The following is a 55,844-nucleotide window of genomic DNA, read 5'->3' on the forward strand; positions in this document are numbered from 1 at the left end:
AAGAGATTTACAGGCGCCGGCAGGAGACAGTTGAACGCAGCTTCGCTGATGCTAAACAACTACACGGTTATCGATATGCTCGCTACACCAGGCTTAATAGAGTGGCTGGTCAGTGTCTGATGGCTGCAACTGCCCAAAACATCAAGAAAATTGCTCAGATGGCGGCCTGAGCCTCTATTGAGCCCTCTCTACACTCCAAACCCCTTGCTTAGCCTCTGTAAATGCCCCAGTACGGTGTTTGCGAGGCTCAACCTAGATTCGAGAAACTCTCCGGCTTTTGGGTTAGCAATGCCCAGAAACAACAAACCCCAGCAAAAATGCCGGGGTTTGTCAGCGATCTGAAAGCCGACCTGCGAAGGTCGGCTTTTAAGCAAGTTAGAAGCCTTACAGCCCCAACTTCTTCTCCAGGTAGTGAATATTCACGCAGCCCTTGATGAATTCACCGTCATTAACCAGATCTTTCTGCAGGTCGATGTTGGTTTTAATGCCTTCAATAATCAGTTCATCGAGAGCATTATTCATGCGCTTGAGGGCGTTTTCACGATCTTTGCCGTAGGTGATGACTTTGGCGATCATGGAGTCGTAGTGGGGCGGTACGCTGTAGCCACTGTACAGGTGCGAATCCACGCGAATACCAAAGCCGCCCGGCGCATGGAAATTTGTGATCTTGCCGGGGCTGGGCATAAAGGTTTTGGCGTCTTCCGCGTTAATGCGGCACTCGAAAGCGTGGCCACGGAAAATCACTTCGTCTTGTGTAAAGCTGAGTTTTTCGCCACTGGCGATACGCAGCTGCTCCTTGATGATGTCCACGCCGGTGATCATTTCCGATACCGGGTGCTCCACCTGCACACGAGTGTTCATCTCGATAAAGTAGAAACGCTCGTTCTCGTAGAGGAACTCGAAGGTGCCAGCGCCTTTGTAGCCAATGTCGATACAGGCCTGGGTGCAGGCGTCGTACACTTCCTGGCGCACAGCGTCGGGAATGCCCGGTGCCGGAGCTTCTTCCAGAACCTTTTGGTGACGGCGTTGCAGCGAGCAATCGCGGTCGCCCAAATGGATGGCGCCGCCTTGGCCGTCTGCCAGCACCTGCACTTCCACGTGGCGTGGGGTGGTGAGGAATTTCTCCATATACACCGTATCGTCGCCAAAGGCGGTGCGGGCTTCTGACTTGGTGATCTGGATGGCGTTGATCAGATGGGCCTCGGTGTGCACGGTGCGCATGCCGCGGCCACCACCGCCAGCGGCGGCTTTGATGATTACCGGGTAGCCGATCCTTTGGGCGATTTCCAGGTTGCGCTCGTTGTCTTCACTCAGTGGCCCGTCGGAGCCGGGCACTGTTGGTACGCCGGCTGCCTTCATCGCCTCAATGGCAGCAACCTTGTCGCCCATGGTGCGAATTACATCGGCGCTGGGGCCAATAAAGGTAAAGCCGCTGTTCTCCACCTGCTCGGCAAAGTCGGCGTTTTCCGCCAGGAAGCCGTAGCCGGGATGCACCGCCACAGAATCGGTAACTTCCATGGCGCTGATGATACGCGGCACATTCAGGTAGCTTTCCGTGGAGGGGTTGGGGCCGATGCAGACCGATTCGTCTGCCAGGCGCACGTGTTTCAATTCGGCGTCTGCCTTGGAGTGCACGGCAACGGTTTTAATGCCCAGCTCTTTACAAGCGCGCAGGATGCGCAGGGCAATTTCGCCACGGTTGGCGATCAGCACTTTTTCCAGCATGGTGTGTTCCCGCTGTTGTTGAGTGGCGTTGGTCAGACGATGGTGATCATCGGCTGGTCGAATTCTACCGGCTCGCCGTCTTCCACCAGGATGGCACCAATGGTGCCGGACTTGTCGGCTTCGATCTGGTTCATCATCTTCATGGCTTCAACAATGCAGATAACATCGCCAGCTTTCACGCTCTTGCCTACTTCGCAGAATGATGGAGCGCCAGGTGCCGGTGAACGATAGAAAGTGCCCACCATGGGTGACAGCACCGCGTGGCCTTCCGGTTCGGCGGCAGCAGGAGCTTCCGCTGCTGCGGCAGGTGCCGGAGCAGGGGCAGCGGGCGCTACCGGAGCGGCAGGTGCTACCGCAGCTACTGGTGCGGCGGCGACAATCGGGCCGCCACGACTGATGCGGACAGACTCTTCGCCTTCGACAATTTCCAGCTCGCCGATATCGGATTCTTCGAGCAGTTCTATCAGTTTTTTAATTTTTCGAATGTCCATGATGGATCCCGTTGGTGTTGATAGGTGGTTTAGCTATCGCCGAGTTTGCTGAATGCAGCTTGTAGCGCCAGCTGGTAACTGTTGGCGCCAAAGCCGCAGACAACGCCATCGGCAATGTCCGAAAAATAGGAGTGCTGGCGGAAGGATTCCCGGCTGTGCACATTCGATAAGTGCACTTCAATAAAAGGAATGGCTACGGCCAGCAATGCATCCCGCAGTGCCACACTGGTGTGGGTAAACGCGGCGGGGTTAAAGAGAATATAGTTGACGCCTTCGTGGGCTGCGTCGTGAATGCGCTCAATCAGCTCATATTCGGCATTGCTTTGCAGGGCCAGCAGGTGGTGGCCATTGCTGCGGCATTGCTCGGTGAGTTGTTGATTGATGCTGTCCAGAGTGTCGGCACCATAAAGGTCGGGCTCGCGGCTACCCAGCAGATTCAGGTTGGGGCCATGCAGTACCAGGATGGTTGACATAGTAAATTGCTCTGACGGTGGACGCGGGTTACAGAGTTTTATTACAGAGATGTTGCGAGAGTCTGCACGAAAATCGTGCGCAAGTCCAACTTTTTGGGTTTTTCTTTGGGTTTCGAAGACAATCGCTGCACGATAGCCTCAATATCTCCGAATTAGCACCCCTTGGGGGTTGGTTGGAAACCAGTTTTCTGGTGTTCTGCGCATTTTGCTGTCAGTTCAAGGCTGTTGTAAATGTTTTGGCCGAAGTTTCAATATTTTGCTGTTAAGTGTCAGGAAAAGTAACTTAAATGAAGCAAAGTTGCGTGCTTTAGGCTTTTTTGTGCCCGCCAGTGGATGGAAAGGGTGAAGTTGTTGGGATTGTTGGTAGGGTTTGGCGCAAATTTCCTGTTATAGTCCATGAAAAAGTACTGTTCAGGAAAATTTGGCAATGAAAGTAATTGTGGCCGTAGGGGGGATGCTGTTGGCTGTGCTGGCAGCGGCGCAAACATCGACTGTAGAAGTGACCGACGCCTATGTGCGCGCCATGCCGCCAGGACGTACAGTGACGGCGGGCTTTTTTGAAATAGCCAACCGCGGCGATCAGGATTGCCGTCTGGAGGCGGCGAAAACTGATATCGCCGGTGCCACTGAGCTGCATACCCATATCCACGAAGATGGCAAAATGAAAATGCGCCAGGTGCCTGGTATCGATTTGCCAGCCGGCGAGCAGTTGTCGTTCAAGCCCGGCGGTTTGCATGTGATGCTGTTTCGTGTGCGCCCGTTAAAAGATGGTGAACCGGTGGAAATGGTGCTGGAATTCGCCGACTGCGACCCCGTGGTGGTACAGGCTGAAGTGCGCAGCATAAAGCGCAAATAAGGAGGCTCGGTTGTCTGGATTGAATGCAAAGGTGGCGGGTATCAAGGAACGCTTTGCAGAGTGGCGTGAAGACTACCTGGTGGAGCGCTCATTTATAAGGCACCTGTTGTGGTTCTTGCTGGGCCTGTTTGTGATTCTGTTGCTGGTGGGGTGGTTTTGGAGTCAGGAGCCGGAACCATTCGAGGTAAAACCATTCAATGATGTGCAAGGCTTCCAGCCAGTTGGGGCTGTAACCGCTTCCACTATGATTGCGGTTGCGGAAACACTGCTGGACAAGCCTGGCGGCTTCTTGAGTAATGACATCACCCCTCCGGGAATTTGGCTGGATAATATTCCGAGCTGGGAATATGGCGTAGTGATTCAGCTGCGCGATCTCAGCAAGGCGATGCAGCAGTCGTTCAGTCGCTCTCAGTCGCAGTCTGTGGATGATCCAGATTTGGTGCTGGCGGAGTCGCGCTTTAATTACGATCATACAAAGTGGATGTTCCCTGCCGCAGAGCGAAGTTATCGTGAGGGTATTGATTATGTCAGTGCCTATTTGCAGCGGCTTGCAGATGACGACGAGCACAATGCGCAGTTTTATGCCCGTGCTGATAATCTCAGTTATTGGTTGCGTGCAGTGGAAACTCGACTTGGCAATTTGTCCCAGCGTCTAAGTGCCAGTGTAGGGCAGGCCCGCCTAAATACCGACCTGGCTGGAGATCCGGAAGCCCGTCAATCTACCCCTGCTCCAGACGAGTTGGTGGTGAAAACCCCCTGGCTGGAAATTGATAATGTGTTCTATGAGGCGCGAGGTTCAAGTTGGGCGCTTATGCACTTCCTGCGAGCGGTAGAAGTTGACTTTGCCGAAGTGCTGGAAAAGAAAAATGCCCGTGTCAGCCTGCAGCAAATTATTCGCGAGCTGGAAGGCGCCCAGCAAACCCTGTGGAGCCCCATGGTGCTTAACGGAGATGGCTTCGGCGTAATGGCCAATCACTCACTGGTTATGGCTTCCTATATAAGCCGCGCCAATGCGGCGCTGATTGATTTGCGTGCACTCCTCGATCAAGGGTAAGTGGATCAAGGGTAAGTAAATCAAGGTTAACCAATACAACGACGGACTGAAATCAGGTGCAAGTGGACAGCGACAACAATCTCGGTGAATTGGCCCTGCAAGCGCTGGCCTGCCAGCCTTTGGGGGTGGTGGTGCTGGATCGCCGTCAGCGAGTGTTGCTGTGGAATCGCTGGATGGAGCAATGGAGCTGCATCGATGCGGAGCAGATTCTGCAGCGCGGCCTTAACGATCTGTTTCCAGAGCTGGTGGGCGGCGACCTGACAGCAGCGGTGGACTCTGTACTGAGCAGTGGCAGCCCAGTGTGCTGGACGCAAACGGTCGACCCGGAAAGGCTCGACGTCATCGAACACGCCATGACCCGTGGCGACCGGGAAATGCCCCTGCACCGGGTGCAGATCAGCGCCATTAGCCAAGGGCCAAATTCCCTGTGTCTGTTGCAGATTGATGAGGCGCCCTACGACCCCTTGTTTGTAAAAACCCGTAAACCCAGTGCTCTGGACGGTGAGGCGCCAGCCTATTTGGAAACCGACTGGCTGGGTGTGCTGACGGTGGATGCGGACGGTGTTATCCAGCAATCCAACGAAGCGGCCCGGGTGCTGTTTGGCTATCGGGAAGAACAGCTGCAAGATGCCCCGGTTCGTATCCTGTTTCCTGCCATCGACGAATTGCCGGAAGCGGACCTGAAAGGCTTTTTTGAAAAGCAAATGCGCCAGAGCAGTGACGGTCTATTGGAGGCTGCCACTGCAGACGGTCGCACCCTGCAGATGCAGGTACAGGTATTCCGTTCCGTGCAGCATCCCGGTCACTATGTGCTTTGCTGTGGCGACCTCTCCAACCTCAGCAGTGCCCAGGAAACCCTGTTCCGCCAGCGGGAATTGATCAGCATTATTTACGAGCAAGTGGCTGACGGTTTGATTCTGGTGGACGATCAGGGCTTGATCGAACACGTCAATCCGGTGGGGCTGGAATTACTGCACAGCAGCGAAACCAACTTGCTGCACGGCAAGGTCAGCCATTGGCTAACCTTTGTGGATGAAAGCGGCGAGCCGCTTTCATGTCCCGCCAGTGAAGCCCTGCGTCGTGGCACTTTGGTGAGCCTGCCAGAGGGGGCGCAATTGCAGGCTCCAGATCATCCGCCGGTAAACGCCATGGCGTCGGCGATGCCGTTGCGCAACCGCAAAAACGACCTGGTGGGTGTGGTGGTGATCTTCCGTGCGGTGAGCGAATCCCGGCGCATGTCTAGCCGTCTGGCCTGGCAATCCATGCACGACCCGTTGACGCAACTGGCCAACCGCCGCCAGCTGATGGCGGATCTGGCGCAGTTAATCGAGCGCACCCAAAACAGCCTGGACACTCACACCCTGCTGTACATTGACCTCTACAATTTCTCAGTCATCAACGACACTTGTGGCCACAACGCTGGCGATGAACTGCTGCGCCAGTTTGCCCGCCTGCTGAGCCGTCTCAGTGATAAAGAGGACACTGTTGCGCGCCTGGGTAATGACGAATTTGCCCTGTTGCTTGCCAACCGTACCGTGGACGAGTGCCGGGAGTTGGCTGATCAATTGTTGTGGCAGATCAAAACCTTCAGCTTCCCTTGGGGTGAACGTCGCCTCAAGGTGGGTGCCAGCATCGGCGCCAAGGTGATCGACAGTAATACCAATTCCGCCATCGACGTACTGGTGGAGGCGGGCAGTGCCTGCACCGCCGCCAGGGAGGCCGGCCGCAATCGAATACATTTCCACTATCTGGCCAAAGACGTCACCCGTCGCCAGAGTGTGGCCGAGTGGATTCCGCGCATCACCGAGGCACTGGAAGAAGACCGCTTTGTACTCTACGTGCAGCCCATTGTGCCTGCCGGCAAAGTGGAGCCCACTGCACGCCATTACGAAGTGTTGGTGCGTATGGTGGATCGCGAAGGCAAGCTGGTACCCCCTGGGGAATTTATCCCGGTGGCTGAGCACTACGGAATTATTGACGAGCTGGATCGCTGGACTTTTGAACGCACCATCAGCTACCTGCAGCGGCAGTTGGAAAACCACAAAGACTACACGCGGCGCTTTTCGGTAAACCTGTCTGGCAGCACCATCGGCGATGAAGATTTTCGCGAATACGTACTGCGCCGCTTCCGGGAAACCGGTGTCGACCCACGCCATATTCAATTCGAAATTACCGAGACGGCGGCGGTGCGCAACTTTGACCGCGCCATGGAATTTATTCGTGCCCTCAAAGCACAGGGCTGCTACTTCTCGCTGGACGATTTCGGCAGCGGGTTATCGTCTTTCGCTTACTTGAAGCAACTACCGGTGGACTTCCTGAAAATCGATGGCAGCTTTATTCACAACATGGAATTTAACGACGTAGATTATTCCATGATCAGCACCATCAACCACCTGGGTCATATCATGGGTATTCGCACCGTGGCAGAGTGTGTGGAAAACGACAACCAGCTGGCCATGTTGCGGGAGATTGGCATCGACTACGTGCAGGGGTATGCATTGTCGCAGCCCAAGCCGATGGATCAGTTGTAGGGAGTCCAGTTTTCCCTCGTCACTGCGAGCGTAGCGGCAAATCTTTGATTTGGGCAGCCTTTAGGCTGGGCGTGGCGTACAACCAATCTCGCAACTTTTATATCACAGGTGAAAAATGAAAAAACATTTTGCAGTATGTATTTTCTTATTCGTTGTTAGCCAACTCACCTTTGCTGATATTCCCCTTTCTGAGAACACTGAACTGGTCTTCGCCAGCAAAAAACAAGCAGGCAAACTGCTGGCGCAAAAAGACGACTACACTCAGCGCCTCAGCCAATTCGACCTCACCGCAAAACTGCAGCGCAAATCTCCAGCCACCGTAAAACAGTTTCTCAGCTTTGCTCGCAAGCAAGGCATGAATTGGGAGAAAGAAGAAAAACAGCGCCTTGGGGAAATCTTTCAAAGCCTGCAGGCACCTCTGGCCCCTTACGTTGATCTGTTGCCAGAAAAGGTCTATCTGGTAAAAACTACCGGCCGTGTTGAGTCCGGAGCGCTCTACACTCGCGGTAATAATATTTATATTCCCGCCCGCAATATGGCCATGGGCGACGACCAGCTCACCACCATCATGTTGCACGAGCTGTTCCATATTATTACCCGTAATAACCCGGAATTACGCGACCGTCTGTACGCAGCTATTGGTTTTGTCAAAACCAGCGAGCTGGTGCTGCCGGAACCTTTGCGGAGCCGAAAAATCAGCAACCCGGATGTGCCTGTCCTCAGTCATCTGATAAAAGTGACAATAGAAGGAAAAGAACGTTGGGTAACGCCCATTATTTATTCAGGAACCGATTACGATCGCGCTATAAAGAGGGTGTTCTTCCAGTATTTAAAGTTGGCTGTATTGGTGTATGACTGGGATGGCTCTGGCGAGCCAAGTGCTGCTATGGAGAATGGAAAACCGTTACTGGTGCCATTGGGGCAAGTCGCGGGATTGTTTGAACAAATTGGCAGAAATGCCCAAACTGTTTTCCATCCAGAAGAAGTGCTGGCAGATAACTTTGCTCTGCTGGTGCGTGGGCATAGAGTAGCGAGTCCGGAGGTTTTGGATAAGATGAGAAAGGCTTTTGCAAGATAGGGTGTTCTTCTTTAAAGAAGGTGAGTGCTATTTAATAGTGTATTTTTTCTAACGGAAAATGAGAAAAAAGCGATCTAAAGCTGCCCGATAAACGAACTGATGAGTAAAATTGAAGCATGAATGCTACTATTGATACTTCTATTGCTGTCGTGTGCGGCGGCCCTTCCTCTGAGGCAGAAGTTTCTCGTTCTTCTGGCCGTTGCGTTGCTGAAGCTCTAAAGCAAACATATCCCAATGTTGTTCTTCTGGAGTTGGATAAACACCTGAGTGCAGCCCTTGCAGCAAACTCAGTTGATGTAGTGTTTCCTGCACTTCACGGCCCGCCTGGTGAAGACGGCACATTTCAAGGATTCTTGGAAACTCAAGGTTATCGGTATGTTGGTAGCGGCGTTCGGGCTAGTTCCTTTGCAATGGACAAGTCTGTTGCAAAGTGTATTTTCCGGCAGGCTGGAATTCCTGTGGCCCGGGATATCAATCTTGAACACTCACTGGATTTAGATGCCGCCTGCCAGCATATTGAGAAAGTATTGGGAGATGACGTTGTTATCAAACCTTCAAGTGAAGGTTCTGCCGTTGGAGTTCGCTTTGCCAACAGTGCCGAGGAAATCGAAAAACGGCTACAAGAGGCTTGCCTGCATAACGGGAGAGTCTTGGTTGAGGAAAGAATCATAGGCCGCGAGATTACTGTCGGTATATTAGACACCGGTAAGATAGAGGTCTTTCCTGTAATCGAGGTGCGCACGCCGAAGGGTGCTTGGTATGACTACGAGCACAGATATACCGAAGGTGCGAGTGAGCACATTATTCCGGCTCCGCTTTCTCAAGCTCAGTACCAACGCACACAGGAAATTGCGGTACTTGCTCACAAGGCACTCGGATGTAGACATTTGTCACGAGCAGATTTCGTGGTGCCTGAGCATGGTGAGCCCGTACTGCTGGAGGTCAATACCTTGCCTGGTATGACACCAACAAGCCTGTACCCAGATGGTGCACGTGCAATTGGACTGAGCTTTGAAAGTTTGGTATCTAAACTGATAGAAGGAGCGCTAGAATATGATCATGGCTAACAAATCTCTGCAACGGACAAATTACTCGCTGACGACCTCAGTTTACCGCTGAGATTGACGTTGTATCCGAAAATAAGACTGCAAAAAAGTGGATTTCCGTTTTTGCTGATTTTAATCGTTAGAGCTCTTCCGTCTGAATGAGGGAGGTTTTTTCTAAATAGAACCTTGCCTCTATCGTGTCAGTAAAAGTTGTACATGCCAGTGGATGATTTGTGAGTATTAAAAATTTTATTTTTCTTTTCTTGTGTCTTTCTCTTAATAGTTCCGCTAAAGAAGAATTTTCTGAGACGAGTTCATGGAAGGTCTTCTTCAATAAACACCATGCAGTGGGGACAGTTGCCGTTGTCGATGATCGGAAATCATCCAGAAAATTAAGTGTTTATAACGGGAAAAGAGCTGCTCAGCGCTATTCTCCCGCCTCTACATTCAAAATCCCTCATACGCTTTTTGCTTTGGATGCAGGACTGATTGAAGATCAATTTCAGGTTTTTCCATGGGATGGGGTTGAAAGAAATTTTGATCTGCACAATAAAGATCAGAATGTGCGATCAGCTGTACGGAATTCTGTACTTTGGGTTTATGAAGAATTTGCCAAGGAAATAGGAGCAGAAAGAGCACAGAAGTATCTTGAAAAGATTGATTATGGAAATATGGATTCAAGCGTTGAGAGTGGTGTTTATTGGATTCATGGGGGGCTTGCCATATCTGCTTTTGAGCAAATCGCCTTTCTACAAAAACTCTATCGCAATGAACTTCCTTTTCGTATAGAGAATCAGCTTCTTGTAAAGGATATTTTGATTAGGGAGGCGGGGAAAGATTGGATATTGCGAGCAAAGACGGGCTGGGCAGGCCGTTATGGTTGGTGGGTCGGTTGGGTGGAGTGGCCATCCGGACCAGTGTTTTTTGCGCTGAATATAGATACTCCCAATGGTCTGAAGGATTTGTATAAAAGAGAAGCAATTGTCAGGGACATTTTGTTGTCATTAGATGCGCTCCCGTCTCAGGCGTCAATGTAGTTGGTAAAAGTGAGGCTCTGGTAGATTGAAACACTTTTGTGTCAAAGGAGGTTGATGGGATGTATCGAATCCTATGTATTGCTACAACACTTTTCGCTGTTTCGGCTTTTTCTCAAGAAATAGCTATTACAATTGATGATGCACCTGCCCCCGATTCAAATTTGTTTGCTGGAGAAGAAAGAACACAAAAGCTGATTGAAAGCCTTAAGAAATCTGATGTTTCCGATGTGCTTCTGTTTGTGAAAACAAACAATATCACTGAGCATTCGAAGAAACGACTTGAGGCTTATGTTGACGCTGGCTTTCATCTTGGCAACCATAGCCATAATCATTATTCTGCAAATAGAAAAGATGTTGATGTTTACCTTTCCGATATCGCCTTGGCCCACGATCGGCTGAAAAGTTTCGGGAATCTTTTGCCTTTTTACAGATATCCATTTTTGCATGAAGGGAATGACAGAAAGGTAAGGGATCGTATACGTCGATTCCTAAAAAGCATGGGTTATCAAAGCGGCTATGTCACGGTTGATAATTATGATTGGTATATGGATAAACTGCTTCAACAGGCATTGGCTGATGGTAGGGAAATCGATTATGAGGCGCTAAAAAAAGCGTACGTTACAATTCTTTGGGAATCGATCAAATTTTATGATGAAGTTGCCCAGCAATCTTTGGGGCGCTCTCCAAGACATGTTCTGTTGCTTCACGAAAATGATATGGCTGCGTTATATATAGGCGATCTGATTAGCCATATTCGCTCCAATGGGTGGGTGATTATATCGCCAGAGGAGGCGTATAAAGATCCAATAGCATCTAGCGTTCCTGACGTTCTATATAATAAACAAGGTAGAGTCGCTGCTATTGCCAAGAGTAAAGGCTGGGATACAAAATTTCTTCGGCATGAATCTGAAAGTGAAGATTTTTTGGATAACTACTTTAAAGACAATGGAGTATATAAGTAGGGTTGTAAGTGAATGGTGAAAGCTAGTTGGTAGGGTTTATTCCTCTGCGGTTTTTTCTTTCCTGGTTTTAATTGTAATTAACTAACCCAATTATCCAAAAGCAATCCCTCCACCCGCTCAAACTCTTTCAAATTATTGGTTATCAAAGTTAGTCCTTCACTCCTGGCGTGGCCTGCAATATGCAGATCGTTAACGCCAATAGGTGTTCCCTTGCGTTCTAAATCTGTCCGTATATTGCCGTAATGAGTCGCTGCTTTTTCTCCGTATTCAAGCACGGTCAGGCGGGAGGTGAAGTCTTCAACCTGTCGGAAGTTGTGTTTGGGTTGGGCGCTTTTTTCTACGCCATGGAGCAGTTCGGCTAGAGTGATGGTACTGATGCAAAGTTGGCCGGCGTGTTGGTTAAAAACTTCAAGTACGTCTATTGGTCGCCGCTTAATCACGTAGATGGCAATGTTGGTGTCGAGCATGTATTTGAGCATTAAAGCTCTTCCCGCTCAGCTTGCTCTTGTGAGGCTCGTTGTTCCATAAAGTCGTCGCTGACGCGCTCTTCGGAAAGAAAGAAGCTGTCCCAGGTGCTGTCTACTGGGGAGAGCACGCGATCTTTGCCAACAATACGAACATTCACCTGTTTAACGTCGTCAGGGAATCGAGTGTCAGCGGGTAAGCGAACGGCTTGGGTGCGGTTGTTGACGAATACAGAGCCTTTGGCCATGGGGTTGTTCCTGTCTAAAGCTACATAAGCGAGTATATGGCGCAACAGTGTATATTGCAATTGTATATAGCATGTTGATAGCTTAAGGCTGTTACCTCAAATCAAGCTCCTTAATCTTCCGCGTCAGCGTATTCCTCCCCCACCCCAATAATTTGGCTGCTGCTTCCTTGCGCCCACCGGTATAGCTAAGGGCAGCTTCTATAGCGATGCGTTCAATTTCTGGTTGGGTAGTGGAAAGCACGTTGGTTTTGCCGCGGTGCAGTTGTTGTTGAAACCAGTTCTGCAGTGCTCCCTGCCAGTCGCCCGTAGTGTGTGTTGCACTGCTGTTTGTGTTCTCTTGCTGCAGCAGTTCGGCGGGCAGGTCTTGAAGGTGAATTTCCCGTCCTGGTGCCATCACGGTGAGCCAGCGGCAGCAGTTTTCCAGTTGGCGCACGTTGCCGGGCCAGGGGTGTTGTTGCAGGAATTGCTCGCTGTCCGGCAGCAGCACTTTGGTTTCTACATCCAGCTCATTGGCGGTTTTTTGCAGGAAGTGGTGGGCCAGTTTGATGATGTCTTCGCGCCGCTCTGACAGTTTGGGCAGGTTTAGGCGAATGACGTTAAGGCGATGCAGCAGGTCTTCGCGAAAGCGTTTTTCTGCCACCCGCTGTTCCAGGTTTTGGTGGGTGGCGGTGATGATACGTACGTCTACGGTCACCGGGCTGTGGCCGCCCACTCGGTAGAATTTGCCATCGGCCAATACGCGCAACAGCCGGGTTTGTGCTTCGGCGGGCATGTCACCAATTTCATCCAGAAACAGGGTGCCGCCATCTGCCTGTTCGAAGCGGCCCACGCGACGCTGGCTGGCGCCGGTAAAGGCGCCTTTCTCGTGACCGAATAATTCCGATTCGATCAGGTCGCTGGGTATGGCCGCCATATTGATAGCCACAAATGGCTGCTCACGCCGCGGGCTGTGGCGGTGCAGGGCGCGGGCCACCAGCTCTTTGCCGGTGCCGGATTCACCGTTGATCAATACGGTAAGGTGAGAGTTGGAGAGACGGCCAATGGCGCGGAACAGCTCCTGCATGGCAGGAGCTTCGCCGATAATGTCGGAGCCGCTGGTGCTTTCTTCGGAGCTGCTTTGTTCGGCCTTTAGTTGGTTGGCGATCTGTTCCCGGCGGTGGTTGATGGCGCGTCGGGTAACGGCCACCAGTTCGTTGATATCGAAAGGCTTGGGCAGGTATTCGAAGGCGCCGCCCTCGTAGGCTGAGACAGCGCTATCTAAATCGGAGTGTGCGGTGGTGATGATCACCGGAATGTGCGGGTAGCTGTCGTGGATGGCCTGCAACAGTTCCATGCCGCTCATGCCAGGCATGTGTACATCGCTGACAATGGCCTCCGGGGCTTGTTTTGCCAATGCAGCGATCAATTCTTCGGCGCTGCTAAAGCTGCGGCAGTCGATGTCGTTGCGAGTCAGGGCTTTCTCCGCCACCCAGCGAATGGAGTGGTCGTCGTCCACTACCCATACGGTGTCAGTGCTCACGGTGTGGCTCCTGTTGCAGAGGCAGGAAAATGGAAAAGCGGGTTCTGCCCGGCTGGCTGAAACACTCAATCAGTCCCGAATGACGACCAATGATGGTTTGTGCAATGTGCAGACCCAGGCCGGAGCCGCCCTGGCGGCCACTGATCATGGGGTAAAAAATGCGGTCGACGATTTCTTCGGGAATGCCGGGGCCGTCGTCTTCAATATCCAGGCGCAGCACAGTGCGGTGGAACGCTTTGCCAATGGTGAATTGGCGCTGGATTCGGCTGCGCAGGTTTATGGTGCCGCCGTCGTTGGCGGCCAATGCCTGGGCTGCGTTGCGTGCGATGTTGAGCAGTGCCTGAATCAACTGTTGGCCATCTACTTCCAGCTCCGGGATGCTGGGGTCGTAGTCTCTGCGAATAGCGATGGCAGGGGTCGCGTCTTTGCTGCTGTGCAGTTCGGCGGTGATCAGTGCAGCTACGTGCTCGGTAAGTTCGTGAATGTTGGTGGCAGCCAGTTGCAGGGGGCGAGCCGGCCCCAGTAATTCGTCCACCAGCAGGCTCAGGCGGTTGGCTTCGGCGACGATCAGATCGGTGTATTCCTGTTGTTCCACGGGTAGTTCCAGAGCCAGTAGTTGTGCTGCCCCCTTGATACCGCCCAGGGGGTTCTTTACTTCGTGAGCGAGGCCCAATACCAGCTCGTGGCTGGCGCTTTGGATAGACAGCAGGGCGTCTTCCCGATTGATCTGCAAGATTCGATCCACTGACTGCAATTCCAGCAATAATCGTTTTCCCGGCAGGGGCGAGGTGGTCACGTCGACGGTGATACGGCGGTCGCCAGGGGTAGACAGCTTGGCCGCTCGGTAAGTGTAGGGTGTTTCGCCCTGCTGGATTTGTTGCAGCTCCAGCGCCTGGCTGGGGATGGACAGCATCGGTGGGAAAGCCATGCCCTGCAACTGATTGCGGCCGATGCTGAGCAGGTTCTCCGCTGCCGAGTTGGCGTGCAGGATGCACATATCCTCGCCCAACAGCAGTACGGCGGTGTGGAGTTGGTCGAGGGGGGGGATTTGTGGCGTATCTGTCATGGGGAGGCCTGGGGAAAAGGCCAGTTTAGCGGGTTATATTACTTTTTGCACCAAGTTGGTGCGATGCAAGTTTACAGCCCCGGCGCCCTTAACGGCCCATTGCGTACAATCGGGCGCTTGACGTGAATGGTGACACTGTTGGAGCTGGCGATGGTCTTGCCGCTGGCGTCGATGATATTCACCACAATACTGTGGCTGCCTCGCTCCAGATCGGTGAGCACAAAATTGAGATTTTTAGAGGGCTCGTCAAAGCTCTCACCATCGTATAGCAGTTGTGCTTTGTGGTCGGGTTGCAGGCCCGGAGTAAGCGCTAACTTCACCGCCAGCCTTTGCTGGTCATGGAGAATGCTTTGGTCATTGCTGGGGTGGGTGATAGAAACTGACTGGTAGCCACGAAAGCGCTTGGGCTTGTCGATTTTTTGTTGGGGCTGCCAGCGTTGTTTGTTGGCGCGGGCTTTTTGAACCGCTTGCGGGTCGGGATCGGCGGCGTTGACGGTGAGCTTTTCGTAGTTCACATCGCCGCTGGGTTTTTTGTCGGTAAAGGTGACTTTGCCGTTTTTGTCGACAATTTTGTAGAGCTGCTGGGCCAGGGCTGGTGTGCTGACCAGTAGTGTAGCGGCCAGCAGGTAAGTCAGGTGACGTGCCATCGTCTTTGCCTCCGATTGCGTTAGGGTTTGTTGATGTCTCATATCCACCTCTGCTGAGAGCGATTTTTGCGCTCAACAAGACGGAAAAAGTGACGTGTAGTCACTCTACACCAGCTTTTTCCAACGCAGTGGAGCGCAAAAATAGCCTCAGCCCTTCGGGTTGGGGCTGAAAAGGCGCCCCTCGTTGTTGCTCGTCGCTCATTTGGAATGACCAAATCACACTCCTTGCGCCTAGATGGACGCCTTTTCAGCCGCCAACAGTGGCGGATATGAGACGTCAACAGACCCTGCAATCCTACCCTAAATTGGACTGCCCGCGCCGGTGGCAATTCCCCAAAACCCAAAAAAGCAGCCCAGGTGGGCTGCTTTTTTGGGTTTTGTCATCGCGAGCGTAGCGCGGCGATCTCACACAGCGCGGCAGAGGGCTGATGGAGATTGCCGCGGCCTGCGGCCTCGCAATGACTGAGTTAACAACTGTAGTACAGGTCAAACTCAACGGGGTGAGTAGTCATATTGACGCGCTCCACCTCTTCACGCTTGAGGTCGATGTAAGCGTCGATCATGTCGTCAGTAAATACGCCGCCCTGAGTCAAGAAAGCGCGATCTTCATTCAGCGCGTCCAGAGCTTGTTCCAGGCTGCTGGCAACTGTGGGGATTTCCGCCGCTTCTTCCGGTGGCAGGTCGTACAAGTCCTTGTCGGCGGCGTCGCCTGGGTGAATCTTGTTGATGATGCCGTCGAGGCCCGCCATCAGGTAGGCGGAGAACATCAGGTACGGGTTGGCGGTGGGGTCGCCGAAGCGTACTTCAATGCGCTTGCCTTTGGGGCTGGTCACGTAAGGAATGCGGATAGAGGCGGAGCGGTTGCGGGCAGAGTAGGCCAGCATGACCGGGGCTTCGAAGCCCGGTACCAGGCGCTTGTAGGAGTTGGTGGAGGCGTTGGCAAAGGCGTTCAGGGCGCGGGCGTGCTTGATGATGCCGCCTACGTAGTACAGTGCCATTTCGCTCATGCCTGCGTAGGTGTCGCCAGCGAACTGGTTAACGCCATCTTTGGAGATGGACATGTGCACGTGCATGCCGGAACCGTTGTCGCCCACCAGAGGCTTGGGCATAAAGGTGGCGGTTTTGCCATAGGCGTGAGCCACGTTGTGTACGCAGTACTTCAGTACCTGTACTTCGTCCGCTTTGTTGGTCAGGGTGTTGGCGCCAACGCCGATTTCACACTGGCCTGCGGTGCCCACTTCGTGGTGGTGCACTTCAATTTCCAGGCCCATTTGCTCCATGGCGGCACACATGGCGGCGCGCAGGTCGTGCAGGGAATCGACCGGAGGAACGGGGAAGTAACCGCCTTTCACGCCAGGACGGTGGCCGGTGTTGCCGTCGTCGTAGTTGTGAGAGGACGCCCAGGCGGCTTCTTCAGAGTTGATTTTGTAGAAGGCGCCGCTCATGTCTGCGCCCCACTTGATGTCGTCGAACACGAAGAACTCTGGCTCCGGGCCAAAGATGGCGGTGTCGCCGATGCCGGTAGACTTCAGGTAAGCCTCGGCGCGGGCAGCCACAGAGCGGGGGTCGCGCTCGTAACCCTGGCCAGTGGTGGGCTCAACGATGTTGCAGCGTACGATAACCGTGGGCTCGTCAGTGAATGGGTCCAACAGGGCGGTGTCATCTTGCGGCAGCAGGATCATGTCGGACTCATTGATGCCTTTCCAGCCGGCGATAGAAGAGCCATCGAACATTTTGCCGTCTTCAAAAAAGTCTTCGTCCACCTCAGAGGTGGGAATGGAGACGTGCTGCTCCTTGCCTTTGGTGTCGGTAAAGCGCAGGTCTACCCAACGGGCGCCGCTTTCGCTGATGAGTTCGAGGGTCTTGGACATGATGGTCTCCGTGAAAATGGTTGGGCTCAACAAATAGGATGACTTGCCATTAGCAATTGGTGTGCCAACTCAAAAATGCGGCGCTGGCGGCGAGAAAGGCGGCATTTTAGCAAAGTATGGGGGTGGATATGTGACAAATAATGCACCAAGTCAGTGCGATCGGTCTTTTTTGGTGCAATTCGGCTGCGAGCTACTAGCTTCGGGCTGCGAGCAGATCGAGTTCACTCGTCATCCTGAGGAGCTTTTGCCACTTCGTCATCCTGAGGCCACGGAGTGGCCGTGAGGATCTCACAACTTTCAAACTCTGAGATCCTCACGTCGCTACGCTCCTCAGGATGACGAAACCACTAACCTGCTCGCAGCTCGTAGCCCGCCGCTGTATCAACCGCTATAATCCCCGCCCCTGATTTTCACCACACATCCAAGCCAGAGCTATGCACTTTATCGTCAAACTGTTCCCGGAGATCATCGTCAAGTCAACGCCGGTGCGTAAGCGAATGATCAAACAGCTGGCCAACAATCTCACCAAGTTGGTGAAAGGCCTGTCTGAAGAGCTGCGTGTGGTGCGCGAGTGGGACAAGATTGAGGTGGTCGGCCCTGAGGGTAATGAGACCCTTGAGCTAAGCGTTCGCAAGGTGCTGCAAAACACCCCGGGCATTGCCAATTTTTCCTCGGTGCGTCGCTACGCGCTGGGGGATCTGGACCAGATGTACCAGCAAACCCTGACTCACTGGGGTGATGCGCTGGCGGGCAAAACCTTTTGTGTGAGGGCAAAGCGCACTGGCAGTCACGATTTTAACTCCAATGAGGTGGAGCAGTACGTGGGCGGTGGCCTTAACCAGAATACAGATGCCGCCGGAGTGAAGCTGAAAAACCCGGATGTGACTGTGCGCCTGGAAATCAAGGACGACAACTTTTATGTGATTGAAAATACCCAGCCGGGCCTGGGGGGCTTCCCCATTGGCACTCAGGATTCGGTGATCTCGCTGATTTCCGGTGGCTTCGATTCCAACGTGGCCAGCTACCTGTGCATGAAGCGTGGCTTGCGCACTCACTTTCTGTTTTTTAACCTCGGCGGTCGTGCCCACGAGCTGGGTGTTAAAGAGGTGGCTCACTTTTTGTGGCAAAAGTACGGCGCTTCCCATTCGGTGAAATTCATCACCGTGCCCTTTGAAGAAGTGGTAGCGGAGATTCTGGAAAACGTCGATAACTCCCAGATGGGGGTAATTCTCAAGCGCATGATGTTGCGCGCGGCCAGCCAAGTGGCGGACACTCTCAATGTGGAAGCGGTGGTGACCGGTGAGGCGGTGGCTCAGGTGTCCAGCCAGACGCTGGCCAACCTGTCGGTTATCGACAAAGTGACCGATACACTGGTGTTGCGGCCGCTGATTACCGCCGACAAAAACGACATTATCAAAACCGCCCGCGACATTGGCACTGAGGAATTTTCCGCCAGTATGCCGGAGTACTGCGGCGTTATTTCGGTGAAGCCCACCACCCGTGCACGGATGGAGCGCATCGAGCGGGAGGAGTCACGTTTCGACTTTGCGGTTCTCGATGCAGCGGTGAATAGCCGCCGAGAAGAAATGATTCACGATGTGATGGAGCAAGTGGATGCCGATATCGATGTGGAAGTGCTGTCGGTGCCCCTGGCGGAAGCGGTGATATTGGATATCCGCCACCCGGATGAGGAAGAGCTGAACCCGCTGCACGTCAATGGCGCCCGTGTGGAAAAATTGCCTTTTTACCAGCTGGGCAAAAAATTCAAGCAGTTGGATGGCGACACCCGCTACATGCTCTACTGCGCCAAGGGAATCATGAGTCGTCTGCACGCAGAGATTTTATTTGAGCAAGGTCATGGCAATGTGGCCGTATATAGACCTAAATAGCCCGACCAAAGTGACGCCCTAAACGGGCGTCATCCTGAGCCACGCAGTGGCGTGAGGATCTCACAACTATCAGGGCCTGAGATCCTCGCGGTCGCTTCGCTCCCTCAGGAAGACAGGTCTCCTGAAATTAATTTTTACCGGAACCCCCAATGCTAGCGCAAATCTTCGCCCCCAAATTACTGATCCTTTACACCTTTATCGGTTGTGGCATTTACGTGCACTACCGCGGCAAGGTGCGTCACAAGTTTTTCCGTCAACTGAGTGACCACTCCACCATTATGGCGCCGGTGAATTGCCTGATGTACCTGTTCTCTAAAGTCCCCAACACGCCGTATCTGGATGTGAAGCAATTCCCGGAATTGCAGCTGTTGCAGGATAACTGGGAGACCATTCGCGATGAGGCACAGCAACTGTCTGGTGGTGGCCATATCAAGAAAAGCGAAAAGCTGGACGACCTGGGGTTCAACTCGTTTTTCAAAACTGGCTGGACTCGTTTTTACCTGAAGTGGTATCAGGATTACCTGCCATCCGCCAAAGCGTTGTGCCCGCAAACCCTGGAATTGCTGCGTCAGTGCCCATCGGTAAAAGCGGCCATGTTTACTATGCTGCCTCCCGGCGGCACTCTGGTGCGACACCGCGACCCCTACGCCGGTTCGTTGCGCTATCACCTCGGTTTGGTAACCCCCAACAGCGATGACTGCTATATCGCTGTGGACGGCGACAAATATTCCTGGCGCGATGGCGAAGAGGTGATGTTTGATGAGACGTATATTCACTACGCCGCGAATAACAGCGATACAGATCGCCTGATTCTGTTCTGCGATATCGAGCGCCCCATGAACAACCCCATTGCCAAGTGGTTCAACAAAATTTTTGGCCGTTTTGTGGTGACTGCTTCCGCCACCAAAAATACCGACAGCGACAAGGTGGGCCTGCTCAATCGCATCTTTGGCGGCGTTTACCAGATTCGCATTATCGGCAAAAAGCTCAAGGCGTTTAACAAGCCGCTTTACTATCTGGTGAAGTGGGCGCTGTTTGGGCTGATCCTCTGGGCAATCTTTTTCTAAGCTGCCCGTCATTGCGAGGAGCGTAGCGACGTGGCAATCTTCTGAACAAAGGAGATTGCCATGGCTACGTTAAAAACCCAGCCTCGCAAGGCCAGTGTAAAAACATTCCTCGATAAAGCCGCCAGCGGTGAGCGCCGCTCGGACTGCGATCGCGTCCTTAACCTGCTTCAAGAAATTAGCGGCGAACCTCCGGTGATGTGGGGCGCCAGTATTATCGGCTTTGGCCGTTACCGCTACGATAACACCCAGGGCGGCGGCGAGTGGATGCTCACTGGCTTTTCGCCGCGCAAGCAAAACCTTACCGTTTATATCATGAACGGATTTTCCCGCTACCCGGATTTGATGGCCAAATTGGGTAAGCACAAAACCGGTAAATCCTGCCTCTACATCAAAAAACTCAGCGACGTGGATTTCGAGGTACTGCGGGAGCTGGTGGTTCGCTCTGTGGCGGATATGCGACTTGCCTATGACACTGATTGACAGCCACTGCCATTTCGATTTTGGCGCGTTTGATGACAACCGCGAACAGTGTTGGCGGGAATGTCGGCAAGCGGGTGTGGAGCAATTGGTGATCCCCGGTGTTAACCCGGCTGAACTGGATGTGCCCTTTGGCTGTGCCGAATCGCTGCCCGGAATATTTGCTGCCGTGGGCCTGCACCCCTGGTGGGTGGCTGCCTGGAGTGAACAACAAACTCCACAGCAGCTGGTAACCGCACTGGAAAAATATCTCCAACATCCAAAGTGTGTGGCAGTGGGGGAGTGTGGCCTGGATGGCTACCTGGATATTGCTATCGAACAGCAACTGCCCTGGTTTGAACAACAACTGAAGCTAGCCTGTGACGCCAAATTACCGGTGATTATTCATGTGCTCAAAGCCCACAACAGGGTTATCGAATTGTTAAAAAAATACCGCCTCCCCAAGGGCGGAGTGATCCATGCCTTTACCGGCAGCGCTGAATTGGGGCGGCGTTATTGGGAGCTGGGTTTTTACCTGGGTATCGGCGGTACCATCACTTACGAGCGCGCCCGCAAAACCCGCGATGCCGTAACGCAGTTGCCACTGCAATCTCTGTTGCTGGAAACTGACGCGCCCGACATGCCCCTTTGGGGCCACCAGGGCCAATCCAACAGTCCACTCTATTTGCCGGAAATTGCCAACTGTCTGGCGCAGCTGCGTGGGCAAAGCGTCGAAGACATTGCTGCCCAGACAACCGCAAACAGCCAACAGCTATTTGGAATTTGACGATGCTGTTTAGCCCCCAACAATTCAAGCAACAGTTCCCTCTTTTCTCCCAGCCGGAAAACTGTGAGTTGGTGTATCTGGATAACGCCGCGACGACCCACCGCCCGCAAGTTGTGATCGACGCGGTGGCGGATTTTTATCGCACCAGCAACGCCAATACACACCGTTCCAGCCATCGCCTGGCCCGTCGTGCTACGGAAATGGTGGAGGCGACTCGCATTGCCGCGGGGCGATTTCTCAATGCTGCAGAGCCTTCCGAGGTGATATTTACTCGTGGCTCCACCGAGGGGCTCAACCTGTTGGCCAGCAGCCTGACAGAAAATTTGAGCCCTGGTGATGAAATTGTACTGACCACGGCGGAGCACCACGCCAACCTGGTGCCTTGGCAGATGGCGGCCCAGCGTCACGACCTTATTCTGAAATTTGTGCCCCATAAGAACGGTGTGCCGCAGTTTGATCGCGTTGAAGAAGTGCTGTCGGAGCGCACCAAAATTGTGTCGGTGACTGCGGCGTCCAATGCCTTGGGCTTTATGGCTGATTTGGGGCCGCTGAAGCAGGTATTGGCAGATCGCAACATCCGCTGGATAGTGGACGCGGCTCAACTGGCTGCACATCAGGTTGTGGATGCGCAAACCATTGGCTGTGATTTTCTGGTGTGCTCCGCTCACAAGTTTTATGGCCCTACCGGAGTTGGCTTGCTGTATGGCCGTCGAGAATCCCTGGCAGCACTGCCGCCCTGGCAGGGCGGTGGGGAAATGATTGAGCAGGTACAGCTGCAGAGCAGTACCTATGGGGCGCCGCCACACCGTTTTGAAACCGGTACTTCCTCTCTGGCGGCCATTGCCGGGCTGGGTGCTTGCCTGCAGTTTTTGCAGCAGTTGGATCGCGATGCCATGGCGGCTTACGAACAGCAATTGACGGACTACTTGCACCAGCAGTTACAAAAGTTACCGGGTATTGACTTGTTATCCAATGCCGAAAGCAATGTAGGTATTGCCACCTTTGCACCCGCTGTGGAAAGCGCGTTGCAGGCAACGGATATCGCCCACTGGCTCGATGGCCGAGATATCGCCGTGCGCGCCGGCCGCCATTGCGCCATGCCGTTGATGGAGTTGCGCTCAGGCCACGGTAGCAGCGTGCGCGCCTCCATCGCCGCCTATAACAGTCGCAACGATATTGATCGGCTGATCGAGTCTTTGCAGAATTGCCTGGCGGCTACACAAAGCAATTCTTCGCTGGTAACCACTGCGGACGCTGACCATCTTGAAGAACTGTCTATTGAGCAGCTAAGACAACAAAGGGGCTGGCAGCAACGCTACCGACAGTTGATGAAGTGGGCCGACGCCATTGCCCCTAAGCCGGGTATTCGTACCGTGGGCAATCGGGTGCGCGGTTGCGAAGCCGCTACCTGGGTCAGTCATCGAATGGTTGATGATCGGCACCAGTTTTTTATCGACAGTGAGGCGCGGGTCGTGAAGGGGCTGGCCGCTCTGTTGCTGCTGTTGGTGAACAACAAAACCACTGCTGAAATTGCCGCTTTAGATATGGATGCCCTGTTTGCTGACCTTGGCCTGGAAAAGCACCTAAGCCCCTCCCGCAGTAATGGTTTTCGGGCGCTGGTGAATAGAGTGCTGCAATTGTCTGGCTCCCTTTTGGGGTAGTAATGGCTGGTTCCTTTAACGTGCCATGATGGTTTTGAGTGGCTTATCGAAAAGGCAAGGTTCTTATTATGGAAAACTGGATCAACCCCATTACCTTGAGCGGCGATCACGTCATTCTGGAACCCATGTCCAGTGACCATGTGATGGCGCTGCAACAGGCCAGTGCCGATGGTGAATTGTGGAGGCTCTGGTATACCCACATACCCGAGCCGGATAAAACCGCCGATTATGTCAATGAGGCGCTGGCCGCCCAGCAGCGAAGAGAGATGCTGCCCTTTGTGGTGCGTCATAAAGCGAGTGGCCAGGTGATTGGCTCAACCCGGTTTTGTAATATCGACAACGTTCATCGCCGGGTGGAAATTGGCTACACCTGGTACGCCAAATCATTCCAGCGCAGCGCGGTAAACAGCGAGTGCAAATTGCTGTTGTTGCAACACGCGTTTGAAGCCCTTGAAGTGATTGCGGTGGAGTTTCGCACACACTGGCACAACCGCGCGTCGCGGGCAGCCATTGCCCGGTTGGGTGCAAAACAGGATGGGGTGTTGAGAAACCACCAGCGTTCTGCCGATGGCAGCTATCGCGATACAGTGGTGTTCTCCATTACCAACGGGGAGTGGTCGGCGGTAAAACAGAACCTGAGATTTCAGTTGGCCCGCTAACCGGCGCTGCAGCCGCCGGGCCGGGGTTTACCGAATGAGTGACCCGGTTTTTGCCGGACTTTTTCGCCCGATACAGGGCTTTGTCTGCCTGATTACACAGTTGTTCAAAAGACAGTGGCTGATTCCACTCTGTGGCAGAGATGCCAATGCTGGCAGTGCACTGAATCGCCTGCTGCTTGTACTGCACAACGTGCTGGCCCAGGCTGCGGCGCAGCTTTTCTGCCAGGTGCATGGCGCCACCCAGGTGTGTATCCGCCAGCGCCAAAGCAAATTCCTCGCCACCGATGCGGCCAACCAGATCGCTGGCTCTGATCTGGTGGCGGATAATCTCACCAAACTGCCTTAACACCTCATCACCGGCGGGGTGGCCATGGGTGTCATTCACCTGTTTGAAATCGTCGACATCCAGGTACAGCAATGAAAAAGGCGCGTGATTGCGGCTGGCCACTTTCATCACACTGAGGGCGCTGTCCATAAAGGCCCGGCGGGTCATTACAGTAGTCAGGGAATCGTAAGTGGCCAGCTTGCGGGCTTCCTGCTCCAGATCATGAATTTTCAGGATCAAGCCAGTGCTGTGCCAGGTGGCGGTGGGTGCGATCAGCGCGGGCACCAAAATAGAAATAACCAGCCCAATGGTGTTGATGCCGTCTGCAAACCACGCCATCACCAGATAGGTGATCAGCACAGATACCAGAACGCAGGCCACGGCAAATAACGCCACGGTGCGATTGCGCCCCAGTCTGATAATCATGTCCTTCATTAAGCCTTCTCCTAAACCCCTCTCCTAAACTCTCTCCAGGTAGCGATCCACTGCCCTTGCTGCTGCTACCATGCCAAAGGTGGCTGTCACCATGGTAGATGAGCCAAAGCCGCCACTGCAATCCAGTTTCACGCCCTCGTCCATGTGCTGCTTGCGCTGGCACACGCTACCGTCCGGCGCTGGGTACTTCATCTGTTCGGTGGAAAATACCGCCTGCACGCGCATATTGCGTTTCGGGTCTTTGGGGAAGTTGTATTTATCCCGCAAACGGGTACGAACCCGTGACAGCAGCGAATCCTTAACCGAGCGGTGTAAATCCCCCACAGTCACTTTGCTGGGGTCACTGCGCCCACCAGCGGAGCCAACTGTCACTACTTGTTGCTTTTGGCGACGACAATGGGCGATTAATGCCGCTTTGGCGTACGACGCATCGATGGCGTCGATCACCACCTGGGCATCAGCGGGAATCACCTCGGCCAGGTTTTCCGGCTCGGCAAAATCGTCCACCACAATTACCCGAACATCAGGGTTAATGGCCTGTAATCGTTGCGCCAGTACAGCGGTTTTTGGCTGGCCTATGGTGTCCTTCGTGGTGTGCAGTTGGCGATTGCTGTTGGTGATGCAGATGTCGTCCATATCCACCAGAGTAATTGCCCCCAGGCCGGTACGCACCAGCGCCTCCGCCGCCCAGGAGCCCACCCCGCCGATGCCCACTACCACAAAGTGGCCGCTGTGGAGCGCCCGCAAGCCATCCATGCCATAGAGCCGGGCGATGCCGCCAAAGCGCTGCAAGTAGCTTTCGGGTAGAAAGTTGTCGGGTGGGGGGGCTGTCATGGCGCGGATTCTATAGATCGCGGCCCTCGGTTGCCACTTGTGTTGGCGGCTTTTAAGATGGTGTATTGATAAAAACAGCAGGAAGCATGAGATGCATATTGTACTGACGATCCTGGGGGCGATTGTCACCATTCTGATTCTGGTCCGCCGCCTGGATAATGCCGGCATCAGCCTCAATAGCCTCAATCCGTTTTGGTACTTTCGCCGCCGCAAATGGCAGCAGCAATACAACGCCGATCCCGGCTTTTGCATTGAAAGCCCCATGGAAACCACCGCCGGACTAATGTACGTGGCAGCCAAGTGTTCCGGGGATATTTCCAGAGAGCAAAAATCCTGCATCTTGAATTTGTTCCAGCAGGAGTTTCATTTATCAGAAAGGGAGTCCACTGAATTGTTGGCTTCCTGCAGTTTTTTGCTTCCCGATGAAGACAAAGTGAAAGATCAACTCAGCAAGTTCCTCGAACCCAGCTTGGAAAAATTTACCGATGAGCAACGGCAGTCTGCTATTGCGTTGGTGGAGAAAGTGATTGCTTGTGAAGATGTGGTGGCGAGTAAGCAGCGGGAGTTTGCTGAGCAGGTGGAGCAGCAGCTCAAAATTGCAACGGGCAAAGAGACACAGAGCTGGTAATGGCAGTCGCTATTCCAAATCTTTAATGCTGTAGTAAACCGCGTCTATCACTTGTGCCATTTTTTGGTAATTCAGTGTATCAGGCGTGTCATTGGCTGTGTGGTAGTTGGGATTTCTGTAAAAAGCGGTATCCGTCACCATCAGAGCAGGGATGTTAAATTTCCAGTAATTGCGGTGGTCAGAAAAATCAATGCCAGTGACCAAGGCTGGCGCGTTTACTGACTCAACGGGTAGCTCGCCGTGTTTTACCATAGCTTTTTTGAAATCTCTCGTTAGCCCTGCATTTTCCATGTTGCTTACCACCGCAATGTAGTTTCCGGTAGTAGGGTAAGCGGATTCCATAAATTTGGCCGGGTATTTTTGACTGTTGGCCTCGTCAGTGAAAAAGCCAATCATTTCCAGGCAGACCATCATTTTTACCGGTTTGCCGGACTCGCTTAATCGCTTGGCATGGTGAAAGCTGCCCATGCTTTCTGTACCAAAGAAAGGTGGTTCTTCCAAAGCGTAGGCAACCAACTCGGTAGGGTGTGAAGGAGGGTGCTGGCTGTAGATGCGCGCCAGCTCCAACAAACCTGCAACGCCGCTGGCATTGTCGTCAGCTCCTGGAAGCTGGTCAGCCACATCGTAATGTGCACCGATAACAATTTTACTTTTCCCGCTGCCATCGCCGGGAAAGTGGGCGACAATGTTTTGGTACTCTACTCCCCGCTCCAGAAAAATTTGCCGCTCAGCAGTTATTTGGTTTTTCTCCAGCTCTTGAACAATGTAATCAGCGCTTTTTAGCAAATCTTTTGGGATGCTTGATCTTGGTGGCAGTTGCTCTGCCATGACTCTTACGTGGTGCTCAAGAATATCGGGCCTGGACAAAGATGGGTTGTCTTCTTTGGCTGGTGTCAGCAGCAGAGGCTGTGTCGCCCACGCCCATAGGCATACCCAGAAAAGCAGGAAGGCTGACAAAGCGATCAATGGCCTTTTCATTGCGTGTCCTTTTTATTTAGGGCTTTATCTCAATCGGTGTACCGTTCTTCACCAATTCCCAGATTTCTTCGATCTCTTTATTGCTGACGGCAATGCAGCCGTCGGTCCAGTCGATGCCTGAGTAGTATTTCTGTGCCCAGCCCATGCCGTTGGGGGTGCCGTGAATAAAGATGTCGCCACCGGGGCTGACGCCTTTTGCCTGGGCTCTGGCTTTGTCATCGGCGTTGGGGTAGTTGATATGAATGGACAGGTGGTAGCGGCTTTTGGGATTGCGGTAGTCCAGTGTGTAGTTGCCTTCCGGAGTGCGTTCGTCCCCTTCCTGTTGTTTGTGGCCTGCCGGGTTGTCGCCCAGGGAAATATCGTATTCCCGGTAGCGCTCGCCATTGTGGATCAACCACATTTTGCGCTCTGACTTGTCTACTAAAACAGAGTCTGCCAAAGGGATGTCTTCAGCGAACAAGGGGGTGGAACAGAGTAGTGATAAAAGCAGGGCAGCGCGCATGGCTACAACTGTGCCACAGATTTCGCCAACTTGTGAATGGCCTGCTCAATTTGAGCGGCGTTAATATAAGGCGCCACGCCAAAACGCAGTATGTCACCGCGGGAGTCGGTGAGCACGCCGCTGTCCAACAGGCTTTGACGCAGTTGTTCCGCGTGGGGGCTGCGCAGGGCAAGGAAGCCGCCGTTGTTTGTCAGCGGTTGTTCGTGGGCCAGGCGAACCTGATCCGCATTAAAGTTTGCATCCACAAACAGCTGCCGCAAGTGACCTAATTGGGCCAGATACTGCTGGCGGATGGTGGTTTTATCCAGCTGTTGCTGGCGGAAGAAGGCCACCACTTTGGCAGCACGAAACTGTGATGTGGGGTCGTAGGTGGCGGTAGAAAAGCGCTGCTCGCCAGCGTCGAATACGGTAGCGTCGTTATTGCGGGGCTTGTCCAGGGTGGAAAACGACGCGTACCAGCCGGTAATCACCGGGCGCAGCTCACAGCTTTTCGGGAAGCGCAAAAAGCAGTTGCCTTCCCCCCATTGCAGATATTTGTAACCACCAGTCACCAGATAGCAATCTTCCAGCCCTTCTTCGCGAATCGACAGCGGCGAGTTGTTGGTGCCGTGGTAGTCGTCGATCAAAACCGGAATGTTTCGTTCCCGGCCAATGGCGGCCACTTGCTGCAACTGCGGGTTGATCAGCGCACTTTCGAAGTAGACTCGTGACAGCATAATGGCGGCGGTGTTGCTGTCGGCCACATCTGCCAATCGTTGGGCGAAACTGTCCAGGGGTTCCACTGGCAGCATCTCCACTTCCACGCCTTCTTCCTGCAAGCGCTTCAGTTGGCGGTACATGGAGTGAAATTCACCGTCGGTGGTGATGATCTTCGGTTTGCTTTTCAAGTGCTCTTTATCGCAGAGAATGGCAGACAACCAGCTGATCAGCAGAATGTGGGTGTTCTCCGCCAGGCAATAGAGCCCATCCGGGTCGTCGTACCACTCTCGCAGGTAACCCCGTAACACATCTGCCTTGGCGAAGGCGGCGCCCCATTTCTCGTCCACAGATTGTGCGGCGGCCTCAAAGGCTTCCACCTGGCCCTCCACGGCCACATCCGGCCAGGCCTGGTGGGAGTGTCCGGTGAACAGCAAGCGTTCGCTGACATTAAAGCGGGAATAGTGGGGGGCCAGTTGCCTGGCCAGGGAGTCGAAGTTGTGCATGGGTGGCTGCTATTTTACGTGTAAAGTAATTAGTGTACGGCGGCAGATTAACCGGGGCAAGTGATGATGATTCCGTTACAATGGCGCCACGTTCTCCAGCCCCGACATTCATGACAGACAACAACCTGCAAAGCGCTATTGCCAGTGCCCTGCAACAGAACTTCTACAAGGAGTTGCGCCCCAGCCGTGGTGTGTTCCAGGCCGACGTGTACCTGGTGAATGTGGACGACCAGCTGGCGGTGGTCAAGGACTTCAGCCGGCGCCCATGGTGGAGCCGGGTGCTGGTGTGTCGTGGCTTGATCAAGCGGGAAGTGAGTGTTCTCACCCACTTTGCCGATAGCGGCTTTGTGCCCCAATACTATGGCCTTATCAGCGGCCCCTCCGGTCGCGATATGTTTGCTATGGAATTTCTGGATGGCGAACACCCCGGCGTGGAGAATCGCGGCCGTTGGCCTCAAGCCTACGCACAGACTCAACAGTTTCTGGCCATGTTTCACCAGGCCGGTTATGCCCACAACGATTTCCGCCGCGCCAATATCCTGGTGCAGCCCGACGGCGAAATGCGTTTCTTCGATTTCGCCTCCGCCATGCGCAAACCCCAATCTTTGAAATGGCTGCTGTTCCTCAAAAGCTGGCTGGTGAATTACCTGCAGGGCGCCGATCGGGCGAGCCTGTTAAAGATGAAGCCGGATCTGGCCGGCGAGCCTCTCACCGAAGCGGAAATCCACAGCCTGCGCAAACCTTGGCTGGTGCGGGTGCTGCGTTATATCTGGGCTAACGGCATTAACAAGCCCATCCTGAGGCGGTTTAAATAAGCGCTGCGCTGCTTCGGCAGCACCTGTATAATCCGCGCCTTTTGCATACTCTGCCCCGGAGCACCCATGACTAACGCCAGTATTGAACAGCTGCGCAATATCGCCATTATCGCCCACGTTGACCACGGCAAAACCACCCTGGTGGACAAGCTGTTGCAGCAGTCCGGCACCCTGGATCGCAAGGATCAGGGCGCCGAGCGCATTATGGACTCCAACGATCAGGAGAAAGAGCGCGGCATCACCATTCTGGCGAAGAACACGGCCATCGAGTGGAACGGCTACCACATCAATATTGTGGACACGCCGGGGCACGCCGACTTCGGCGGCGAGGTGGAGCGGGTGCTGTCTATGGTGGATTGCGTGCTGCTGCTGGTGGACGCGGTGGATGGCCCCATGCCGCAAACCCGTTTTGTGACTTCCAAAGCCTTTGAAAAAGGGCTCAATCCCATTGTGGTGATCAACAAGGTAGACCGCCCCGGTGCCCGCCCGGACTGGGTGCTGGATCAGGTATTCGATCTGTTTGACCGCCTGGGTGCTACCGAAGAACAGTTGGACTTCCCGGTGATCTACGCCTCTGCCCTGAATGGTGTTGCGGGTCTGGAAGCAGACGAACTGGCAGAGGATATGACGCCGCTGTTCGAGCAAATCGTCGAGCAAGTGCAGCCCCCCAAAGTGGATGTGGATTCGCCACTGCAAATGCAGATTTCCGCTCTGGATTACAACAGCTATGTGGGTGTGATCGGTATTGGCCGCATTACTCGCGGCACGCTGTCACCCAACGACCAAGTGATGGTAGTGGGTGCTGACGGCAAGCAGCGCAAGTCGAAAGTGCTGCAGGTGATGGGGCATTTGGGTTTGGAGCGTGTGGAGGTGAAGCAGGCTTCCGCTGGGGATATTGTTTGTATCACCGGCATCGACGGGCTGAATATTTCCGACACCTTGTGCGACCCGGCCAACCCGGAAGCGCTGCCGCCCCTGTCGGTGGACGAGCCCACCGTGAGCATGACTTTCCAGGTAAACGATTCCCCCTTTGCGGGCAAAGAGGGCAAGTTTGTTACCTCCCGCAATATCAAGGAGCGTCTCGAGCAGGAGCTGATTCACAACGTGGCTTTGCGGGTACAACCCGGCGATAGCCCGGACAAGTTCAAGGTGTCTGGCCGTGGCGAACTGCACCTGTCGGTGCTGATTGAAACCATGCGTCGCGAGGGTTTTGAGCTGGGCGTTTCCCGCCCGGAAGTGGTACAGAAACAAGTTGGCGACGAAATCCACGAGCCTTTTGAGCAAGTGGTGATCGATGTGGAAGACCAGCACCAGGGTTCGGTGATGGAAGAGCTGGGCCTGCGCAAGGCAGAGCTCACCAATATGGAGCCGGATGGCAAGGGCCGGGTAAAGCTGGAATTTATTGTGCCTTCACGCGGTCTGATCGGCTTCCGGGGATTGTTCCTGACGCTGACTTCCGGCAGCGGCATTATGACCAGTATCTTCGACCATTACGGTCCGGTGAAAGCCGGTGAAGTGGTGAGTCGTCAGAACGGTGTGCTTTGCTCCATGGTGAACGGCAAGACCCTGGCTTACGCGCTGTTTACCCTGCAAGATCGCGGCCGCCTGTTTTTGGGCCACGGTGTGGACGTGTACGAAGGCCAGGTAATTGGCATTCACTCCCGCGACAACGACCTGGCGGTGAACCCTACCAAGGGCAAACAGCTTACCAATATCCGCGCTGCCGGTACCGACGAAGCGCTGACACTAACGCCGCCCATCAAGCACACCCTTGAGCAGGCGCTGGAATTTATTGAAGACGATGAGCTGGTAGAAGTCACACCGGAGAGCATTCGTATTCGTAAGAAGCTGCTGAAAGAGAACGAGCGCAAGCGCGGTCGGAAGTTTTAGATTTCTTCCCGCCGTCATCGCGAGCGTAGCGCGGCGATCTCCATCTACAGAGTGCCACAGTTGGGAGATTGCCGCGGCCTACGGCCTCGCAATGACAGGGATTGTCGTTGAGAACCCCCACTATTGTCCGCATAATAAACCCCATCACCAGACCCATAAAAACGAGAACAGGTTATGTCTGCGGATCGGGATTTCTCTCTCCAGCAAGGGCGCCAACAAGATCACCAGAGTGAGCACCAGCAGCAAGCGCTGAATGATTTGCGCCGCGAAGAATTGCTGCTCAATCTGCCCCTGTGCCTGACCTTTACCGCTCTGTTCACCCTCGGCTATGCCGCCTGGTTCTACTTTGGCGGCCTCAATGTATTCGCCGTTGTGCTGACCACCATTGGCGCCAGCGCGGTGGTGCTGCTGGTGTTGTGCTCCCACATTACCAAGGCTACGTTGCTGCCCATGCAACTGTTGTTCGGGGTGTTGATGGTGATTGCTTGCCAGGCCATTGTGGCCCTGTGCCCGGTGGGGGAAACCGGCATTGTTGGCCCCCTGGCAATCGTGCCGGCGATTATTGTGGTGTGTGGTTATCGTCTGGCGGCCGGGTTGCTGACCCTTAACCTGCTGTTATTGATTGGCCTGTTTAATGGTTGGCTGCAATGGCAGACCGCCAGTTACAGCAGTGAGATGGAAATGGCCATGGTGGCCGGTTACAGCGCCATGGCTCTGTTCCTGCTGGTGGTGGATTTTTACCGTGAACGCAGCCGCGCACGTCTGGTGGGAGTGAGTGAGAAGTTTAGCCGCAGTGCCACCCAGGACGAACTCAGTGGCTTGCCCAATCGTCGTGAGATGGAACGCTTGCTGGGTGGCTGCATCAACCGCTACCACCTCAGCGGCGAAATGTTTTCGGTGATGATTTGCGATATCGATAATTTCAAACAGTTTAACGACAGCTTTGGCCACCAGTTTGGTGACCGCACCGTGAAGGCAGTCAGCGGCGCTCTGCAGCGTGGTTTACGGGCCGACGATGTGGTGGCACGATGGGGCAGCGACGAATTTCTGGTGTTGCTCAGCGGCCAGAAAATAGAAGCCGCCCACCAAGTGGCAGAACGCCTGCGCCGCAACGTGTCGGCATTGCAACTGGAAGAGTCCGGCGAAATTCAAAACATCACCATGAGCTTTGGCCTGGCCTGTATGGAAGGCCACGAAGGCGCCGATGACCTGGTGTCTACTGCTGATCGTGGGCTCTACCAGGCCAAGCAGATGGGGCGGGATATGGTAGTGGCGGGTTAATACTGCTTAGGGCTACGAGCTACTGGCTGCGGGCAGATCAAGCGAGGTTTGTCATCCTGAGCGCAGCGAAGGATCTCCTACCCGCCGCAAGTTGTGAGATTCTTCGCTGCGCTCAGAATGACAGTTAACCACCAATCTGCCCGCAGCCAGAAGCCCGTAGCTCGCAGCTTTACTGCTTATTCCCCCGCCATCTCCGCACATTCTTTGTGTCGAAAACACCCCACAACATGATCATTCACCATCCCCGTGGCCTGCATATGGGCGTAGCAGATGGTGGTGCCGAAAAAGCGGAAGCCGCGTTTTTTCATGTCTTTGCTGATCTGGTCTGACAGCGGTGTGGAAGCGGGTACTTCCGCCAGTGATTTCCAGCGATTCTGGATGGGCTTTCCGTCCACGAATCCCCAAATGTAGTTGCTGAAACTGCCAAACTCGTTTTGCACTTCCAGAAAACATTTGGCGTTGCTGATAGCGCTTTCAATTTTCAGGCGGTTGCGCACGATGCCCGCGTCTTGCATCAATCGCTCCACGCTGCGGCTGTTAAAGCGCGCCACTTTGGCAGCGTCAAAATCCGCGAAGGCTTTGCGGTAGTTTTCCCGCTTTTTCAAAATAGTAATCCACGACAATCCTGCCTGGGCGCTTTCCAGAATCAAAAACTCAAACAGGGTTTTGTCGTCGTAGCAGAGCACGCCCCACTCGGTGTCGTGGTAGTGCTGGTAGAGTTCAGAGTCGCCGCACCATTCACAGCGTTTTTTACAGTTAGTTTTCATCGTATTTTTCCAGATAGTGTTTCAGGCTTTTCTCAGGGCCGGTTTCAAACTTTTGCTGTTCGCTGGTTAGTTGTTGGATGCGATCCAGGCGAAAGGTGCGGTAATCGTCACGCAATTCGCACCAGGCCACCAGCGTCCACACCCGCCCCCAGTAAATTAACCCCAGTGGCTGCACTGTGCGTTCGGAATGTTCGCCGTCGGCGCGGCAATAGTGAATGGTCAGGCTGTAGCGTTTTTTGATGGCACTGCGAATGTCATCGCTGTATGCCATCAAGCCAGGGTCGATATGGCAGTCTGGCACCAACAGTGCCAGTTGTTCATCTTTGTGGCGCAGGTTGTCTGGCAGTGCTGCGAGAATTTTTTGCATGGCGGTATCCGCTGCCGATGCCAGTTGCCGGTCACTCCAAGCCTGCACCATGCGAGTGCCCAGCAGCAGTGCTTCCACTTCGTCGGTGTTGAACATCAGCGGCGGCAAGTCGAAATGGCGGCTCAGGCGGTAGCCCACGCCTGCCTCGCCATCAATGGGTGTGCCGCAACAGATCAGCGATTGCACATCCCGGTAAATGGTGCGCTCGGACACTTCCAGTATCTCCGCCAGTTGCCTGGCAGTAATCGCTGTGCGGCGCTTGCGCAGTAGCGTCAGTATTTGAAAAAGGCGATCAGCGCGGCGCATGCTTTGTGCCGCTTTCTATCGCGTTGCGCAATTCCCGTTTGCGGGCGTTGCCAATATCGTTCCAGTGTTTGTCCTGCAGGGCACCTTCAAATGAATAGAGGTAGTAACAAACCGGTAAACGCATGTTGGGGTGTTTTTCAGCGATCAGGCGATGAGCGTTTACAGCCCCGTGAAAGCGCAGATCATGCTCACTAAAAATGCCCACCTCGTTAAGGCGAGCGGCGATGGTGGAGCCAATATTGTTTAGCTCGGTGAGCGTGCGATCCTGATTTTTCATGTGTTTACTGAGGCGCATATTGGGCAAACACTTCTGCCCCAGTCATTTGCTTGGTGTCGTTGGCAAAGCAGTAGTAATCCGGCTTTTCATCAATAAATATCTGTTGATGAAAGCTTAATGTGTCGGGCAGTTCGAACAACCCTGCCGGCATAATGTGCTGATTGTTGTGTTTAAGGCGGTAAAACAAATTGGTGCCGCAATTCTTGCAAAAGCCACGCTCAGCCCAGTCGGATGACTGATAGGTAGAGATATGTTGTTCTCCGGATAGCGTTACATCTTGCTGACAATTCACTGCCAGCAGTGGCCCTCCACTCCAGCGCCGACACATGCTGCAATGGCAGGCTTCCATCTGGGTATCGATGGTGTTGGCTTCAACCTGCACAGAACCGCACAGGCATTGCCCTTTGGCTGAAATGGTCGCGCTCATAACATTCTCCGTTAGCGGTTCCGACATTTTGCAATAGCGACAGGCGAGTTGTCAGTGCCCACCTGTCGCCAATATATTTAGCCTGAGCAGCTGGTGGTCTCGATTTCTGTATGGCGTGCTTGCAGACTGCCCTCATCTATCAGTGCCATAAACTGCTGGCATTGTGGTGCTTCCATAAATGCTTGGTGAACCTTTTGGTAGTGCTCGGCACTTTCCCAGTAGCCAGTGTCAATCCAGACGTCACTGTCATTTTCACGGCTCACCGAGCGGTACAAAAATCCCGGTTGTTCCTTGAGAAACCCCTCGGCTTTCTGGCTGGCTTGAATAAATTGCTCGTCACTGGTGCCCTTGGCCAGTTTGAAAGAGTAGAGGTTCATTACTTGTTTGTTCACAATGTGACTCCTTTGGTGAATGTTAGGTAAATAATTGAGGAGCCGACATTATTGGCCAGGGCTACTGACAGCGTACTGTCAGTAGAGTTGGTCTAAACTTAAAAATGTATCCACAGTGGAAAGACTGATGCGCAGTTTTTACCCCAATATCAAACCCTACAAAGTAAATATGCTGGCGGTTGAGGCACCTCACGAGTTGTACGTGGAGGAGTGCGGTAGCCCGGATGGCATTCCAGTGCTGTTTGTCCACGGCGGCCCCGGTGCTGGTTGCAGTGCTCAGGATCGCTGCTTTTTCGACCCGGAGAAATACCGCATTATCCTGTTTGATCAACGGGGTTGTGGCCGCTCCACGCCTCACGCCTCACTGGAAAACAATAACAGTCAGGCGCTGGTGGACGATATAGAGGTCATTCGCGAAGCGCTGGGAGTGAACAAGTGGCTGCTGTTTGGTGGTTCCTGGGGCTCTACCCTCAGCTTGATCTATGCCCAGGCACACCCCCAGCGGGTTTCCGGGTTGATCCTGCGGGGGATTTTTTTGTGTCGTCAGCGGGATATTCACTGGTTCTACCAAAGTGGTGCAGACCACATCTTCCCCGATTACTGGCGCGATTACCTGGAGCCCATTCCAGCATCGGAACGGGACGATATGGTGGCCGCATATCACCGCCGCCTGACCGGTGACAATGAGCTGGAACGCATGAGTGCCGCCAAGGCATGGTCAGTCTGGGAGGGGCGCTGCGCCACCTTGCACCCCAACCCCCAGGTGGTAGAACGCCTCGGCAGCCCCCATATGGCCCTCGCTATGGCGCGGGTGGAATGCCATTACTTCTATCATGGCGCCTTTCTGAAAGAGAATCAGCTGCTGGCCAACGCTGAAAAGCTGAGAGGCATTCCCGGTATTATTGTTCATGGCCGCTACGACGCGGTGTGCCCGGTAGATCAGGCATTTGCTTTACACCGAGTATGGCCGCAAGCACGCTTGGAGATAATCCGCGATGCGGGCCACGCGTCATCGGAACCGGGCACGTTGGATGCATTGGTAAAAGCCACTGATGAAATGGCGAATAAGTTGGGTGATTTGGCGTAACTTTATTTATCCCGTCATCCCCGCGAAGGCGGGGATCCATAGTGATCGAAGCACCGAAATGCATGGATTCCCGCCTGCGCGGGAATGACGACATTGGAGGGGTTCATTGTTAGGTTTAATTCAGCGGGTTTCCCGCGCAGATGTTGTAATTGCAGGAGAAACCGTTGGCGAAATCGACCGTGGAGTCCTGCTACTACTGGGCGTACAAAAAGGCGATGACAAGAGCAAAGCCGACAAGTTGATTCACAAAGTGCTCAACTACCGCATCTTCCCCGATGACGACGGCAGAATGAACCGCAGCGTTGCGGATATTGGCGGCGGCGTGTTAGTGGTTTCCCAATTCACCCTGGCGGCAGATACCCAAAAAGGCCTGCGCCCCAGCTTTTCCAGTGCGGCGCCACCTGCGGAGGCGGAAGCTTTATGCGATTATTTTGTGGATCGGATGCGTTGCCAGCACCGCACAGTCGCCACTGGCAAGTTTGGCGGCGATATGAAAGTGTCGTTGTGCAATGACGGGCCAGTAACGTTCATGCTGGAAACCTGAGAGCATAGGTAGTTAAGCAGCAAATTTTTGCCTCAAAAAAACCGATTTTCCAAATGTAGCGTTTATACAGAGGCTTAACTCAAGGAGGCTCATTATGTGGAAGACAGGTTTCAAACTATGGGGGCTATTGGTCTTATTGTTGATTCTCACGCCTTCCATTTTGGCGGGTATTTCCAAGCCTTTTTCATTTACTGAATTTCTGAGAAAAAGCGAAGACAAAAAAGTTCTAGTCAAATTTGATTCTTCAGGGTGTTTTCATTGGTATACCAATTTATTCGAGTTCCAAGGAGACTTAGTCACTATCTACGAGATAGATAGAAAGCGCTCCAAGGTAAGAAACCACGGTTATAACGAAACCAAAAAGAAGCTAGGTGCGTTGACGTTGTCAGCGGATGACCTGGAAGGTCTTGAGCATTTATTTTCTTTCTATGAGGCTAAACCGCGAGGCGGCTGTACAACTGTCAATAGAATAAGTCTAATGCAGCCAGGCAGTGAAAATGATGTTGCTAGAGGGTATATAGATGGCTCTTGTGGTTATGGGCAAAATGAAAAGGTAATGTCGTTCTGGAGGCTAAAGCAGCGACTTGAGAAGGACTGAGATAAGAAGTTCCAATTTACTTTTCTGCTGACGAGCTGGTCGCTGGTGTTGCTGTTAGTTATGAGTTGCAGCTGGCTGCGAGTAGTAAGTGCCATTTTGTCATCCTTCGCTGTACTCAGGATGACAATTACACTCCATCTGCTCGTTGCCCGTAGCGTGTTGCCAGTTGCTTAAACTTTAAACCGCTTTTTCAATTTCCTTTCCACCAACACCTTTTTCAAACGCGCATACTGTGGAATACCGTTTTTGTACGGTGGATAGTCTTCCCCCTGGATCAGCGGTTGCAGATAGGCGCGGCCTGCTTCGGTAACGCCAAAGCCGTCGCGGGTGATGTAGCTGCGAGGCATCATTTTTTCCACGTTGGCCACTTTATCCAGTGGTGCCTGCCCCACACTCCAGCTGTACTTTTTGCCCTTGCCGCGCTCGATGGTCACCATCACAGCATTGTGGCTGGCTTCCGCCAGTTCCACAGCGCGGCGGCCTACGGCGTAGGCTTGCTCGACGTCGGTGGCAGAGGCGATATGGCGGCCAGCCCGTTGCAGGTAGTCTGCCAGCGCCCAGTGGTATTTGTAGCCCAGCTCGTCTTTCACCATGCTGGCCAGGGTCGGCGCGACGCCGCCCAATTGCTTGTGGCCGAAGGCGTCGGTGGTACCGGCGTCGGCCAGGAAGGTGCCATCTTTGTACTGGGCGCCTTCAGAGGCAACGATCACGCAGTAACCGTTTTTCTTCACAGTCTGCTTCACCTTGCGCAAAAATTTCTCTTTGTTAAAGGCAATTTCCGGGAACAGGATAATGTGCGGGGCGTCGTCTTCCTGTTCTTTGGCCAGTGCCCCGGCAGCGGCAATCCAGCCCGCATGGCGGCCCATCACTTCGAGAATAAACACTTTGGTGGATGACTCGCACATGGATGCCACATCCATGCTCGCCTCTTTGGTGGATACGGCAACGTACTTGGCCACCGAGCCAAAGCCAGGGCAGCAGTCGGTAAACGGCAAATCGTTGTCTACCGTTTTGGGTACGTGAATGGCCTGAATCGGGTAGCCCATTTTTTCCGACAGTTGGGAAATTTTCAGGCAGGTATCGGCAGAATCGCCACCGCCGTTGTAAAAGAAATAGCCGATGTTGTGGGCTTTGAATACTTCGATCAAACGCTCGTATTCGGCGCGATTTTCTTCCAGACTTTTCAGCTTGTAGCGGCAGGAACCAAAGGCGCCGGAGGGAGTGTGCTTGAGGGCGCTGATGGTGCTGCGAGTTTCTTTGCTGACGTCGATCAGTTCCTCGCGCAGAGCGCCAATAATGCCATTGTTGCCAGCGTACACCTTGCCGATTTTTTTGCTGGCGCGAGCCGCTTCAATCACGCCGCAGGCGGATGCGTTAATAACAGCGGTAACACCGCCTGATTGAGCGTAAAAAGCGTTCTTTTTGGCCATGGTCTGTTCCAACTAAATGGTGTCCTTCAGAAGGGCGCGATGATACCGGATTCAGCTACGAGCATCTAGCTGCGGGCAGACTGCGCCGCCTGTCATCCTGAGCGGCGCAGCCGCGTGAGGATCTCACAACCTTGATAACACCGAGATTCTCACGTCGCTGCGCTCCTCAGAATGACAGGTTTCTACCGATCTGCTAACTGCCCGAAGCCCGTTGCCCGCAGCTAATCCCGAGTGCGATAATCCAGCCCTCACAAAACGTTTTAATCGGGCAAATATGCACATCCATATCCTCGGCATCTGCGGCACCTTTATGGGCAGCCTGGCGCAGTTGGCGGTGGCCAGCGGCCATCGGGTAAGCGGCTGCGATGCCAACGTTTACCCGCCCATGAGCACCCAGCTGGAGCAGGCGGGTATCGACATTATCCAGGGCTACGATCCGGCCCAGCTGGAACCGGCGCCGGATTTGGTGGTGATCGGCAACGCCATGTCACGCGGCAACCCCTGCGTGGAAGCGGTACTCGACAAAGGCATTCCCTATACCTCCGGCCCGCAATGGCTGGGCGATGTGTTTTTGCAGGACAAATGGGTGCTGGCGGTATCCGGAACCCACGGCAAAACCACAACGAGTACCATGTTAGCGTGGATACTGGAATACAGCGGCTACCAGCCCGGCTTTTTGATTGGCGGCGTGCCGCAGAATTTTGGTGTGTCGGCGCGCCTGGGGGAATCGCCGTTTTTTGTGGTAGAGGCGGACGAATACGACAGCGCCTTTTTCGATAAGCGCTCCAAGTTTGTTCACTACCGCCCGCGCACCCTGATTATGAATAATCTGGAATTTGATCACGCGGATATCTTTGCGGATCTGGCGGCTATTCAAACCCAATTCCATCATCTGGTAAGAACGGTGCCGGGCGTCGGAAAAATTATTGCTCCGGCGGGGGATAAAAACCTGACAGAGGTGTTGGAAAAAGGCTGCTGGTCGGAGCTGGAAAAAACCGGCCCCAATCAGGATTGGCAGGCGCAACTTACCCATAGTGATGGTAGCTGTTTTCAGGTGTTGATGGCCGGTGAGCCGCAAGGTGAAGTGCGCTGGAGTATGACTGGCCAACACAATGTAGATAACGGCCTGATGGCCATTGCTGCCGCCCGCCATGTGGGGGTGGAGCCGGCTACCGCCTGCGAAGCCTTGTGTGCCTTCGAAGGCATCAAGCGTCGTATGGAATTGCTGGCGGAGCATAATGATGTGCGTGTCTACGATGACTTTGCCCACCACCCCACGGCCATCGCTACCACCTTGCACGGTTTGCGTGAAAAGGTGGGCGAGGAAAAAATTATTGCCGTTATCGAACCCCGCTCCAACACCATGAAAATGGGCCACCACAAAAGCGAACTGGCGCAATCTACGGCGCTGGCTGATCAGGTACTGTGGTTCCAATCTGACGGTATGGAATGGCTGGATGAGGTGGCTGAAAACAGCCCGGTTCCCGCCGCTACCGAAAGCGACCTGGAAGATCTGGTGGCACAAACTGTCGCTGCTGCTAGAAAAGGCGGTCATATTGTCGTTATGAGTAATGGTGGCTTTGGCGGCTTCCATCAAAAATTAATCAGCGCACTGCAAGAGACGTAGCTCATGTCCGATTTCCAAAAAACTGTAACTCTGGCTATGACCGGTGCCTCTGGTGCCCAGTACGGCCTGCGTTTGCTGGAATGCTTGCTGGACGCCGGTGTGCAGGTGTATTTCTTGATCTCCGAAGCGGCCCATATCGTGGTGGAAGCCGAAACCGATATGGAGTTGCCCAGAGATGAAGATGAGCTGGAAATTTTCCTGTGCAACTACTTCGACACGGAAGCCGGTCAGCTGCGGGTATTTGGCAAGCGCGACTGGTTTTCACCAGTGGCTTCTGGCTCCGCATCACCCACCACCACCGTTATTTGCCCCGCCAGCGGTGGCACCTTATCCGCAGTGGCCACTGGCGCCAGCAATAACCTGATCGAACGGGCCGCCGACGTCGCCATCAAGGAGAAACGCCAGCTGATTATGGTGCCCCGGGAAATGCCGTACTCCGCCATTCACCTGGACAACATGCGTGCCCTGGCTCACCTGGGCGTTACCATCATGCCCGCCAGCCCCGGTTTCTATCAGCGCCCGCAGTCAGTGGAGGATATGGTGGATTTTGTGGTGGCGCGGATACTGGATCACTTAGGCGTGGAGCAGGATTTGGTCTCCCGGTGGGGGGAGTAGGCTATGGCAGATGCCTTCACCGAAGAAGAAAGGGCCGCTTTGAAGGCGGTTTTGTCGCAGCTCGTTATCCAAAAGCGAACTGGGCAGGTTGGTATTGTTCATGGAGCTAACCGTTTTATATCAACACACATTTGTTGCAAGAAATCTGAAAAGGCTGTGCTCCATTCTGTCTTTAAAAAGTTAGGTCTTCCTCAGGGGATTAATGAAGTAAACTTTTAGCAAAGGTTTCGCCCTGCTGGGCGACTTACTTTCTTTGCTTGTGCAAAGAAAGGTAAGCAAAGAAACACCCCCCCGTTCCGTTGGCCCTACGGGCTCCCCTCGCTCCGCACAATTGCCACGGGTCGGTCTTACTCGCATCCCTGCTCGATCGACCTAACGCGCACACCCATGTGCGCGTTTCCCTACCAATTGCGCTGTGCTCGGCAAACCCAAAGGGGGGGAAATCACGCACGGAATTTACTACGGAGTACACCTATTCCCCTTCGATCTTGCCGAGTGACGGAGGGGTCGTAGGGATAAGCCGACAGGACGTCGGCTTAAGCGCAGCGGGTACAGGAAGTACCCTCTACGCGACCCGGCCATGGCACCGGAGGAGCGAGGGAACCCTGTAGGGGCAAGGGCGACTGGGGTGCCCTTTTCTTGATTACTTCTTTTGGGCAAGCAAAAGAAGTAATTCGCCCAGCAGGGCGAAACCTGCACTGAAAAATTACCTAAAGAAAAAACGACGAAGTTAAAGCCACTAGATTGCCGCGTCGCTTTGCTCCTCGCAATGACGAGGTTGCGGTGGGGTTGTCGCGGTCGACCCTCTGAACTGGGGAGTAGGGGGTTACTCCCCCCTTCCCAGCGGCTTGATCAGCAGTATCAATCTCGGCAACAACGTCAACGACCCCATCAGTGCCACAATCATTGCGCCTGCAGTCAGCACGCCGAAGTATACCGACGGAATAAAGTTCGACAGCGCCAGAATCGAGAAGCCGACAATAATGGTGATGGCGGTGTAGTACAGCGCCTGGCCGATGCTGCCGTGAGAGCGGTGCATGGCGGCGATGTAGTTGCGGTCGATGGCAAATTCCTTGCGGTAGCGGGTGATGTAGTGAATGGCGTGGTCCACGCCAATGCCCACGGTAATCGCGGCGATGGTGATGTTCATCATATCCAGGGGAATGCCCGCCAGCCCCATGCCGCCGAGTACCGCGGTGGCCGCCAGCAGGTTGGGGATGATGGCAATCACCGAAAACCGCAGGGAGCGGAACAGCACCAGGAACATGGCCATAATGCCCAGGAACACCGCGCCCAGAGTAACAATCTGCGAGTAGAACAGACTTTGCAGCATGTTGTTGTACAGCACCAGCAGTCCGGACAGTCGGAACTTGTCGGGGGCGATGCCCACTTCCTCAATAATGTAGTCGCTGATTTGTGTCAGTAGTTCGGAGCGCCGCAGGTCGCCTTCCGTTTCCTTGGTGCGCAGGGTGATGCGCGCCTGGTTGAGCTCGTCGTCGATGTAAGGCTGGATGATGATGCCGTCTACTTCCGGCGACAGCTGCTGGCGCATAAAGGCCAGCTCGAAGTCGTCCAGGCGGTGGTTCATCAGCTTGTTGGCGGCTTCAAAGCCGTTCACGAGAGAACTGACCTTGCCCACCTCCGGTAGGGATTCCAGATGGTAGTGGAGCTTTTCGAGAGGTTCCAGGCCGGCGTTGGTGAACCAGTAGCTGTTGCTGGCGGTACTGCTGCCCTCGTCACCAAAGGGGTCGTCTTCTGCGAAAGGGTCTTCATCCCCAAAAGGGTCTTCGCCGCTATCGGCGAACTCTTCGTCATCGGAGAATGGGTCTTCTTCACCTTCTTCAAGGCCAATGTCCGGCTGCTCAGGCATATCGATAATAATATCCAGCGGCGTGGTGCCGCCCAGGCGGGCGTCGATCACCGACAGCCCCTGGTAAATTTCGGTGTCTTCCTTGAAGTAGTCGATAAAGCGGTTGTCCACCTGTAGCTGGGTAACACCCCAGCCGCCGGCAATGGCCACCACCAGTGCGGTGGCCCAGATAACCCCCTGGCGTTTTTCCGCAAAGCGGGAGAAGTGCAGGGTAAAGGCGCCGGAGCGGTCATTGCCCAGCTTCTGTACTGCTTTGCTACCTAACATCATGCCAGCGGGGATCACCACAAATGCCAGTACCAACGCCACCGAGATGCCGATAGTCATCATCCAGCCAAAGTCGATCACCGGGCGGATGTCGCTTACCACCAGCGAGGCAAAGGCGACAATGGTGGTGAGTACGGTGTACAGGCAGGGGCGCGCCATGGATATCACCGTTTGCCGCACCAGGTCGTACTGGCTGTCGTTCGGGCGGCTGTTGCGCAGCTCCCGGTAGCGCACAATCAGGTGGATGGTGAGTGCCAGGGTAATGATCAGCAGCAGGGCGATAAAGTTGGAAGAGATCACTGTCAGGCGCCAGTCCACCCAGCTGAGGAAACCCAGCATCATCAGTACCGACAGCAGGCAGGTTGTGAGCGGCAATACCACCCAGCGCAGTTGGCGGAAGATAATCGCCAGGGTGAGGATGATAAACAGCACAATGCTGACGCCGAACACTTTCAGGTCGCTGCGAATAAAGTCCACCATGTCGGCGGTGACCATGCTGGGGCCACCCAGAAACAGCTCGGCGTGTTGTTTGTAAGGCTCAATCAGGGCGCGGGCGTTTTCTACCCGGCGGCGGTCTTTTTCTGTGCGCAGGGTGTGGTAATCGCGAAATTCCTTGCTGACACGGGTCAGTTCGTCTGCCTCGGCGGGAATCAGGCCAATGCGCTCTTTTTTCAGTTTCAGTTCGTCCCGGGCGCGCACTAGCTCAACGTACTTGTCGTCGCTGCCAAGGGTGGCGAGAATGGCGGTGGTTTGGCCGTCGGGGCTGAGAATCAGGTCGCGGTAGATCGGGCTTTGCAAAAACTCTTTCTTGGCCAGCTCGCGATCTACCCCTTCAGTGCGCAGGGTACGGGGCGCATCGCTCAGTTGCGATACGGTGATATTGGGGCTGAACAACAGCGGCACATCGAGGATGGAGGTAACGCTTTGCACCCCGTCGAGGGATTGCAGTTCGTCGCGCAAGTCATCCAGCACCTTCAGGGATTGGTCGGAAAACAGGTCGCCGTTGTGAGGCTTGAAGGTCACCAGCAAAAAGTCACCGCTGCCATAGCGCTTGTTCACCTCACGGAAGTAGTCCAGGTCGGTGTCGTGCTCCAGAGTAAGCGACTCGGCGGAGGCGTCCAGCTTGAAATTGGGCAAGCCAAGAGCCAGCCCGGCCGCGACCAGGAAGACCGCCAGCAGGGACAGGATAGGGTGACGCAGTACGATGGCCTCGTACCAGTTGAACAGCTGTTTGGACATTAAGATTCCTTGGGGTGTAAATCGCGCCTGCCTGAACCCCCTGTTTTAAACCAATGGCGGGCGCGGAAAAAAAGCGCGGTATTATGACCGAGAAATGACAGGAACGTTATACTTTTTCGGGTTAACTAATGTTAACCAACTGGCAGTTTTTAACGATGATGGCAGTGTTCAGATGACAATTGCGGCGTGCAGATGAGTGAGTACAGAGGGGTTTTGCTGGATACGGATACCTTTGGTATTGACGATCTGAGCCTGGATGCCATCTATGGATTGCCCGTCAGTTGGCAGAACTACCCGGCTACCAGCCCTGAACAAGTGTCTGGGCGCCTGCACAATGCCCACTTTGTGATCACCAACAAAGCCCCGATTGGCGTACAGCAGCTGGCAGTGGCGCCTCATTTGAAGATGATTGCCGTGGCCGCCACCGGCACCAATGTGATTGATCTGGATGCCGCCCGCGATGCCGGAGTAGCGGTAAGCAATTGTGTTGCCTATGGCAGCAATAGCGTGGTGCAGCACACCATGGCACTGCTGTTGGCGCTCAGCACACGGGTGGTGGATTACCATCGCGATGTAATGGCTGGTGCCTGGCAGCGCAGCCCCATGTTTTGCCGCCTGGATTATCCGGTGGAGGAACTGGCAGGCAAAACTCTGGGTATTGTCGGTTTTGGTGAATTGGGTCGCGGCGTGGCGCGCATCGCAGAAGCCTTTGGTATGACGGTCAAAGTGGCCTCTTTGCCAGGGCGCGAGCAACCTGGACGCACGCCACTGGCGGAATTGCTACCGCAGCTGGATGTGCTCAGCCTGCACTGCCCATTGACGGAGCAGACCCGCAATCTGATTGGCGCCAATGAGTTGGCCGCCATGAAATCCAGCGCTCTATTATTGAACGTAGCGCGAGGTGGCATTGTCCATGAACAGGCACTTGTGGACGCGCTGCGCAATGGCGATATTGCCGGGGCTGGTGTGGATGTGCTCACTCAGGAACCACCTGTGGACGGCAATCCGCTGCTGGCCGGTGATATACCCAACCTGATTGTGACCCCGCACAGTGCCTGGATCAGCCGCCGTGCTCGCCAGACGTTACTCGATCAGGTGGCGGAGAATATTCAGAGCTTTTTGGATGGGGAGCCAAAGCGGTTGGTGTGAACGCGATGCTGTCGTCGGAGAATTGCACTGAACTTAACGCCGTCATCCCCGCGAAGGCGGGGATCCATTAAAGGTCTAAGTATCGACGCACATGGATTCCCGCTTTCGCGAGAATGACGAGATTTTTTCTATGTGCATCACTACGGTATTTGATGGAAGCTTGATTTAACGAGAATTACTATGGCCATTCCCGAACTGATTGCTTTCTTATCCATCCTGCTACTGGCCAGCTTGCTGATCCCGCCATTGGCAAAGCTGATTCGGTTTCCCGCCGCCTCTCTGTTGGTGGTTATTGGCTATCTGGCTGCGGAGCTGTTTATCCATTTTGGAGGTGACACCGGCATTCGTGCCAACAGCTTCCAGCCACTGATTTTTTACGTATTTCTGCCCATCCTGATTTTCGATTCCGCCTATCACCTCAACGCCAAACACTTGCTGCGCAACTTGCCAGCGGTGTTGTGGATGGCGATTCTGGGCATGGGACTGTTGGCATTGCTAACCGCTGTTGGTGTGTATTTCGGCATCAATCACCCCACTGGCTTTCCCTGGACAACCGCACTGGTGTGCGGCGCTCTGCTGGCAGCCACCGACCCGGTAGCGGTGGTGGCGCAAATCAAAAGCAGCAATGCGCCCCAACAGTTGGAGATTCTGCTGGAAGGGGAGAGTCTGTTTAACGACGCCACAGCCGTGGTGTTGTTCTCCCTGTTTATTGCCTTGGCCGTGGGAGATAGCGGCTCGGTGACGCCATCGGCGGCTTTACTGGATTTCGCCCGCTTGTTCTTTGGTGGTATCGCCTTTGGCGCCATGACCGGCTACCTGGCCAGCCTGCTCAGCCGCATTCTGAAAGACAGCTACAGCGCGCCATTGCTCACCCTGTTGCTGGCCTACGGCACCTTCTATCTGGGAGAGCACTGGCTGCATGTGTCGGGAATTATGGCGGTGCTGGCGGCGGGTCTGGTATTGGGGCGCAGCCACCAGTCACTCTACAGCCAGGAGCAAGCGCAGCCACTGAAACAGCTGTGGGGCTTGCTGGGGCAATTGGGCAACAACCTGGTGTTTCTATTGATGGGGGTCACCGTTAGCCTGGCTATGTTTACCCAGCGTTGGTTGGCGATTTTGATTGCCATTGGCGTGGTGATTGTGGCCCGTGTTATCAGCACCTGGCTGAGCCTGAAGGCTGCTAAGCTCACCCCCGGCGGCGAGCCGATACCCAGTGCTTACCAACCAGTGATTATGTGGGGTGGCTTGCGAGGCGTGGTGGCCATTGCTCTGGCGCTGTCGTTGCCAACGGATATGGCGGGCTGGTGGACAGTGCAGGCCATTGCCTTTGGTGTGGTGGTGTTTTCCCTGTTTGTGCAGGCGCCCAGTAACCAGTTGTTGCTGAAGCGATTGATAGAGAAAGATAAATAATTCAGGTGACTTATGATTCTTGCCAAAAAATTCCTAATCAGAAAAAGTCGACGGCGGGTAGAAGAAATTAACGTCTTGCAGAAATTGATAACCGAAGGCTTGGAAAGCGGTGATGCTGGTAAATTAGATATGCAGACCGTTAAGCGGAAGGCCCGTGCTAAGGTAAAAGCGAATTTTAAGTATGAGAGTTGAGTAATAGATCATGAGCGAATTTGACGCTGACCTGTACTCTGATGATGACAGTGTATTGGTTAATGCGCGTAGACGATATATACATCGAAGATGGAACCTTCTTCATAAAGCCATGGTTGGCTCGGAAGAAGATGTCGTTAAGTACTTGTTTCTTGTAAATGCTGGTGGTGCTGTTGCGGTTCTTGGCTTTATCGGTACAGGGCAACTACATCAAGCCGTGGCTTGGGCTGGTGCAGCGCTGCTCTTTTTTGTGATTGGCCTACTCTGTGTTGGTGCATTAAAAACCGTGGTATTTCACCAATACAAGCGAATTTTGGAAGGTTTTGATTCTGATCAAGTGTCTTACTTACAGGGGCAAATGACTTGGGATCAACTAAACGAGAATGATCACTCTCGAAGTGGAATTAGTATGGCAGCAATCATTTGTGGCTATTGTGCACTACTTGCTTTTTTTGCTGGCACCGTATGTGGTGGCTGGGCTCTATATGATAAGTATTTTTATTTTAAGAGCTTTAATTTTTTCCTATAGGAAAGGGGCTGGGTTGAATTTTCAACCCGCCCCTAACCACATGTCAAAAAAATCCAGCTAGTCAGGCGCCTTCTTTTTCAGCCCGACGCTCTTCCCTGCGCTGCTGCATCTTTTGCCGGCGCTTTTGCTTGCGTTCCATGCGCTTTTCACGATGTTCTTCCAATTTTTGCTTTTGCTCATCGGTAAGCAGGTCGTGAATGCGGCCTTTCATTTCCGCCCGTTTGGATACCAGCTGCGCGTAGTTGTCGCCCTGTTGTTGGGCAAGTGCGTCAATCTCACTTTGGTCGGCGCCGTTGCGTACCGCTTCGCCCAGAGCCTGGCGTATTTCGCGGCGCTCTTCGTAAAGCTCCTTCAAGTGCGGGCGCATCTCGGCGCGAATGGCTTTGGCCTGCTCCATCTGGGCTTCATCCAGATTGAGGTGGTGAGCCATACGTTTGAGCATCTGCTCCGGGTTTTTCTGGCCCCATCGTTTCTCGGGGCCAGCCATAGCGGTTGAAATCGTAAATGCGCCGATCAATGCCAGAGCAATACCGGTGGCCTGTAATTTCTTCATGGTGGTTCTCCTTGCTTATTGAGAGTTGAGCCGTATTGGTTAGGTGTGGCCAGTGTAGGCGCAAGGCTTGTAAGGGTGGGTGGCGGCTCTGTAAAAGGGGTGTAAATGTTTTGTAAAGGAAAATGGTACTCTGGCTTGCTGTGGCATTATCGCCCTGAGAAGTTGAGAAGTTGAGAAGGCCCCCTAATTATGAGCCAGCACATACTGATTATTGACGACGATACCGAACTTTGCGAGATGGTGTCTGACTACCTGACGTTGGAGGGTTTTGTCACCACCAGTGTGCACGACGGTGAACAGGGCGCGGAGTTAGGTGGCAGCGATAACTTTGATGCCATTGTGCTGGATGTGATGTTGCCCAAACTCAACGGTTTTGATGTGTTGCGGCGCATTCGCACCAGCTCGCGGTTACCGGTGCTGATGCTCACCGCCCGCGGTGAGGAAGTGGATCGCATTGTCGGCCTGGAAATGGGCGCAGACGACTACCTGCCCAAGCCGTTTAACCCCCGCGAATTGACTGCCCGCTTGCGGGCTATTTTGCGCCGCAGTGGTGACCCTGAAAACCACCAGAAGGAACAGGAGTTTTCCGGCCTGTCGATGCTGCCCAGCGCCCGTCGCACCACCCTTAATGGCTCGGTGCTTGAACTCACCAGCTCCGAATACAATATCCTCTATACTTTGATGTGTCGCCCCGGAGAGGTGGTCAGCAAAGAGTTGATTTCCAGCGATGCCCTGGGAAAACCCCTGGCCCGCTACGACCGCAGTATCGACATGCACATCAGCCATCTGCGTCGCAAACTCGCCGATGGCAACCCCTCCAGCCCGGTGATTGAAACCGTGCGCGGCATTGGCTACCAGTTGATAAGCAGCGATGAAGTGAACTGATGGGGCGCTTGTTCTGGAAACTGTTTAGCGCCTACTGGCTGGCCTTTGTGGTGATTATTGTCGCTGGCTTTGTGGGGCTTTCCCTGTATCGTCAACACCTGACTCATGAACTGTTCGAAAATTCCAGCCGCCCGGAAGTGGTCACTATTGCCAATACATTGCGGGATGACGGGGTGGAAGCGGCTCAGCGCCTGCTGAAGGAAATGCGTTCATCGGGCACATCTCCGCGGCGTTTGGGGCTGGTCATTGTCAATAAAGATGGCACCGTCAGCCTGTCAGGCAGAAAACTGAACCCGCGCAGTCGCCGTAATATTCAGCATGCCTTGAGCAAGCCTTTGATTTACCCGCAGAAGCAAGTGGTATCCCCCCAGGGGGAGAGCTACCACGTTATCTCCATGAGAAAGCAGTTTAGTGGTGGTGAGGAGCCATCCATGATGAGCGGTCGCTGGTTGATTCTCTCAATTGCCACCGCTGTCAGCCTTTTGCTGTGCTTTTGGCTTGCCCGCTACCTGAGCCGCCCAATCAAGCGTTTGAGTCGCGCCACTCGCAGCTACTCAGCTGGCAACCTGCATGTGCGGGTGGCCCCCCATGTGGGATCGCGCCGGGATGAAATCGCTGATCTGGCGCGGGATTTCGATGTAATGGCGGGCAAGTTGCAGCAGTTGATTGACGGTCAGCAGCAACTGCTTACGGATGTGTCCCACGAATTGCGCTCGCCCCTGGCGCGGCTGCAAATGGCGGTGGGGCTGGCCCGCAAACGCCAGCAGGACAGCTCCCTGAACAGTGGTGAACTGGATCGCATCGAACGGGACGTGAAGCGCCTGGGTGAGTTGGTGGGCCAGGTACTGACCCTGTCGCGGCTGGAAACCGGGGTGGCGCCTCAACATCAACAGGACCTGTTGGATGTTTCAGAGTTGCTGCTCACCATTATTGAGGACGCCAACTACGAAGCGGCCAACAAAGGCTGCAAAGTGGTGCTTGATGCGGATATCGAACCCACCTTGATGGCGGATGGTGAACTGCTGCGCCAGGCGCTGGAAAACGTCATTCGCAACGCAGTGCGCTACAGCGCGGAAAGTACGGAGATAACGGTTACCATGGCCGCTGTCTCTGATACCGGTTTCTTTACCATCGATGTCTGCGATCGCGGCCCAGGTGTTGCTGAAGACTTGTTGGAAAAACTGTTTGAGCCTTTTGTACGCGGCAGCGCTGCTCGTGAACGAACGTCTGGCGATCGCGGCTACGGCCTGGGCATGGCCATCACCAAACGCGCTATCGAGTATCACGGTGGTAGTGCTTCGGCTCGCAACCGAAACGATGGCGGCCTGTGCGTCACCATCAAACTGCCCTTCCGGTAGCGTTTCGGGTTGCGAGTTACGGGTCGCGAGCAGGCCGAGCATGCAACCCGAAACCTTGTTGTTCCCCATTGAGTTTATTTTCTGAAGTCTGCATCATTGCTGGCCTCAAATCATTTTTGATAAGGAAACGATATGGATTGGTCAACAGTCATTTTCTGGCTTGTGGTGGTGGGTATCGGCCTCTACGTGGTGTCCATTTACAACCGTCTGGTGTTGTTCAAAAACCGTTACCAGAACGCCTTTGCCCAGATTGAGGTGCAGCTGAAACGCCGTTACGACCTGATTCCCAATCTGGTAGAAACCGCCAAGGGTTACCTGAAGCACGAAAAAGAAACTCTGGAAGCGGTAATCAGTGCCCGCAACAGCGCCCTTGCCGGGCTGCAGGCCGCTGCCGCCAACCCTGCCAGCGGGGCCGCCTTGCAGGAACTTGCCGGGGCTGAAGGGGCACTTGCCGGCGCGCTGGGCAAACTCAGCGTGGTGGTGGAAGACTACCCAGACCTGAAAGCCAACGAAAACATGATGCAGCTAACCGAGGAGCTGACCTCCACGGAAAATCGCGTCTCCTTTGCGCGCCAATCCTTCAACGATTGCGTCACCGCCTACAACAGTTACAAACAAACTTTCCCGCCAGTGATATTTGCCGGGCTGTTTGGCCATGGCAAAGATGCCTCACTGCTGGAATTTGCCGATAGCGAAGCCATTCAGCAGGCACCCAAGGTTAGCTTTTAAATCGTATCGGCAGGGATAGGCCATGAACTTCTACCAACACCAAGACAAAGCGCGGCGTATCACCTGGAAACTGGTGGTGCTGTTTGCCGTGGCAGTGGTTGGCCTGGTGGCATTGACTAACCTGCTGGTGGCGGCGGTGCTGGGCTACAACGGCTCGCTGGCTTCTGTAGACAGCCACTTGTTTGTGCAGATATCCATTGCGGTTGTCGGCACCATCGCCATGGTGATTCTGTTCAAATGGCTGCAACTGCGCGGCGGTGGCAAGGTGGTGGCAGAACAGATGGGCGGCGTGCTGCTGAGCCGTGACAGTCGCGACCGCCATGAACGCCAGCTGCTCAATGTGGTGGAAGAAATGGCCATCGCCGCCGGTATGCCGGTACCGCCGGTGTACCTGCTGGAAGAGCAGGGCATCAACGCCTTCGCGGCCGGTTACAGCGCCAACGATGCGGTAATCGGCATTACCCGTGGTGCTCTGCAAGCCCTTGATCGCGACCAGTTGCAAGGGGTGATCGGCCATGAATTCAGCCATATCCTCCATGGCGATACCCGTATTAACCTGCGTTTGATCGCCGTGCTGGCGGGCATTGTGTTTATCGGCCAGGCGGGCAGAGTCATCATGCGCGGTAGCAGCCGCAGCCGGATTTCTGTTGGGCCTGTAAATAGAGGAAAGAGCAAGGGCAGTGGCGGTATTGTGTTGTTGGGCCTGGGGTTGACCATTATCGGCTATCTGGGGGTGATGATTGGCAACCTGATTCGCGCCGCCGTCAGCCGCCAGCGGGAATTTCTTGCCGATGCCTCGGCGGTGCAATACACCCGCAACCCGGAGGGAATTGCCGGCGCCCTGCAGGTGATTGGCGGCAGCACGGCCAAGTCCTATATGGACAGCAGCCGTGCCGAACAAAACAGCCACCTGTTTTTTGGCAGTGTGCTGCTGCGCAAAGCCAGCTCCGCTTTTGCCACTCACCCACCTCTGGAACAGCGTATCCAGCGCATACTGCCCAATTGGGATGGGGAGTTTCTCGAGCCTCCCGCCAACCCGCAGGCAAGCAGTACCGACTCAGGCCTCAGCCAGTTTGCCGCTGGCAGCGTAACCCCCGGTTTGCAGGAACAAGTGCCTCAGGCAGGCCAGCTAACGGAGCAAAATCTACAGCAGGGGCGCGAGTTAATCGCTGGCCTTCCCGAAGTGCTCGATCGCGCCAGCCGTCACCCCTATTACGCCAGAGCGCTGGTATTGGCCATGGTGGTGAGCAAGCAGTCGGGGGAATTGCAGGATCGGCAACTGCAACTGATCGACGATGGCATACGTCTGCGTCAGCGGGTGCAATCGTTGCTGCCAGCGGTCGCCGACCTCAAACCGGAGCAACGCCTGCCGTTGCTGGAACTGTCGGTGCCCGCCCTGAAGCAACAATCTTTCCGCCAGTACCAACAATTCGATCGCTACCTGCAAGAGGTTGTGGCCGCCGATGGTGAACTGGATCGCTTCGAGTGGATGTTACAGCGGTTGTTAAAGGGCTATCTGGAAAGCAGTTACAGCCTGCCCGGCAGTCAGGGTGGCGCTATTACCTCACTACACCGAGTGGCGCCAGAGTGTTTTGAAATACTCAGCCTGGTGGCCCACGAAGGGCACGACGGCTACTACCCGGCGGAGACTGCTTTCTACAAAGGCATGGAAGTACTCAACATTGGCCCTGCCCGTATTGTTCGCGAAGAAGAACTGACATTGCCCCGCATCGACAGTGCTCTCAACCGCTTACAGCGTTTAAGCCCACTGCTGAAACAACGCCTGCTAAACGCCTGCGCAGCTTGTATCGAGCACGATAACAAAGTGACGGCGAAAGAGAAGGAATGGTTGCGGGTGGTGGCGGTGGCGTTGGATTGTCCGATACCGGTGATTTAGTTATCAGTAAATAAGCTATGAGTGAGAATCCCTATCAGACGCCAGCGTCAGATTTGACTTCAACCCCGGAATCTTTGCACGCACCTAAAGTTGGGTGGAAATTCTATTTCTGGCTTATTTTAGTGCTGGAAATCATTGGGCTATATTCTTCGATTAACGAGCCGGATGTTGATCGACTCTATACAGTTCTAGAAGTGATAGTCTACTCAGTGATTATCTTTGGCGTCTTTGGTTTTTCTCACAATAAAAGAATTTTTCATTCCAAATTCTGGTTAACGTGGATACCAATTGGGATTGCTTATGATATTTACATAACCTATTTGTTAATCATCGACTTCGAAGTCCCTGAAAAACAGCAAATGCTAGTATTACTTGCCTTGACGATTACATTGCCACTATGGTTTTTGCAATATCTTGCTTTGTATAAATATGGATCGAAGTCGCCGGAAATTTGGGATGTTTCAAATAAATAGTAAGTTAAACCACCACCATATTATTCCGATGAATCAATTCCTCGGAATCAATAAACCCCAATAGCCTGGCAATATCCCCACTGTTTTTCCCACAGATTTTCGCACTATCCACGGCGCTGTAGTTCACCAGCCCGCGGGCGATTTCGCTGCCGTTTTTGTCCACGCAGCGCACCAGGTCGCCGCGCTGGAAGTTGCCCTCCACTTTGGTAACGCCGATGGGCAGCAGGCTCTTGCCTTGCTGTTGCAGTACTTTGACGGCGCCGTCGTCCAGTGTCAGGGTGCCGCAAAATTGCAGGTGTCCCGCCAGCCATTGTTTGCGGGCGGCCACTGGCTGCTCATCGGCGCGCAGGCAGGTGCCCAGCGATTCACCACTGTGCAGGCGGGTGAGGATCTCTGCCTCCCGGCCCCAGGCAATCAGGGTGTGGGTGCCGGAGCGTGCCGCCAGGCGGGCAGCGCGCAGTTTGGTGACCATGCCGCCGCGACCCAGTGTGCCACCATCGCCAGCCAGTTTGTCCAGTTCGCTGTTGGCGGCCCGTTCTTCGCTAATCAAGGTGGCATCAGGGTTGCTGCGAGGGTCGGCGCTGTAAAGCCCTTCCTGGTCGGTCAAAATCGCCAAGGTATCCGCTTCCACCAGATTGGCTACCAAGGCGCCAAGGGTGTCGTTGTCGCCAAAGCGAATTTCATCGGTCACCACGGTGTCGTTTTCGTTGATCACCGGAATCACACCCAAATCCAGCAAAGAGCGCAGGGTGCTGCGGGCGTTCAGGTAGCGGTGGCGGTTGGACAGGTCGTCGTGGGTCAGCAGTATTTGTGCGGTTTGCAGGCTGTGCTGTTGCAGAGCGCTCTGCCAGGTTTGCACCAGCCCCATCTGGCCGACAGCGGCCACCGCTTGCAGTTGGTGCATATTCTGTGGACGCTCACTCAACCCCAGCTGGCTGATGCCCGCCGCCACGGCGCCGGAGGACACCAATACCACCTCGACGCCTTGATCGCGCAGAAAAGCCAATTGCTTTGCCCACTGGTTAATGGCATCACGATCCAGGCACTGGCCATTATCGGTGAGCAGGGCGCTGCCGATTTTTACCACCCAGCGGCGGCTTTGTTTGAGCTGGTTGCGAATATTCATGGTGACTGCCAGTACGGTTCGGTTGCGGACTGTATCACAGGCAGATTATATGGGTGAAAGGTTCGCTGTACCTTTTTGGCGCCTGCTTGGGTATCATCGCCACCATGGATATCAACACTTATATGAACGACGTTGGCCAGCAGGCTCGCAGCGCATCTCGCGCTCTTGCCAGGGCCAGTAGTGAACAGAAAAATCGCGCCTTGTTAGCCATGGCCGACGCGCTCGATGGTGCCCGCGAACAGCTGTTGGCCGCCAATGACAAAGACGTGGCCGCGGGCCGTGAATCTGGCCTGGATGCCGCGTTGTTGGATCGCCTGGCTCTGGATCACAGCCGTATCGATGGTATGATCGAAGGGTTGCAGCAGGTGGCTGCTCTGGAAGACCCTGTCGGTGCCATCGACGATATGCGCTATCGCCCCAGCGGCATCCAGCTGGGCAAGATGCGTGTGCCGCTGGGGGTGGTGGGCATTATTTATGAGTCCCGCCCCAATGTGACCATCGACGCCGCCAGTCTTTGCCTGAAATCCGGTAACGCGGCGATTTTGCGCGGTGGCAGCGAAGCATTTCACAGCAATTGCGCCATTGCCGAGTGTGTGGCGGCGGGGCTGCGCCAGGCGGATTTGCCAGAGGCGGCGGTGCAGTTGATCGCCACCACAGATCGCGCAGCGGTTGGCCAGTTGATTGCCATGCCTGATTACGTGGATGTGATTATTCCCCGCGGTGGCCGCGGCCTGATTGAACGCATCAGTAACGAAGCGCGGGTGCCGGTTATCAAGCATCTGGACGGTATTTGCCACGTGTACATCGATGGCGAAGCGGATTTGGAAAAGGCATTCAATATTGCCCTTAATGCCAAAACTCATCGCTATGGCGTGTGTAACGCTATGGAAACCCTGCTGGTTGCCGAACCGGTAGCGGCGCAAATACTGCCTCGTCTGGCGGCAGCTTATGCCGAAAAGAAAGTGGAACTGCGAGGCTGTGCTCGTACAGCGGAATTGATCAGCTGCAATCCGGCCAGTGAACAGGATTGGGCTACCGAATATTTGGCGCCTGTGCTGTCCATTCGCGTGGTGGCGGATGTGAGTGGCGCTATGGATCATATTGCCCAGTACAGCTCCGGCCACACCGAATCCATTGTCACCGAGAACTACACCACTGGCCGCCGCTTTCTGACAGAGGTGGATTCCAGTTCGGTGTTGATCAACGCCTCCACCCGTTTTGCCGACGGTTTTGAATATGGCCTGGGTGCGGAA

General features: G+C 54.2%; 56 protein-coding genes (1 of these 56 running past the window's edge). 33 read left to right on the forward strand and 23 right to left on the reverse strand.

The window, feature by feature from the left end; all coding sequences use genetic code 11:
- Positions 1-170, forward strand: a 170-nt coding sequence (locus tag QSV34_RS08740) for a transposase (protein WP_289151995.1), incomplete at its 5' end; no start/stop codon positions are given.
- Between the two features lie 214 nt (positions 171-384).
- Here the strand turns inward: QSV34_RS08740 and accC are convergent.
- From accC to aroQ, 3 genes are read right to left on the reverse strand one after another with little or no spacing between them, the layout of a single operon-like run.
- Positions 385-1,725 (reverse strand): acetyl-CoA carboxylase biotin carboxylase subunit, encoded by a 1,341-nt coding sequence (accC, locus tag QSV34_RS08745; RefSeq protein WP_289153846.1) that lies wholly within the window; start codon positions 1,723-1,725, stop codon positions 385-387.
- A 32-nt stretch (positions 1,726-1,757) separates the two neighbouring features.
- Positions 1,758-2,216: an acetyl-CoA carboxylase biotin carboxyl carrier protein gene (gene accB, locus QSV34_RS08750; protein WP_289153848.1), complete on the reverse strand. Its 459-nt coding sequence runs from the start codon at positions 2,214-2,216 to the stop codon at positions 1,758-1,760.
- A gap of 29 nt (positions 2,217-2,245) precedes the next feature.
- Complete coding sequence (gene aroQ, locus QSV34_RS08755; RefSeq protein WP_289153849.1) at positions 2,246-2,689, reverse strand: type II 3-dehydroquinate dehydratase; 444 nt, start codon at positions 2,687-2,689, stop codon at positions 2,246-2,248.
- 427 nt (positions 2,690-3,116) lie between these two features.
- Here aroQ and QSV34_RS08760 point away from each other — a divergent pair, with 427 nt between their 5' ends.
- From QSV34_RS08760 to QSV34_RS08790, 7 genes are all read left to right on the forward strand, one after another.
- A complete protein-coding gene (locus QSV34_RS08760) occupies positions 3,117-3,545 on the forward strand; it encodes a copper chaperone PCu(A)C (protein ID WP_289153851.1) in 429 nt (142 codons plus the stop codon).
- 10 nt (positions 3,546-3,555) lie between these two features.
- Positions 3,556-4,599: a DUF2333 family protein gene (locus QSV34_RS08765; RefSeq protein ID WP_502929002.1), complete on the forward strand. Its 1,044-nt coding sequence runs from the start codon at positions 3,556-3,558 to the stop codon at positions 4,597-4,599.
- A gap of 56 nt (positions 4,600-4,655) precedes the next feature.
- Positions 4,656-7,130, forward strand: a complete 2,475-nt coding sequence (locus QSV34_RS08770; protein WP_289153853.1) for a putative bifunctional diguanylate cyclase/phosphodiesterase — start codon at positions 4,656-4,658, stop codon at positions 7,128-7,130.
- A 115-nt stretch (positions 7,131-7,245) separates the two neighbouring features.
- Positions 7,246-8,208, forward strand: coding sequence for a hypothetical protein (locus tag QSV34_RS08775; RefSeq protein ID WP_289153855.1), 963 nt, complete (start codon positions 7,246-7,248; stop codon positions 8,206-8,208).
- A gap of 116 nt (positions 8,209-8,324) precedes the next feature.
- Positions 8,325-9,275: a D-alanine--D-alanine ligase family protein gene (locus QSV34_RS08780; RefSeq protein WP_289153857.1), complete on the forward strand. Its 951-nt coding sequence runs from the start codon at positions 8,325-8,327 to the stop codon at positions 9,273-9,275.
- Positions 9,276-9,487: 212 nt separating this feature from the next.
- Positions 9,488-10,291, forward strand: coding sequence for a class D beta-lactamase (blaOXA, locus tag QSV34_RS08785; protein WP_289153859.1), 804 nt, complete (start codon positions 9,488-9,490; stop codon positions 10,289-10,291).
- Positions 10,292-10,350: 59 nt separating this feature from the next.
- Complete coding sequence (locus QSV34_RS08790; RefSeq protein ID WP_289153860.1) at positions 10,351-11,253, forward strand: polysaccharide deacetylase family protein; 903 nt, start codon at positions 10,351-10,353, stop codon at positions 11,251-11,253.
- A gap of 77 nt (positions 11,254-11,330) precedes the next feature.
- On the opposite strand, the gene vapC is transcribed toward QSV34_RS08790, so the two are convergent.
- From vapC to glnA, 6 genes are all read right to left on the reverse strand, one after another.
- Complete coding sequence (gene vapC, locus QSV34_RS08795) at positions 11,331-11,732, reverse strand: type II toxin-antitoxin system tRNA(fMet)-specific endonuclease VapC (protein ID WP_289153862.1); 402 nt, start codon at positions 11,730-11,732, stop codon at positions 11,331-11,333.
- On the reverse strand, positions 11,732-11,965 hold the full coding sequence (vapB, locus tag QSV34_RS08800) for a type II toxin-antitoxin system VapB family antitoxin (protein WP_289153864.1): 234 nt from the start codon (positions 11,963-11,965) through the stop codon (positions 11,732-11,734). The genes vapC and vapB overlap by 1 nt, the downstream gene beginning before the upstream one ends.
- A gap of 91 nt (positions 11,966-12,056) precedes the next feature.
- A complete protein-coding gene (gene glnG / locus QSV34_RS08805; protein WP_289153866.1) occupies positions 12,057-13,484 on the reverse strand; it encodes a nitrogen regulation protein NR(I) in 1,428 nt (475 codons plus the stop codon).
- Positions 13,474-14,550 carry a nitrogen regulation protein NR(II) gene (glnL, locus tag QSV34_RS08810; RefSeq protein WP_289153867.1) on the reverse strand — a complete coding sequence of 359 codons (1,077 nt, stop codon included), beginning with the start codon at positions 14,548-14,550 and terminating at the stop codon, positions 13,474-13,476. The genes glnG and glnL overlap by 11 nt, the downstream gene beginning before the upstream one ends.
- A 71-nt stretch (positions 14,551-14,621) precedes the next feature.
- Positions 14,622-15,197, reverse strand: a complete 576-nt coding sequence (locus QSV34_RS08815) for a DUF4124 domain-containing protein (RefSeq protein ID WP_289153869.1) — start codon at positions 15,195-15,197, stop codon at positions 14,622-14,624.
- Positions 15,198-15,664: 467 nt separating this feature from the next.
- Complete coding sequence (glnA, locus tag QSV34_RS08820) at positions 15,665-17,071, reverse strand: glutamate--ammonia ligase (RefSeq protein ID WP_289154026.1); 1,407 nt, start codon at positions 17,069-17,071, stop codon at positions 15,665-15,667.
- A 431-nt stretch (positions 17,072-17,502) separates the two neighbouring features.
- Here glnA and thiI point away from each other — a divergent pair, with 431 nt between their 5' ends.
- The 6 genes from thiI to QSV34_RS08850 all read left to right on the forward strand — a co-directional run bounded on the left by thiI (position 17,503) and on the right by QSV34_RS08850 (position 23,587).
- Positions 17,503-18,957, forward strand: coding sequence for a tRNA uracil 4-sulfurtransferase ThiI (gene thiI / locus QSV34_RS08825; RefSeq protein ID WP_289153871.1), 1,455 nt, complete (start codon positions 17,503-17,505; stop codon positions 18,955-18,957).
- Between the two features lie 149 nt (positions 18,958-19,106).
- Positions 19,107-20,024, forward strand: coding sequence for an aspartyl/asparaginyl beta-hydroxylase domain-containing protein (locus tag QSV34_RS08830; RefSeq protein ID WP_289153874.1), 918 nt, complete (start codon positions 19,107-19,109; stop codon positions 20,022-20,024).
- 60 nt (positions 20,025-20,084) lie between these two features.
- The gene (locus tag QSV34_RS08835) at positions 20,085-20,504 is read left to right on the forward strand and encodes a DUF1801 domain-containing protein (protein WP_289153876.1); all 420 of its coding nucleotides are present in this window, start codon (positions 20,085-20,087) and stop codon (positions 20,502-20,504) included.
- Positions 20,491-21,267, forward strand: a complete 777-nt coding sequence (locus QSV34_RS08840; protein WP_289153878.1) for a TatD family hydrolase — start codon at positions 20,491-20,493, stop codon at positions 21,265-21,267. The genes QSV34_RS08835 and QSV34_RS08840 overlap by 14 nt, the downstream gene beginning before the upstream one ends.
- 2 nt (positions 21,268-21,269) lie before the next feature.
- On the forward strand, positions 21,270-22,928 hold the full coding sequence (locus QSV34_RS08845) for an aminotransferase class V-fold PLP-dependent enzyme (protein WP_289153881.1): 1,659 nt from the start codon (positions 21,270-21,272) through the stop codon (positions 22,926-22,928).
- A 68-nt stretch (positions 22,929-22,996) separates the two neighbouring features.
- Positions 22,997-23,587 carry a GNAT family N-acetyltransferase gene (locus tag QSV34_RS08850; RefSeq protein WP_289153882.1) on the forward strand — a complete coding sequence of 197 codons (591 nt, stop codon included), beginning with the start codon at positions 22,997-22,999 and terminating at the stop codon, positions 23,585-23,587.
- Here QSV34_RS08850 and QSV34_RS08855 read toward each other — a convergent pair.
- Complete coding sequence (locus QSV34_RS08855; RefSeq protein WP_289153885.1) at positions 23,529-24,347, reverse strand: GGDEF domain-containing protein; 819 nt, start codon at positions 24,345-24,347, stop codon at positions 23,529-23,531. The two genes, QSV34_RS08850 and QSV34_RS08855, sit on opposite strands and share 59 nt — an antisense overlap.
- Positions 24,348-24,371: 24 nt before the next feature.
- On the reverse strand, positions 24,372-25,181 hold the full coding sequence (tcdA, locus tag QSV34_RS08860) for a tRNA cyclic N6-threonylcarbamoyladenosine(37) synthase TcdA (RefSeq protein ID WP_289153887.1): 810 nt from the start codon (positions 25,179-25,181) through the stop codon (positions 24,372-24,374).
- Between the two features lie 91 nt (positions 25,182-25,272).
- Here tcdA and QSV34_RS08865 point away from each other — a divergent pair, with 91 nt between their 5' ends.
- The gene (locus QSV34_RS08865; protein WP_289153889.1) at positions 25,273-25,809 is read left to right on the forward strand and encodes a tellurite resistance TerB family protein; all 537 of its coding nucleotides are present in this window, start codon (positions 25,273-25,275) and stop codon (positions 25,807-25,809) included.
- Between the two features lie 9 nt (positions 25,810-25,818).
- Here QSV34_RS08865 and QSV34_RS08870 read toward each other — a convergent pair whose 3' ends face one another.
- The 3 genes from QSV34_RS08870 to QSV34_RS08880 are packed head-to-tail and all read right to left on the reverse strand — an operon-like array spanning position 25,819 to position 28,491.
- A complete protein-coding gene (locus QSV34_RS08870) occupies positions 25,819-26,787 on the reverse strand; it encodes a M28 family peptidase (RefSeq protein WP_289153891.1) in 969 nt (322 codons plus the stop codon).
- Positions 26,788-26,803: 16 nt separating this feature from the next.
- Positions 26,804-27,289 (reverse strand): L,D-transpeptidase family protein, encoded by a 486-nt coding sequence (locus tag QSV34_RS08875; RefSeq protein WP_289153893.1) that lies wholly within the window; start codon positions 27,287-27,289, stop codon positions 26,804-26,806.
- A 2-nt stretch (positions 27,290-27,291) separates the two neighbouring features.
- The gene (locus tag QSV34_RS08880) at positions 27,292-28,491 is read right to left on the reverse strand and encodes a kynureninase/PvdN C-terminal domain-containing protein (RefSeq protein ID WP_289153895.1); all 1,200 of its coding nucleotides are present in this window, start codon (positions 28,489-28,491) and stop codon (positions 27,292-27,294) included.
- A 110-nt stretch (positions 28,492-28,601) separates the two neighbouring features.
- On the opposite strand from QSV34_RS08880, the gene QSV34_RS08885 reads away from it, so the two are divergent.
- The 3 genes from QSV34_RS08885 to QSV34_RS08895 all read left to right on the forward strand — a co-directional run bounded on the left by QSV34_RS08885 (position 28,602) and on the right by QSV34_RS08895 (position 32,477).
- On the forward strand, positions 28,602-29,306 hold the full coding sequence (locus QSV34_RS08885; RefSeq protein ID WP_289153897.1) for a phosphotransferase: 705 nt from the start codon (positions 28,602-28,604) through the stop codon (positions 29,304-29,306).
- A gap of 66 nt (positions 29,307-29,372) precedes the next feature.
- Positions 29,373-31,196, forward strand: coding sequence for a translational GTPase TypA (gene typA, locus QSV34_RS08890; protein ID WP_289153899.1), 1,824 nt, complete (start codon positions 29,373-29,375; stop codon positions 31,194-31,196).
- A gap of 174 nt (positions 31,197-31,370) precedes the next feature.
- Entirely contained in the window at positions 31,371-32,477 is a 1,107-nt protein-coding gene (locus QSV34_RS08895; RefSeq protein WP_289153901.1) for a GGDEF domain-containing protein, read from the forward strand.
- A gap of 176 nt (positions 32,478-32,653) precedes the next feature.
- Here the strand turns inward: QSV34_RS08895 and QSV34_RS08900 are convergent, their stop codons facing one another.
- The 5 genes from QSV34_RS08900 to QSV34_RS08920 all read right to left on the reverse strand — a co-directional run bounded on the left by QSV34_RS08900 (position 32,654) and on the right by QSV34_RS08920 (position 35,013).
- Complete coding sequence (locus QSV34_RS08900; RefSeq protein ID WP_289153903.1) at positions 32,654-33,244, reverse strand: DNA-3-methyladenine glycosylase I; 591 nt, start codon at positions 33,242-33,244, stop codon at positions 32,654-32,656.
- Positions 33,234-33,917: a helix-turn-helix transcriptional regulator gene (locus QSV34_RS08905; RefSeq protein ID WP_289153904.1), complete on the reverse strand. Its 684-nt coding sequence runs from the start codon at positions 33,915-33,917 to the stop codon at positions 33,234-33,236. Before QSV34_RS08905 ends, QSV34_RS08900 begins: the two co-directional genes overlap by 11 nt.
- Entirely contained in the window at positions 33,904-34,194 is a 291-nt protein-coding gene (locus QSV34_RS08910) for a TfoX/Sxy family protein (RefSeq protein ID WP_289153905.1), read from the reverse strand. The genes QSV34_RS08905 and QSV34_RS08910 overlap by 14 nt, the downstream gene beginning before the upstream one ends.
- A 4-nt stretch (positions 34,195-34,198) precedes the next feature.
- Positions 34,199-34,621 (reverse strand): GFA family protein, encoded by a 423-nt coding sequence (locus QSV34_RS08915; RefSeq protein WP_289153906.1) that lies wholly within the window; start codon positions 34,619-34,621, stop codon positions 34,199-34,201.
- Between the two features lie 77 nt (positions 34,622-34,698).
- The gene (locus QSV34_RS08920) at positions 34,699-35,013 is read right to left on the reverse strand and encodes an antibiotic biosynthesis monooxygenase family protein (protein WP_289153908.1); all 315 of its coding nucleotides are present in this window, start codon (positions 35,011-35,013) and stop codon (positions 34,699-34,701) included.
- Between the two features lie 127 nt (positions 35,014-35,140).
- Here QSV34_RS08920 and pip point away from each other — a divergent pair, with 127 nt between their 5' ends.
- The 3 genes from pip to QSV34_RS08935 all read left to right on the forward strand — a co-directional run bounded on the left by pip (position 35,141) and on the right by QSV34_RS08935 (position 37,242).
- Entirely contained in the window at positions 35,141-36,100 is a 960-nt protein-coding gene (gene pip, locus QSV34_RS08925; RefSeq protein ID WP_289153910.1) for a prolyl aminopeptidase, read from the forward strand.
- Between the two features lie 106 nt (positions 36,101-36,206).
- Entirely contained in the window at positions 36,207-36,644 is a 438-nt protein-coding gene (gene dtd, locus QSV34_RS08930; RefSeq protein WP_289153913.1) for a D-aminoacyl-tRNA deacylase, read from the forward strand.
- A gap of 94 nt (positions 36,645-36,738) precedes the next feature.
- Entirely contained in the window at positions 36,739-37,242 is a 504-nt protein-coding gene (locus QSV34_RS08935; RefSeq protein WP_289153915.1) for a hypothetical protein, read from the forward strand.
- Between the two features lie 170 nt (positions 37,243-37,412).
- On the opposite strand, the gene QSV34_RS08940 is transcribed toward QSV34_RS08935, so the two are convergent.
- The gene (locus tag QSV34_RS08940) at positions 37,413-38,672 is read right to left on the reverse strand and encodes a 6-phosphofructokinase (protein WP_289153917.1); all 1,260 of its coding nucleotides are present in this window, start codon (positions 38,670-38,672) and stop codon (positions 37,413-37,415) included.
- 274 nt (positions 38,673-38,946) lie between these two features.
- On the opposite strand from QSV34_RS08940, the gene mpl reads away from it, so the two are divergent.
- The 3 genes from mpl to QSV34_RS08955 are packed head-to-tail and all read left to right on the forward strand — an operon-like array spanning position 38,947 to position 41,133.
- Positions 38,947-40,299, forward strand: a complete 1,353-nt coding sequence (gene mpl / locus QSV34_RS08945) for a UDP-N-acetylmuramate:L-alanyl-gamma-D-glutamyl-meso-diaminopimelate ligase (protein WP_289153919.1) — start codon at positions 38,947-38,949, stop codon at positions 40,297-40,299.
- Between the two features lie 3 nt (positions 40,300-40,302).
- Positions 40,303-40,914: a flavin prenyltransferase UbiX gene (locus QSV34_RS08950; protein ID WP_289153921.1), complete on the forward strand. Its 612-nt coding sequence runs from the start codon at positions 40,303-40,305 to the stop codon at positions 40,912-40,914.
- A gap of 3 nt (positions 40,915-40,917) precedes the next feature.
- Positions 40,918-41,133, forward strand: coding sequence for a hypothetical protein (locus QSV34_RS08955; RefSeq protein WP_289153923.1), 216 nt, complete (start codon positions 40,918-40,920; stop codon positions 41,131-41,133).
- Positions 41,134-41,740: 607 nt separating this feature from the next.
- Here QSV34_RS08955 and QSV34_RS08960 read toward each other — a convergent pair.
- Positions 41,741-44,290 (reverse strand): efflux RND transporter permease subunit, encoded by a 2,550-nt coding sequence (locus QSV34_RS08960; protein WP_289153925.1) that lies wholly within the window; start codon positions 44,288-44,290, stop codon positions 41,741-41,743.
- Between the two features lie 192 nt (positions 44,291-44,482).
- On the opposite strand from QSV34_RS08960, the gene QSV34_RS08965 reads away from it, so the two are divergent.
- From QSV34_RS08965 to QSV34_RS08975, 3 genes are all read left to right on the forward strand, one after another.
- Positions 44,483-45,439 (forward strand): 2-hydroxyacid dehydrogenase, encoded by a 957-nt coding sequence (locus QSV34_RS08965; RefSeq protein WP_289153926.1) that lies wholly within the window; start codon positions 44,483-44,485, stop codon positions 45,437-45,439.
- Positions 45,440-45,619: 180 nt separating this feature from the next.
- Positions 45,620-46,849: a cation:proton antiporter gene (locus tag QSV34_RS08970; protein ID WP_289153928.1), complete on the forward strand. Its 1,230-nt coding sequence runs from the start codon at positions 45,620-45,622 to the stop codon at positions 46,847-46,849.
- Positions 46,850-47,051: 202 nt separating this feature from the next.
- Positions 47,052-47,570: a hypothetical protein gene (locus QSV34_RS08975; RefSeq protein ID WP_289153930.1), complete on the forward strand. Its 519-nt coding sequence runs from the start codon at positions 47,052-47,054 to the stop codon at positions 47,568-47,570.
- A 61-nt stretch (positions 47,571-47,631) separates the two neighbouring features.
- Here QSV34_RS08975 and QSV34_RS08980 read toward each other — a convergent pair whose 3' ends face one another.
- The gene (locus QSV34_RS08980) at positions 47,632-48,123 is read right to left on the reverse strand and encodes a Spy/CpxP family protein refolding chaperone (protein ID WP_289153932.1); all 492 of its coding nucleotides are present in this window, start codon (positions 48,121-48,123) and stop codon (positions 47,632-47,634) included.
- Between the two features lie 189 nt (positions 48,124-48,312).
- On the opposite strand from QSV34_RS08980, the gene QSV34_RS08985 reads away from it, so the two are divergent.
- The 5 genes from QSV34_RS08985 to QSV34_RS09005 all read left to right on the forward strand — a co-directional run bounded on the left by QSV34_RS08985 (position 48,313) and on the right by QSV34_RS09005 (position 53,465).
- Positions 48,313-49,008 carry a response regulator transcription factor gene (locus tag QSV34_RS08985; protein WP_289153934.1) on the forward strand — a complete coding sequence of 232 codons (696 nt, stop codon included), beginning with the start codon at positions 48,313-48,315 and terminating at the stop codon, positions 49,006-49,008.
- Positions 49,008-50,366, forward strand: coding sequence for an ATP-binding protein (locus QSV34_RS08990; protein ID WP_289153935.1), 1,359 nt, complete (start codon positions 49,008-49,010; stop codon positions 50,364-50,366). Before QSV34_RS08985 ends, QSV34_RS08990 begins: the two co-directional genes overlap by 1 nt.
- 132 nt (positions 50,367-50,498) lie before the next feature.
- On the forward strand, positions 50,499-51,095 hold the full coding sequence (locus tag QSV34_RS08995) for a LemA family protein (protein ID WP_289153936.1): 597 nt from the start codon (positions 50,499-50,501) through the stop codon (positions 51,093-51,095).
- 22 nt (positions 51,096-51,117) lie between these two features.
- Positions 51,118-52,992: a M48 family metalloprotease gene (locus QSV34_RS09000; protein WP_289153938.1), complete on the forward strand. Its 1,875-nt coding sequence runs from the start codon at positions 51,118-51,120 to the stop codon at positions 52,990-52,992.
- Between the two features lie 17 nt (positions 52,993-53,009).
- Positions 53,010-53,465, forward strand: coding sequence for a hypothetical protein (locus QSV34_RS09005; RefSeq protein WP_289153939.1), 456 nt, complete (start codon positions 53,010-53,012; stop codon positions 53,463-53,465).
- A gap of 4 nt (positions 53,466-53,469) precedes the next feature.
- Here QSV34_RS09005 and proB read toward each other — a convergent pair whose 3' ends face one another.
- Positions 53,470-54,591 carry a glutamate 5-kinase gene (gene proB / locus QSV34_RS09010; protein WP_289153941.1) on the reverse strand — a complete coding sequence of 374 codons (1,122 nt, stop codon included), beginning with the start codon at positions 54,589-54,591 and terminating at the stop codon, positions 53,470-53,472.
- A gap of 104 nt (positions 54,592-54,695) precedes the next feature.
- Here proB and QSV34_RS09015 point away from each other — a divergent pair, with 104 nt between their 5' ends.
- On the forward strand, positions 54,696-55,844 hold the 5' portion of the coding sequence (locus QSV34_RS09015; protein WP_289154028.1) for a glutamate-5-semialdehyde dehydrogenase. 105 nt of this gene lie beyond the right edge of the window; 1,149 of the gene's 1,254 nt are visible here — the first part of the coding sequence; the start codon lies at positions 54,696-54,698; its stop codon lies off the right edge, out of view.

The sequence above is a fragment of the Porticoccus sp. W117 genome (genome assembly GCF_030341905.1).
Taxonomy (GTDB): domain Bacteria; phylum Pseudomonadota; class Gammaproteobacteria; order Pseudomonadales; family Porticoccaceae; genus SCSIO-12696.

Excerpts from the sequence above, each read along its gene's own strand:
- QSV34_RS08875 (WP_289153893.1), bottom strand. The coding sequence starts at position 27,289 with ATGCGCGCTGCCCTGCTTTTATCACTACTCTGTTCCACCCCCTTGTTC.
- QSV34_RS08815 (WP_289153869.1), bottom strand. The coding sequence starts at position 15,197 with ATGGCACGTCACCTGACTTACCTGCTGGCCGCTACACTACTGGTCAGC.
- typA (WP_289153899.1), top strand. The coding sequence starts at position 29,373 with ATGACTAACGCCAGTATTGAACAGCTGCGCAATATCGCCATTATCGCC.
- QSV34_RS08905 (WP_289153904.1), bottom strand. The coding sequence starts at position 33,917 with ATGCGCCGCGCTGATCGCCTTTTTCAAATACTGACGCTACTGCGCAAG.
- QSV34_RS08995 (WP_289153936.1), top strand. The coding sequence starts at position 50,499 with ATGGATTGGTCAACAGTCATTTTCTGGCTTGTGGTGGTGGGTATCGGC.
- QSV34_RS09005 (WP_289153939.1), top strand. The coding sequence starts at position 53,010 with ATGAGTGAGAATCCCTATCAGACGCCAGCGTCAGATTTGACTTCAACC.
- QSV34_RS08940 (WP_289153917.1), bottom strand. The coding sequence starts at position 38,672 with ATGGCCAAAAAGAACGCTTTTTACGCTCAATCAGGCGGTGTTACCGCT.
- QSV34_RS08870 (WP_289153891.1), bottom strand. The coding sequence starts at position 26,787 with ATGAAAAGGCCATTGATCGCTTTGTCAGCCTTCCTGCTTTTCTGGGTA.
- QSV34_RS08790 (WP_289153860.1), top strand. The coding sequence starts at position 10,351 with ATGTATCGAATCCTATGTATTGCTACAACACTTTTCGCTGTTTCGGCT.
- QSV34_RS08895 (WP_289153901.1), top strand. The coding sequence starts at position 31,371 with ATGTCTGCGGATCGGGATTTCTCTCTCCAGCAAGGGCGCCAACAAGAT.
- QSV34_RS08780 (WP_289153857.1), top strand. The coding sequence starts at position 8,325 with ATGAATGCTACTATTGATACTTCTATTGCTGTCGTGTGCGGCGGCCCT.
- QSV34_RS08840 (WP_289153878.1), top strand. The coding sequence starts at position 20,491 with ATGACACTGATTGACAGCCACTGCCATTTCGATTTTGGCGCGTTTGAT.
- accB (WP_289153848.1), bottom strand. The coding sequence starts at position 2,216 with ATGGACATTCGAAAAATTAAAAAACTGATAGAACTGCTCGAAGAATCC.
- accC (WP_289153846.1), bottom strand. The coding sequence starts at position 1,725 with ATGCTGGAAAAAGTGCTGATCGCCAACCGTGGCGAAATTGCCCTGCGC.
- QSV34_RS08775 (WP_289153855.1), top strand. The coding sequence starts at position 7,246 with ATGAAAAAACATTTTGCAGTATGTATTTTCTTATTCGTTGTTAGCCAA.
- mpl (WP_289153919.1), top strand. The coding sequence starts at position 38,947 with ATGCACATCCATATCCTCGGCATCTGCGGCACCTTTATGGGCAGCCTG.
- QSV34_RS08955 (WP_289153923.1), top strand. The coding sequence starts at position 40,918 with ATGGCAGATGCCTTCACCGAAGAAGAAAGGGCCGCTTTGAAGGCGGTT.
- QSV34_RS08985 (WP_289153934.1), top strand. The coding sequence starts at position 48,313 with ATGAGCCAGCACATACTGATTATTGACGACGATACCGAACTTTGCGAG.
- QSV34_RS08865 (WP_289153889.1), top strand. The coding sequence starts at position 25,273 with ATGCATATTGTACTGACGATCCTGGGGGCGATTGTCACCATTCTGATT.
- QSV34_RS09000 (WP_289153938.1), top strand. The coding sequence starts at position 51,118 with ATGAACTTCTACCAACACCAAGACAAAGCGCGGCGTATCACCTGGAAA.
- thiI (WP_289153871.1), top strand. The coding sequence starts at position 17,503 with ATGCACTTTATCGTCAAACTGTTCCCGGAGATCATCGTCAAGTCAACG.
- QSV34_RS08830 (WP_289153874.1), top strand. The coding sequence starts at position 19,107 with ATGCTAGCGCAAATCTTCGCCCCCAAATTACTGATCCTTTACACCTTT.
- QSV34_RS08760 (WP_289153851.1), top strand. The coding sequence starts at position 3,117 with ATGAAAGTAATTGTGGCCGTAGGGGGGATGCTGTTGGCTGTGCTGGCA.
- vapC (WP_289153862.1), bottom strand. The coding sequence starts at position 11,732 with ATGCTCAAATACATGCTCGACACCAACATTGCCATCTACGTGATTAAG.
- QSV34_RS08965 (WP_289153926.1), top strand. The coding sequence starts at position 44,483 with ATGAGTGAGTACAGAGGGGTTTTGCTGGATACGGATACCTTTGGTATT.
- QSV34_RS08960 (WP_289153925.1), bottom strand. The coding sequence starts at position 44,290 with ATGTCCAAACAGCTGTTCAACTGGTACGAGGCCATCGTACTGCGTCAC.
- QSV34_RS08910 (WP_289153905.1), bottom strand. The coding sequence starts at position 34,194 with ATGAAAAATCAGGATCGCACGCTCACCGAGCTAAACAATATTGGCTCC.
- QSV34_RS08885 (WP_289153897.1), top strand. The coding sequence starts at position 28,602 with ATGACAGACAACAACCTGCAAAGCGCTATTGCCAGTGCCCTGCAACAG.
- QSV34_RS08845 (WP_289153881.1), top strand. The coding sequence starts at position 21,270 with ATGCTGTTTAGCCCCCAACAATTCAAGCAACAGTTCCCTCTTTTCTCC.
- tcdA (WP_289153887.1), bottom strand. The coding sequence starts at position 25,181 with ATGACAGCCCCCCCACCCGACAACTTTCTACCCGAAAGCTACTTGCAG.
- QSV34_RS08835 (WP_289153876.1), top strand. The coding sequence starts at position 20,085 with ATGGCTACGTTAAAAACCCAGCCTCGCAAGGCCAGTGTAAAAACATTC.
- QSV34_RS08935 (WP_289153915.1), top strand. The coding sequence starts at position 36,739 with ATGTGGAAGACAGGTTTCAAACTATGGGGGCTATTGGTCTTATTGTTG.
- QSV34_RS08980 (WP_289153932.1), bottom strand. The coding sequence starts at position 48,123 with ATGAAGAAATTACAGGCCACCGGTATTGCTCTGGCATTGATCGGCGCA.
- QSV34_RS08915 (WP_289153906.1), bottom strand. The coding sequence starts at position 34,621 with ATGAGCGCGACCATTTCAGCCAAAGGGCAATGCCTGTGCGGTTCTGTG.
- QSV34_RS08975 (WP_289153930.1), top strand. The coding sequence starts at position 47,052 with ATGAGCGAATTTGACGCTGACCTGTACTCTGATGATGACAGTGTATTG.
- glnL (WP_289153867.1), bottom strand. The coding sequence starts at position 14,550 with ATGACAGATACGCCACAAATCCCCCCCCTCGACCAACTCCACACCGCC.
- QSV34_RS08850 (WP_289153882.1), top strand. The coding sequence starts at position 22,997 with ATGGAAAACTGGATCAACCCCATTACCTTGAGCGGCGATCACGTCATT.
- QSV34_RS08900 (WP_289153903.1), bottom strand. The coding sequence starts at position 33,244 with ATGAAAACTAACTGTAAAAAACGCTGTGAATGGTGCGGCGACTCTGAA.
- vapB (WP_289153864.1), bottom strand. The coding sequence starts at position 11,965 with ATGGCCAAAGGCTCTGTATTCGTCAACAACCGCACCCAAGCCGTTCGC.
- QSV34_RS08990 (WP_289153935.1), top strand. The coding sequence starts at position 49,008 with ATGGGGCGCTTGTTCTGGAAACTGTTTAGCGCCTACTGGCTGGCCTTT.
- QSV34_RS08880 (WP_289153895.1), bottom strand. The coding sequence starts at position 28,491 with ATGCACAACTTCGACTCCCTGGCCAGGCAACTGGCCCCCCACTATTCC.
- QSV34_RS08855 (WP_289153885.1), bottom strand. The coding sequence starts at position 24,347 with ATGAAGGACATGATTATCAGACTGGGGCGCAATCGCACCGTGGCGTTA.
- pip (WP_289153910.1), top strand. The coding sequence starts at position 35,141 with ATGCGCAGTTTTTACCCCAATATCAAACCCTACAAAGTAAATATGCTG.
- QSV34_RS08950 (WP_289153921.1), top strand. The coding sequence starts at position 40,303 with ATGTCCGATTTCCAAAAAACTGTAACTCTGGCTATGACCGGTGCCTCT.
- aroQ (WP_289153849.1), bottom strand. The coding sequence starts at position 2,689 with ATGTCAACCATCCTGGTACTGCATGGCCCCAACCTGAATCTGCTGGGT.
- proB (WP_289153941.1), bottom strand. The coding sequence starts at position 54,591 with ATGAATATTCGCAACCAGCTCAAACAAAGCCGCCGCTGGGTGGTAAAA.
- QSV34_RS08970 (WP_289153928.1), top strand. The coding sequence starts at position 45,620 with ATGGCCATTCCCGAACTGATTGCTTTCTTATCCATCCTGCTACTGGCC.